At 63.6% G+C, this 56,310-nt stretch carries 55 protein-coding genes and 3 pseudogenes (1 of these 58 only partly in view); 34 read left to right on the forward strand and 24 right to left on the reverse strand.

Annotation, left to right across the window (positions count from 1 at the left end; all coding sequences use genetic code 11):
- Together SJY40_RS16030 and SJY40_RS16035 are read right to left on the reverse strand one after the other, a co-directional pair.
- A partial coding sequence (locus SJY40_RS16030) for a cbb3-type cytochrome c oxidase subunit I (RefSeq protein WP_378949059.1) occupies window positions 1-1,517 on the reverse strand: 1,517 nt, incomplete at its 3' end.
- Window positions 1,514-2,176, reverse strand: a complete 663-nt coding sequence (locus SJY40_RS16035; RefSeq protein WP_378949062.1) for a cytochrome c oxidase subunit II — start codon at window positions 2,174-2,176, stop codon at window positions 1,514-1,516. The genes SJY40_RS16035 and SJY40_RS16030, both read right to left, overlap by 4 nt.
- A gap of 12 nt (window positions 2,177-2,188) precedes the next feature.
- Between SJY40_RS16035 and SJY40_RS16040 the strand changes: the two genes are divergently transcribed.
- A complete protein-coding gene (locus tag SJY40_RS16040) occupies window positions 2,189-2,707 on the forward strand; it encodes a DUF2231 domain-containing protein (RefSeq protein ID WP_378949065.1) in 519 nt (172 codons plus the stop codon).
- On the opposite strand, the gene SJY40_RS16045 is transcribed toward SJY40_RS16040, so the two are convergent.
- Window positions 2,680-3,186 carry a CopD family protein gene (locus SJY40_RS16045; protein WP_378949068.1) on the reverse strand — a complete coding sequence of 169 codons (507 nt, stop codon included), beginning with the start codon at window positions 3,184-3,186 and terminating at the stop codon, window positions 2,680-2,682. The genes SJY40_RS16040 and SJY40_RS16045 overlap by 28 nt on opposite strands.
- The gene (locus tag SJY40_RS16050) at window positions 3,183-3,884 is read right to left on the reverse strand and encodes a cytochrome c oxidase assembly protein (protein WP_378949071.1); all 702 of its coding nucleotides are present in this window, start codon (window positions 3,882-3,884) and stop codon (window positions 3,183-3,185) included. The genes SJY40_RS16045 and SJY40_RS16050 overlap by 4 nt, the downstream gene beginning before the upstream one ends.
- A gap of 454 nt (window positions 3,885-4,338) precedes the next feature.
- Here SJY40_RS16050 and SJY40_RS16055 point away from each other — a divergent pair, with 454 nt between their 5' ends.
- Window positions 4,339-5,181 (forward strand): DUF1206 domain-containing protein, encoded by an 843-nt coding sequence (locus SJY40_RS16055; RefSeq protein WP_378949607.1) that lies wholly within the window; start codon window positions 4,339-4,341, stop codon window positions 5,179-5,181.
- 13 nt (window positions 5,182-5,194) lie between these two features.
- Here SJY40_RS16055 and SJY40_RS16060 read toward each other — a convergent pair whose 3' ends face one another.
- Entirely contained in the window at window positions 5,195-5,509 is a 315-nt protein-coding gene (locus tag SJY40_RS16060) for an ArsR/SmtB family transcription factor (protein WP_378949074.1), read from the reverse strand.
- Window positions 5,510-5,605: 96 nt separating this feature from the next.
- Here SJY40_RS16060 and SJY40_RS16065 point away from each other — a divergent pair, with 96 nt between their 5' ends.
- Genes SJY40_RS16065 through SJY40_RS16080 form a run of 4 tightly spaced genes read left to right on the forward strand, consistent with a single transcriptional unit; the run spans window position 5,606 to window position 9,128 of the window.
- Window positions 5,606-6,064 (forward strand): YeeE/YedE family protein, encoded by a 459-nt coding sequence (locus SJY40_RS16065; RefSeq protein ID WP_378949077.1) that lies wholly within the window; start codon window positions 5,606-5,608, stop codon window positions 6,062-6,064.
- Window positions 6,064-6,480: a DUF6691 family protein gene (locus SJY40_RS16070; protein ID WP_378949080.1), complete on the forward strand. Its 417-nt coding sequence runs from the start codon at window positions 6,064-6,066 to the stop codon at window positions 6,478-6,480. The genes SJY40_RS16065 and SJY40_RS16070 overlap by 1 nt, the downstream gene beginning before the upstream one ends.
- Before the next feature lie 12 nt (window positions 6,481-6,492).
- The gene (locus SJY40_RS16075) at window positions 6,493-7,410 is read left to right on the forward strand and encodes an MBL fold metallo-hydrolase (protein WP_378949083.1); all 918 of its coding nucleotides are present in this window, start codon (window positions 6,493-6,495) and stop codon (window positions 7,408-7,410) included.
- 11 nt (window positions 7,411-7,421) lie between these two features.
- Window positions 7,422-9,128 carry a SulP family inorganic anion transporter gene (locus SJY40_RS16080; protein ID WP_378949086.1) on the forward strand — a complete coding sequence of 569 codons (1,707 nt, stop codon included), beginning with the start codon at window positions 7,422-7,424 and terminating at the stop codon, window positions 9,126-9,128.
- Here the strand turns inward: SJY40_RS16080 and SJY40_RS16085 are convergent.
- Together SJY40_RS16085 and SJY40_RS16090 are read right to left on the reverse strand one after the other, a co-directional pair.
- Entirely contained in the window at window positions 9,125-9,523 is a 399-nt protein-coding gene (locus SJY40_RS16085) for a PIN domain-containing protein (protein WP_378949089.1), read from the reverse strand. The two genes, SJY40_RS16080 and SJY40_RS16085, sit on opposite strands and share 4 nt — an antisense overlap.
- Complete coding sequence (locus tag SJY40_RS16090) at window positions 9,520-9,777, reverse strand: type II toxin-antitoxin system PrlF family antitoxin (RefSeq protein ID WP_378949091.1); 258 nt, start codon at window positions 9,775-9,777, stop codon at window positions 9,520-9,522. Before SJY40_RS16090 ends, SJY40_RS16085 begins: the two co-directional genes overlap by 4 nt.
- Before the next feature lie 169 nt (window positions 9,778-9,946).
- Here SJY40_RS16090 and repA point away from each other — a divergent pair, with 169 nt between their 5' ends.
- The 11 genes and pseudogenes from repA to SJY40_RS16145 form a co-directional block, all read left to right on the forward strand.
- Window positions 9,947-11,134 carry a plasmid partitioning protein RepA gene (gene repA, locus SJY40_RS16095; protein ID WP_378949094.1) on the forward strand — a complete coding sequence of 396 codons (1,188 nt, stop codon included), beginning with the start codon at window positions 9,947-9,949 and terminating at the stop codon, window positions 11,132-11,134.
- Complete coding sequence (gene repB, locus SJY40_RS16100) at window positions 11,134-12,045, forward strand: plasmid partitioning protein RepB (RefSeq protein ID WP_378949097.1); 912 nt, start codon at window positions 11,134-11,136, stop codon at window positions 12,043-12,045. Before repA ends, repB begins: the two co-directional genes overlap by 1 nt.
- Before the next feature lie 183 nt (window positions 12,046-12,228).
- Window positions 12,229-13,368 (forward strand): plasmid replication protein RepC, encoded by a 1,140-nt coding sequence (gene repC / locus SJY40_RS16105; protein ID WP_378949100.1) that lies wholly within the window; start codon window positions 12,229-12,231, stop codon window positions 13,366-13,368.
- Between the two features lie 124 nt (window positions 13,369-13,492).
- A complete protein-coding gene (locus SJY40_RS16110; RefSeq protein WP_378949102.1) occupies window positions 13,493-13,807 on the forward strand; it encodes a hypothetical protein in 315 nt (104 codons plus the stop codon).
- Between the two features lie 106 nt (window positions 13,808-13,913).
- Entirely contained in the window at window positions 13,914-14,819 is a 906-nt protein-coding gene (gene ltnD, locus SJY40_RS16115) for an L-threonate dehydrogenase (protein WP_378949105.1), read from the forward strand.
- Window positions 14,816-16,063, forward strand: a complete 1,248-nt coding sequence (gene otnK / locus SJY40_RS16120; protein WP_378949108.1) for a 3-oxo-tetronate kinase — start codon at window positions 14,816-14,818, stop codon at window positions 16,061-16,063. Before ltnD ends, otnK begins: the two co-directional genes overlap by 4 nt.
- Window positions 16,060-16,686, forward strand: coding sequence for an aldolase (locus tag SJY40_RS16125; RefSeq protein WP_378949111.1), 627 nt, complete (start codon window positions 16,060-16,062; stop codon window positions 16,684-16,686). The genes otnK and SJY40_RS16125 overlap by 4 nt, the downstream gene beginning before the upstream one ends.
- 1 nt (window position 16,687) lies before the next feature.
- Entirely contained in the window at window positions 16,688-17,476 is a 789-nt protein-coding gene (otnI, locus tag SJY40_RS16130; protein ID WP_378949114.1) for a 2-oxo-tetronate isomerase, read from the forward strand.
- On the forward strand, window positions 17,473-18,255 hold the full coding sequence (locus tag SJY40_RS16135) for a DeoR family transcriptional regulator (RefSeq protein ID WP_378949117.1): 783 nt from the start codon (window positions 17,473-17,475) through the stop codon (window positions 18,253-18,255). Before otnI ends, SJY40_RS16135 begins: the two co-directional genes overlap by 4 nt.
- A 323-nt stretch (window positions 18,256-18,578) precedes the next feature.
- Window positions 18,579-19,333: pseudogene (locus SJY40_RS16140) on the forward strand (IS5 family transposase).
- Window positions 19,334-19,336: 3 nt separating this feature from the next.
- A pseudogene (locus tag SJY40_RS16145) lies at window positions 19,337-19,502 on the forward strand (IS3 family transposase); the annotation flags it as partial.
- Window positions 19,503-19,678: 176 nt separating this feature from the next.
- On the opposite strand, the gene SJY40_RS16150 reads toward SJY40_RS16145, so the two are convergent.
- The 5 genes from SJY40_RS16150 to SJY40_RS16170 form a co-directional block, all read right to left on the reverse strand.
- On the reverse strand, window positions 19,679-20,950 hold the full coding sequence (locus SJY40_RS16150) for a TRAP transporter large permease (protein WP_378949120.1): 1,272 nt from the start codon (window positions 20,948-20,950) through the stop codon (window positions 19,679-19,681).
- Between the two features lie 13 nt (window positions 20,951-20,963).
- Window positions 20,964-21,434: a TRAP transporter small permease gene (locus tag SJY40_RS16155; protein WP_378949123.1), complete on the reverse strand. Its 471-nt coding sequence runs from the start codon at window positions 21,432-21,434 to the stop codon at window positions 20,964-20,966.
- 79 nt (window positions 21,435-21,513) lie between these two features.
- Window positions 21,514-22,500 carry a C4-dicarboxylate TRAP transporter substrate-binding protein gene (locus SJY40_RS16160; RefSeq protein ID WP_378949126.1) on the reverse strand — a complete coding sequence of 329 codons (987 nt, stop codon included), beginning with the start codon at window positions 22,498-22,500 and terminating at the stop codon, window positions 21,514-21,516.
- Between the two features lie 12 nt (window positions 22,501-22,512).
- On the reverse strand, window positions 22,513-23,241 hold the full coding sequence (locus tag SJY40_RS16165) for a FadR/GntR family transcriptional regulator (protein ID WP_378949129.1): 729 nt from the start codon (window positions 23,239-23,241) through the stop codon (window positions 22,513-22,515).
- A 128-nt stretch (window positions 23,242-23,369) separates the two neighbouring features.
- Window positions 23,370-24,272: an FCD domain-containing protein gene (locus SJY40_RS16170; protein ID WP_378949132.1), complete on the reverse strand. Its 903-nt coding sequence runs from the start codon at window positions 24,270-24,272 to the stop codon at window positions 23,370-23,372.
- A gap of 180 nt (window positions 24,273-24,452) precedes the next feature.
- On the opposite strand from SJY40_RS16170, the gene SJY40_RS16175 reads away from it, so the two are divergent.
- The 4 genes from SJY40_RS16175 (at window position 24,453) to SJY40_RS16190 (ending at window position 29,094) form a co-directional block, all read left to right on the forward strand.
- A complete protein-coding gene (locus SJY40_RS16175) occupies window positions 24,453-25,451 on the forward strand; it encodes a zinc-binding alcohol dehydrogenase family protein (RefSeq protein WP_378949135.1) in 999 nt (332 codons plus the stop codon).
- A gap of 2 nt (window positions 25,452-25,453) precedes the next feature.
- A complete protein-coding gene (locus SJY40_RS16180; RefSeq protein WP_378949138.1) occupies window positions 25,454-26,551 on the forward strand; it encodes a mannitol dehydrogenase family protein in 1,098 nt (365 codons plus the stop codon).
- The gene (locus SJY40_RS16185; RefSeq protein ID WP_378949140.1) at window positions 26,551-28,047 is read left to right on the forward strand and encodes a UxaA family hydrolase; all 1,497 of its coding nucleotides are present in this window, start codon (window positions 26,551-26,553) and stop codon (window positions 28,045-28,047) included. Before SJY40_RS16180 ends, SJY40_RS16185 begins: the two co-directional genes overlap by 1 nt.
- Window positions 28,048-28,248: 201 nt before the next feature.
- Window positions 28,249-29,094, forward strand: a complete 846-nt coding sequence (locus SJY40_RS16190; protein ID WP_378949143.1) for an N-acetyltransferase — start codon at window positions 28,249-28,251, stop codon at window positions 29,092-29,094.
- Here SJY40_RS16190 and SJY40_RS16195 read toward each other — a convergent pair.
- Window positions 29,091-30,411, reverse strand: a pseudogene (locus tag SJY40_RS16195) (NAD(P)/FAD-dependent oxidoreductase). The gene SJY40_RS16190 and the pseudogene SJY40_RS16195 sit on opposite strands and share 4 nt — an antisense overlap.
- Before the next feature lie 216 nt (window positions 30,412-30,627).
- On the opposite strand from SJY40_RS16195, the gene SJY40_RS16200 reads away from it, so the two are divergent.
- Entirely contained in the window at window positions 30,628-31,104 is a 477-nt protein-coding gene (locus SJY40_RS16200) for an Lrp/AsnC family transcriptional regulator (RefSeq protein ID WP_378949146.1), read from the forward strand.
- On the opposite strand, the gene SJY40_RS16205 is transcribed toward SJY40_RS16200, so the two are convergent.
- The 7 genes from SJY40_RS16205 to SJY40_RS16235 form a co-directional block, all read right to left on the reverse strand.
- On the reverse strand, window positions 31,101-32,729 hold the full coding sequence (locus tag SJY40_RS16205; RefSeq protein WP_378949149.1) for an ABC transporter ATP-binding protein: 1,629 nt from the start codon (window positions 32,727-32,729) through the stop codon (window positions 31,101-31,103). The genes SJY40_RS16200 and SJY40_RS16205 overlap by 4 nt on opposite strands.
- The gene (locus tag SJY40_RS16210) at window positions 32,729-33,583 is read right to left on the reverse strand and encodes an ABC transporter permease (protein WP_378949152.1); all 855 of its coding nucleotides are present in this window, start codon (window positions 33,581-33,583) and stop codon (window positions 32,729-32,731) included. The genes SJY40_RS16205 and SJY40_RS16210 overlap by 1 nt, the downstream gene beginning before the upstream one ends.
- Window positions 33,583-34,536, reverse strand: a complete 954-nt coding sequence (locus tag SJY40_RS16215) for an ABC transporter permease (protein WP_378949155.1) — start codon at window positions 34,534-34,536, stop codon at window positions 33,583-33,585. Before SJY40_RS16215 ends, SJY40_RS16210 begins: the two co-directional genes overlap by 1 nt.
- A 55-nt stretch (window positions 34,537-34,591) precedes the next feature.
- On the reverse strand, window positions 34,592-36,199 hold the full coding sequence (locus tag SJY40_RS16220) for an ABC transporter substrate-binding protein (RefSeq protein ID WP_378949158.1): 1,608 nt from the start codon (window positions 36,197-36,199) through the stop codon (window positions 34,592-34,594).
- A 234-nt stretch (window positions 36,200-36,433) separates the two neighbouring features.
- Window positions 36,434-37,342 carry a 2-hydroxyacid dehydrogenase gene (locus SJY40_RS16225; protein WP_378949161.1) on the reverse strand — a complete coding sequence of 303 codons (909 nt, stop codon included), beginning with the start codon at window positions 37,340-37,342 and terminating at the stop codon, window positions 36,434-36,436.
- On the reverse strand, window positions 37,342-38,718 hold the full coding sequence (locus SJY40_RS16230) for an aminotransferase class III-fold pyridoxal phosphate-dependent enzyme (RefSeq protein ID WP_378949164.1): 1,377 nt from the start codon (window positions 38,716-38,718) through the stop codon (window positions 37,342-37,344). The genes SJY40_RS16225 and SJY40_RS16230 overlap by 1 nt, the downstream gene beginning before the upstream one ends.
- 11 nt (window positions 38,719-38,729) lie before the next feature.
- Complete coding sequence (locus tag SJY40_RS16235) at window positions 38,730-39,554, reverse strand: GNAT family N-acetyltransferase (protein WP_378949167.1); 825 nt, start codon at window positions 39,552-39,554, stop codon at window positions 38,730-38,732.
- A gap of 306 nt (window positions 39,555-39,860) precedes the next feature.
- Between SJY40_RS16235 and SJY40_RS16240 the strand changes: the two genes are divergently transcribed.
- Genes SJY40_RS16240 through SJY40_RS16250 form a run of 3 tightly spaced genes read left to right on the forward strand, consistent with a single transcriptional unit; the run spans window position 39,861 to window position 42,153 of the window.
- Entirely contained in the window at window positions 39,861-40,526 is a 666-nt protein-coding gene (locus tag SJY40_RS16240) for a haloacid dehalogenase type II (RefSeq protein ID WP_378949170.1), read from the forward strand.
- On the forward strand, window positions 40,523-41,800 hold the full coding sequence (locus SJY40_RS16245) for an NAD(P)/FAD-dependent oxidoreductase (RefSeq protein WP_378949173.1): 1,278 nt from the start codon (window positions 40,523-40,525) through the stop codon (window positions 41,798-41,800). The genes SJY40_RS16240 and SJY40_RS16245 overlap by 4 nt, the downstream gene beginning before the upstream one ends.
- Window positions 41,800-42,153 carry a cupin domain-containing protein gene (locus tag SJY40_RS16250; RefSeq protein ID WP_378949176.1) on the forward strand — a complete coding sequence of 118 codons (354 nt, stop codon included), beginning with the start codon at window positions 41,800-41,802 and terminating at the stop codon, window positions 42,151-42,153. Before SJY40_RS16245 ends, SJY40_RS16250 begins: the two co-directional genes overlap by 1 nt.
- 84 nt (window positions 42,154-42,237) lie before the next feature.
- Here the strand turns inward: SJY40_RS16250 and SJY40_RS16255 are convergent, their stop codons facing one another.
- Genes SJY40_RS16255 through SJY40_RS16265 form a run of 3 tightly spaced genes read right to left on the reverse strand, consistent with a single transcriptional unit; the run spans window position 42,238 to window position 46,210 of the window.
- Window positions 42,238-43,704, reverse strand: coding sequence for an NAD-dependent succinate-semialdehyde dehydrogenase (locus SJY40_RS16255; RefSeq protein ID WP_378949180.1), 1,467 nt, complete (start codon window positions 43,702-43,704; stop codon window positions 42,238-42,240).
- A gap of 3 nt (window positions 43,705-43,707) precedes the next feature.
- A complete protein-coding gene (locus SJY40_RS16260; RefSeq protein WP_378949183.1) occupies window positions 43,708-44,739 on the reverse strand; it encodes a tartrate dehydrogenase in 1,032 nt (343 codons plus the stop codon).
- 10 nt (window positions 44,740-44,749) lie between these two features.
- On the reverse strand, window positions 44,750-46,210 hold the full coding sequence (locus tag SJY40_RS16265; protein ID WP_378949186.1) for an aldehyde dehydrogenase family protein: 1,461 nt from the start codon (window positions 46,208-46,210) through the stop codon (window positions 44,750-44,752).
- Window positions 46,211-46,368: 158 nt separating this feature from the next.
- On the opposite strand from SJY40_RS16265, the gene argE reads away from it, so the two are divergent.
- Window positions 46,369-47,490, forward strand: coding sequence for an acetylornithine deacetylase (gene argE, locus SJY40_RS16270; RefSeq protein WP_378949189.1), 1,122 nt, complete (start codon window positions 46,369-46,371; stop codon window positions 47,488-47,490).
- Between the two features lie 166 nt (window positions 47,491-47,656).
- On the opposite strand, the gene SJY40_RS16275 is transcribed toward argE, so the two are convergent.
- The gene (locus tag SJY40_RS16275; protein ID WP_378949192.1) at window positions 47,657-48,667 is read right to left on the reverse strand and encodes a GntR family transcriptional regulator; all 1,011 of its coding nucleotides are present in this window, start codon (window positions 48,665-48,667) and stop codon (window positions 47,657-47,659) included.
- Window positions 48,668-48,949: 282 nt separating this feature from the next.
- Between SJY40_RS16275 and SJY40_RS16280 the strand changes: the two genes are divergently transcribed.
- The 8 genes from SJY40_RS16280 to SJY40_RS16315 all read left to right on the forward strand — a co-directional run.
- Entirely contained in the window at window positions 48,950-49,972 is a 1,023-nt protein-coding gene (locus SJY40_RS16280) for an ABC transporter ATP-binding protein (protein ID WP_378949195.1), read from the forward strand.
- Window positions 49,972-50,883: an ABC transporter permease gene (locus SJY40_RS16285; RefSeq protein ID WP_378949198.1), complete on the forward strand. Its 912-nt coding sequence runs from the start codon at window positions 49,972-49,974 to the stop codon at window positions 50,881-50,883. Before SJY40_RS16280 ends, SJY40_RS16285 begins: the two co-directional genes overlap by 1 nt.
- Before the next feature lie 3 nt (window positions 50,884-50,886).
- Window positions 50,887-51,729, forward strand: coding sequence for an ABC transporter permease (locus SJY40_RS16290; RefSeq protein WP_378949201.1), 843 nt, complete (start codon window positions 50,887-50,889; stop codon window positions 51,727-51,729).
- Window positions 51,729-52,457, forward strand: a complete 729-nt coding sequence (locus SJY40_RS16295) for an SDR family NAD(P)-dependent oxidoreductase (protein ID WP_378949204.1) — start codon at window positions 51,729-51,731, stop codon at window positions 52,455-52,457. Before SJY40_RS16290 ends, SJY40_RS16295 begins: the two co-directional genes overlap by 1 nt.
- A 25-nt stretch (window positions 52,458-52,482) precedes the next feature.
- The gene (locus SJY40_RS16300; RefSeq protein WP_378949207.1) at window positions 52,483-53,235 is read left to right on the forward strand and encodes an SDR family NAD(P)-dependent oxidoreductase; all 753 of its coding nucleotides are present in this window, start codon (window positions 52,483-52,485) and stop codon (window positions 53,233-53,235) included.
- A 75-nt stretch (window positions 53,236-53,310) separates the two neighbouring features.
- Window positions 53,311-54,531 carry a PotD/PotF family extracellular solute-binding protein gene (locus tag SJY40_RS16305; RefSeq protein ID WP_378949210.1) on the forward strand — a complete coding sequence of 407 codons (1,221 nt, stop codon included), beginning with the start codon at window positions 53,311-53,313 and terminating at the stop codon, window positions 54,529-54,531.
- A gap of 70 nt (window positions 54,532-54,601) precedes the next feature.
- Complete coding sequence (locus SJY40_RS16310) at window positions 54,602-55,669, forward strand: ABC transporter ATP-binding protein (RefSeq protein ID WP_378949213.1); 1,068 nt, start codon at window positions 54,602-54,604, stop codon at window positions 55,667-55,669.
- 22 nt (window positions 55,670-55,691) lie between these two features.
- Window positions 55,692-56,310: the 5' portion of a polysaccharide deacetylase gene (locus SJY40_RS16315; protein WP_378949216.1), read on the forward strand. 260 nt of this gene lie beyond the right edge of the window; 619 of the gene's 879 nt are visible here — the first part of the coding sequence; it begins with the start codon at window positions 55,692-55,694; its stop codon lies beyond the right edge, outside the window.

The following is a 56,310-nucleotide window of genomic DNA, read 5'->3' on the forward strand; positions in this document are numbered from 1 at the left end:
GCACCCCAAGGGTCGCGCGACCCACGGATCGCCACGGCGGCATTCACCACCACGTCGATCAGCACCAGCGCGAAGCCGATCGCCATAACGAAGCTGCTGACCGAGGCGATGATGTTGATCACCTCCCACCCCTGACCCGGATCGAAGGTGTCGATGCGGCGGCGCATGCCCAGCAGCCCAACCCAATGCAGCAGCAGGAAGGTGCCGTGGAACCCCGGCACGATCAGCCAGAAGGCCTTGTTGCCCAGCTTGAAGAAGGTCTTGCGACCCGTGACATGCGGCATCCAGTAATAAAGCGCCCCCAGCATCGGAAAGACGAAGCCGCCGATCAGGACGTAATGCAGATGCGCCACGATGAAATAGGTGTCATGCGCCTGCCAGTCGAAGGGCACGACCGCGACCATCACCCCCGTCAGCCCGCCGATGACGAAGGTGGCAAAGAAGGACAGCATCCACATCATCGGCAGATGCAGCTGGGGTCGGCCCTTGGCGATGGTGCCGATCCAGGCGAATATCTGCACCGCGGTCGGCACCGCCACCAGCGTCGATGCGGCCGAAAAGAAGGCCAGCGCCAGATGCGGGATGCCGGTGGTGAACATATGGTGCACCCACAGCCCGAAGCTGAGCACCGCCAGCGACACCGCCGCCGCGATCACCCATGGATGCCCCAGCAGCCGCGTGCGCGACATGACCGGCAGGATCGTGGAAATGGCACCGGCGGCGGGCAGGAAGATGATATAGACCTCGGGGTGGCCGAACAGCCAGAAGAGGTGCTGCCACAAGAGCGCATCGCCCCCATGGGCCACCTGGAAGAAGGGCAGGCCGAAAGACCGCTCCAGCTCCAGCAGGATGGACCCCAGGATCAGCGGCGGAAAGCCTGTCAGGATCATCACCGCCGTTACCAGCGCGTACCAGGCAAAGATCGGCATGCGGGCCAGCGACATGCCCGGCGCGCGGTATCGCAGGATGGTGACGGTGATCTCGACCGCGGCGGCGATGGCGGATATCTCGACGAAGGTGATGCCGATCAGCCAGAAGTCCGAATTGATGCCGGGTGAATTGATCGTCGATGACAGGGGTGGATACATGAACCAGCCGCTGTCGGGCGCGATCCCGGCCAGCAGCGAGAAGATCATCATCGCGCCGCCGAAGACATAGCACCAGAAGCCGTAGGCCGTCAGGCGCGGGTAGGCCAGATCGCGCGACCCCAGCATCTTGGGCAGCAGATAGACGGCCAGCCCCTCGAACATGGGGATGGCGAACAGGAACATCATGATGGTCCCGTGCATGGTGAATATCTGGTTGTAATGTTCAGGCCCCAGAAAGGCCGAACGCGGGCTGGCCAGCTGGGCGCGGATCAGCATGGCAAGGATGCCGCCGACGATGAAGAAGAAGGCCGAGACCGCCATGAACATCCGCCCAAGGTCGGTGTGGTTGACTGATGTCAACCATCCCCGCCAACCCGGATCGGATGCCCAGATGCGCGACAGGGCGCGATGCCTTTGCAGGGCGTTCATGGCGCCTCCCCTTGCAGAAATGCCTGCCATCCGGCGGGATCATGGGCGATGACGGTGAAGCCGTGGCCGCGATAGCCGGGGCCGTTATATTCCGCGCCAAGCCCCGCGTATTCGCCGGGGGATGCGGCCTCGATCCGCAGGGTGTTCACATGGCCGGGCACGGCGTCCAGCTTGCCCGCCAGACGCGGCACCCAGAAGGCGTGGATCACATCGCGCGACGTGATCGCCACATCCACGGGCCGGGCTGCGGGGATGTGCAACACGTCATCGGTTACACGCCCCGGCAGGTCGGCATAGCCAAAGCGCCAGGCGTATTGCCGCGCCTCGGCGGTCACCGAGACCATGTCCGGCCCCCGATGCGGCAACAGTTTTTCACCCACGACCAGCCCATAGGCCAGCAGCGCCGCCAGCACCGTCATGGGAAAGGCCAGCCCCAGCCCGATGACGAAGCGGCGTTCGGAGACCGCCCCCTCGGGGCGGCGCCATGCCCAAAGGATCAGCCCCGCCACCAGAGCCGTGATCGCCACCGATCCCGCCAGCAGCACCCACCACAGTTGCGCGATGGCCGCCGCCGCCGGTCCCGCCGGATGGACGGTGGACAGCTTTTCTTCGCAACCCGCCAGCAGAACCGGTGTTAGGATGACAGCCGACATCCGCATCAGGGGGCGCGCATGAAGCCGAAGATGGTTCAGAAAAACGCGAAGGGGCTGGTCGATCCGATCAGCAGGCATCCGGGCTTTGACCGGACCGAGACCATCGTCGGCATCTGGGGGCACCCTCTGCATGCCATGAGCGTCGCCTTTCCCGTGGCGCTGACCTTCTGCGCCTTCGGGGCCGACATGCTGTATTTCTGGTCGGGCGAGCTGTTCTGGGCGCGTGCCGCCATCTGGGCGGCGGGGACGGCGTTCCTGTTCGGGCTGGCGGCGGGGGCCACCGGCACGGCCGAGCTGCTGCTGGTGTCGGGCATCCGCATCCGCGCCGCCGCATGGACGCATTTCGTGATCGCGGTGATGCTGCTGTCGATCCTCGGAGCGAACTGGGGATACCGGCTGACAACCGGATACGAACAGGCCGTGCTGCCCTATGGCATCCTGCTGTCCGGCTTTGCGACCGTCATGGTGATATTCACCGGCTGGCACGGAGGGAAGCTGGTCTTCGATCATCATCTGGGCACGTCGAAGGGCAATTGATGGCCAAGCGGCTGATACAGCCAGCCGGGCAAGGGGATCCGGTCCAGATCGGGCTTGGCCAGCACCAGCAGCAGGACGCAGGTCACCGGGACCGTCAGCAGGAACAGCGGCAGCGTGGCGCGGGGAACGCGGTGGACGCCCTTGCGCTCGGCCACCTCGACCAGGACATAGCCGATCCAGACGTGGAAGCCGACCATGGCCGCCACGAAGACCAGCTTGGCGAAAAGCCAGGTGAAGAACACCCCGCGCAGAAAGATCAGCCCCGTTCCGGACGCGATGGCGATGACCGCCGCGGGCGTGATCACGAAGGCATAGGCGTAATGCGTCGCCCGCCGGATGCGGGTGTAATCCGCCTGCCCGATGGCCGGATCATGGCGTGCCAGCATCAGCGGCAGCGCGAAAAGCCCCGCGCACCAGATGACCAGCATCGCGATGTGCAGCGACTTCAGATGGGGGACGATCGCCTGAAGGTCGCTCATGCGCGTTCCGCCATCTGCCAGCCGCGCCGCGCCTGAAGGCCGATCATCGCAGCATAGGGGACCATCCCGGGCACCCACATGATCAGCCCGCCCAGCTGCTGATCGGTCAGCGGGTCAAACCCCCAAGCCAAGGGCGCGACGGCATGGGCGGCATAAAGCGGTGCGGGTGCAAAGGTCAGGATCGCCCCCAGCATCCCCATCTGGATCAGCCCGGCCAGCGTCCACATCATCGCCTGCGCCGAGGGTCCGGCCGACAGCACTGCCCGCCAGAACAGCACTGCCGAGGCCAGCAGCGTGACCTGCATGATCCAATAAACGCCCATGTCGGACAGCGCCAGATCATAGCCCGCAGGCAGGTGCCACAGCCACAGGATGAAGGTCGAGATGGCGAAATGCACCCCCACATGCCCGCCCCGGCGCGGTATCGCCGCCGCCAGCAAAGGCGCGGCGACCGCGACCAGCAGCACATGATGCACCACCCGTGCTGAAAACAGCCCCACCGAGATCGCACACAACGGAGACACGAAGGCCACCGACAGAACCAGCATCGCAGCCGTCCCCGTCGGATGCCGCCGGACGACCAGCCACATCAGCAGCATGACTCCCAGCAGGACCGGATCAAGGTTCCACGATGTCCAGACCGACGCAGGCACCGGTGCCGCGCCACAATAGCTGCCGGGAAGGATCGCGATGGTCATGAAGCCCCCTTAGCGGCGCGCCTTTGGTGACGCCCCACCGACCCTGAGGATGCCGGGTTCCGGTGATCGGATCAACCGGTGGCACGCGCATTCCGATGGCATCCCACCTGTCGGAGGCGGGTGCTGACTGAATGCCGCTGCACGGCGATCACGCCTGCCCTTGGGCGGTCGCGTACCACGGGCGTCGATGTTTGCAGTCCGAACCGGCATGGACAGTTCGGTCCGTCTGCCAGCCAAAGGTCCGGCTGAACGCCTGTGGGACCGGACGGAAATATCGACCTTGCACCAAACCATCGCCATTTCGCGCCGCCTTGGTGGGGAACCCCTGCGGGGATGGCCCGTTGGCACAGGAACGCGCGGCGCGGGAGGTCCCGGGTCGGCGCGACATGACGACATTTCCTCGGGTCCGACGACCCGTCCTTTCAGAACGGAAGATGACACGCACGTGGAGAAGATGACCAAGGACAAGTTGGGCTGGGCCATTCCGCTGATGCGGTTGGGGTATTTTGGCAAGGGGATGGTCTATCTGGCCGTCGCGGGGATCTCGCTCTATTCGATCTGGCGGGGCGGGCAGGCCAAGGATACCTCCTCGGCGCTTGGCTGGCTGGAAAACACCTGGGGCGGCAGCGCGGCGCTGTTCGTGATCCTGCTGGGGATGTTCGCCTATGCTTTGTGGCGGATCTTCGATGCGGCCTTCGACCTTGAGGATTACGGCACCGAGGCCAAGGGCATCATCGCCCGCATCGGCATGCTGGTGACGGGGGCGATCCACATGGGTGTGGGCGTCGTGGCATTTACCCTGCTGTTCGGCGGAAGCGGCGGTGATCAGGGTCAGGGATCGGGTATTCCGCGCTATGTCGGGCAGGTCATGCAATGGCCGGGCGGGCGCTGGATCATCGGCGTCGTCGCGCTGCTGATCATCGGCGCGGGCGTCCACTATATGAAGCAGGGCTGGACCAATGAATACCGCAAGCACCTGCGCGCAAACCACTTCACCACCCGCTGGAACCCCGTTCTGAAAGCCGGCCTGATCGCGCATGGCATCGTCGTCGGCGTCGTGGGCCTGCTGTTCCTCTTCGCCGCATGGCGCGCGAACCCGCAAGAGGCCGGCGGCACGGGCGAGGCGTTTTCATGGCTGTCGGGGCAGGTCTATGGCCAAATCCTTGTGACGGGCATCTGCCTTGGGTTGGTTGGCTTTTCGATCTTCTGCTTCGTGAACGCCGCCTATCGCATCGTTCCCAAGCTGTCCGGCCCCGACATCAAAAGCCTCGCCGCCAGCCTTGGCGCTTCGTCCTGACCGGCGCGTCCGGTCAGACGTCCTTGCAGAACGCCTCATAAAGGGCTGCCATCAGCACATCCAGATCCCGGTCGATGATCCGGTAATGGATGGACTGCCCCTCGCGGCGGGTGTCGACCATGCCCGCCTCGCGCAGTTTGGCCAGATGCTGGCTGAGGGCGGATTGGCTTAGACCCACTGCCTGCTGCAGTGCCCCCACCGGGCGTTCCCCCTTGGCCAATTCGCACAGGATCAGCAGGCGCTTGGCATTTGCCACCAGCGCCAGCCGCGCCGCGACATGATCGGCGCGCTGCTGCAGCACCTGCGATGCCTGATATTCCAAATCCATTATATTAGCCTTGACTGAATTAGTATCGATTAATATATCCTGTCCCACGGGGTCCGGCAAGTGGACCGCCACAACATCGTCTGGACGGAGCATCACATGCAGTTCGCAACACAGACCGCATTCACACCATGGGCCTCGCTTGGCGGCGGCGTGCTGATCGGGATCAGCGCGGTGATGGTCATGGCGCTTTTTGGGCGAATTGCGGGCATTGCCGGCATTTCGCAGGGGGCCATGGGCGGGATCTTGCCGTGGCCGGGGGCCGCGCGCGACCGCGATTGGCGGTGGGCCTTTCTGCTGGGGCTGATCGCCGCGCCGCTGGCCGTGCTGGTCGTTGGTGGCACCGTCAGCCAAAGCGTGCCGGACAATCTGCCCGGCATGGGTATCGCGGGGCTGCTGGTCGGCGTCGGGACGGCGCTTGGGTCGGGTTGCACGTCGGGGCATGGTGTCTGCGGATTGGCGCGGCTGTCGGGGCGGTCGCTGGCGGCGGTGGCGACGTTCATGACAGCAGGTATCGTGACGGTCTTTGTGATACGTCATCTGCTGGGGGGTATGTGATGCGCATGATCTGGGGCTTTCTGTCCGGGCTGATCTTCGGGCTGGGGCTGGTGATTTCCGGCATGTCGGACCCGGCCAAGGTGCTGAACTTTCTTGACGTGGCGGGCAGCTGGGACCCCAGTCTGGCCTTTGTCATGGGCGGCGCGACCGTCACGACCTATCTGGGCTATCGCTTGGTCTGGCGGCGCCCTGCCCCGGTTCTGGACCCGTCCTTCGACATTCCCACCAATCGCAGCATCGACCGCCCCCTGCTAACCGGGGCGGCGCTGTTCGGCGCGGGCTGGGGCATCGGGGGCTTCTGCCCCGGCCCGGCCTTTACCGCCCTGCCGCTGCTGGCACCCGGCACGCTGGTCTTCCTGCCCGCCATGCTGCTGGGCCTGTGGATCGGCGCGGGGCTGAAGGCCCGCAGAACCTGAAAGGAGCATCAGATGAGCCGTTCGAAACTGTCGCAACGCATTGTTCGCCATTCGCCCTCGACCGGGGCGGGCAGCCCCGATGTCTGGGGCATCTATGAACCCGACACCGGGTCCATCCAGTATATCTGCGCCGATCCCGCCACGAAGAAGGCCGCGCTGATCGACGTGGTCTGGAACCTCGACCCGCGCAACCAGCGGTTCTCGACCGGCAGCATGGATCAGGTGCTGGATCTGGTCGCGCAGAACGGCCTTGCCGTCGAATGGGTGCTGGACACCCACCCCCATGCCGATCACGTCATGGCCTCGGCCCAGCTGCGCGACCGCACGGGGGCGCCCAATGCCATCGGCGCCATGGTGCCCGACATCGCGCGGATCTGGGCGGACCTCTATCACCTGCCCGAGGCCTTCGATCCCCCGCGCGACTTCGACCGCCTGTTCGCCGATGGCGAGACCTTCCGCATCGGTGATCTGCAGGTCCGCGTGATGCTGTCGCCGGGCCATACGCTTGGCTCGATCACCTATGTCTGCGGCGATGCGGCTTTCACCCATGACACGCTGATGCAGCCCGACGTGGGCACCTCGCGCGCGGATTTCCCGGGCGGTGACAGCGGGCAGCTGTGGGACTCGATCCAGGAAATTCTGGCGCTGCCTACTGAGACGCGGCTGTTCGTCGGCCATGATTATGGCACCGACAACCGCAACGAACCCGAATGGGAGGCGACGGTCGCTGACCATCGCGCCCGCAACCGCCATGTCCGCGACGGCACCCTGCGCGACGACTGGATCGCCATCCGCGACGCCCGCGACGCGACGCTGCCCCTGCCCGACCGCATTCTGGCGGCACTGCAGATCAACCTGCGCGGCGGTCGCCTGCCCGCCCCCGAGGCCGACGGCCACAGCTATCTGAAGACCCCCGTCAACCGCTTCTGAGGAGCGCGATCATGGCCACATCCGGCAGACTGCCGATGCCCGAATGGATGCGCGGCTATGACCGCCACGCCCTGCTGGGGGACGGGATGGCGGCGGTGATCGTCACGATCATGCTGATCCCGCAGTCGCTGGCCTATGCCATGCTGGCGGGGCTGCCGCCGGTGGTGGGGCTTTACGCATCCATCCTGCCGCTGGTTGTCTATGCCCTCTTCGGCACCAGCCGCACCCTGTCGGTCGGGCCGGTGGCGGTGGTGTCGCTGATGACGGCGGCGGCGGCGGGCGCGGTGGCGACGCCGGGCAGCCCCGAATATCTGGCCGCCGCGCTGGTGCTGGCGCTGCTGTCGGGGGTGATCCTGCTGGCGATGGGGGTCTTCCGGCTTGGCTTCGTGGCGAACCTGCTGTCGCATCCGGTCATCTCGGGGTTCATCACGGCATCCAGCCTGCTGATCGCGGCGGGGCAGCTGAAGCATCTGCTGGGCATCGATGCGGGGGGACAGACGCTGATCCGGATCCTGCCGTCGCTGTTGGGCCAGTTGGGGGCGACCCATCTGCCGACCTTGGCGATCGGGGCGTTGGCGACGGGGTTCCTGCTGTGGTCACGGCGCTGGATGAAGCCCGCGCTGATGGCACTGCGCATGCCCGCGGGGGCCGCGGCGCTGCTGGCGCGGACGGGGCCGGTGATGGTGGTGGCGGCCTCGATCCTGGCGGTGCGGGGGCTGGACCTGCAGGCGCGGGGCGTGGCGGTGGTGGGCGACATCCCGCAGGGCCTGCCGCCCCTGTCGCTGCCCGCGTTTGATCCGACGATGTGGATCGCGCTGCTGCCCGCTGCCACGCTGATCGCACTGGTGGGCTTTGTCGAGTCCGTCTCGGTCGCGCAGACGCTGGCGGCCAAGCGGCGGCAATCGATCAACCCCGACCGAGAGCTGATCGGGCTGGGCATGGCGAACCTGGCGGCGGCCTTCAGCGGGGGCTATCCGGTGACGGGCGGCTTTGCGCGCTCGGTGGTGAATTTCGACGCGGGCGCGCAGACCCCGGCGGCGGGGGCCATGACCGCCGTGGGCATCGGGCTGGCCTCGGTCTTTCTGACGCCGCTGCTGTATCACCTGCCCGTCGCGGTGCTGGCGGCGACCATCATTGTGGCAGTGCTGGGGCTGGCCGATTTCGGCGCGCTGGCCCGCACATGGCGCTACTCCCGCAGCGATTTCGCGGCGCTGGCCGCCACGCTGGTGACGACGCTGTGCATCGGGGTCGAAACGGGCATCATGGCGGGGGTGGCGGTCTCGGTGCTGCTGCACCTCTGGGCGGCCTCGCGCCCACATGTCGCGGTGATCGGGCTGGTCCCCGGCACCCAGCATTTCCGCAACGTGCAGCGCCATGATGTGCAGTGCACGCCCAGCATCCTTGGCCTGCGCATCGACGAGAGCCTGTTCTTCGCCAACGCCCGCGCCATCGAGACCGTCATCCAGCAGCAGGTCGCCACCCGCCCTGAATTGCGCCATGTCGTGCTGAACTGCGCCGCCGTCAACAGCATCGACGCCAGCGCGTTGGAGAGCCTTGAACTGGTCATGCACCGCCTACAGGACGCGGGCATCCGCCTGCATCTGTCCGAGGTGAAGGGCCCCGTCATGGATCGCCTGCAACACAGCGATTTCCTGCGTCACCTGACGGGGCAGGTCTTCCTGTCGCATTATCAGGCGCTGACGGCGCTGGTTCCCTAGCTGCCGACCATCGCCATTTCCGGCAGCTTGCCCGCCTTGATGTCGAAGGTGACGGTGCGGGTGCATCCGGCCCCCTGCCCCGCCAGCGCGATCATCTGATCGGCAAAGCCTGGCCCCCCACGGCGATAGCGTTCGGCCGCCAGCGCCACGCGATCCGCGGCCTCCAGCGTCAGTTCGCGCGCTTCCAGCAGGCCGTCCAGCGCGTGGCAGATGTCATCGCGGCCAAGACCATAGGCACGTTCCAGCACCCATACGATCTCGACCAGAACCTCGCGGCAGATGAACCCGGGGGTGTCTTCCGACAGAGCGGCGATCAGATCGGTGGCCGCCTTGCCCTGCGCGGGGTCGTCCTGCATCAAAAAGCGGACGACGACATTCGTATCAAGCCCGGTCACTTGCGGCCGGCTCCGCCTGCGATGGCGTCTTCCATATCCTGCAGCGAAACGCCCCGGCGTCCCCTGCCCTTCAGCAGTCCGGCCAGTTCCATCGCGGGGCGGCTGCGCATCAGCCGCACCTCGCCGTCGTCAAGCAGAAGATAGCGCAGACGGTCGCCGGGGCGCAGGTTCAGCGCCGCCCGGATGTCGCGGGGCACGGTGGTCTGACCCCGCGCGGTGATGGTCAATTCCTGCATCTGACGTATCCAATGCATGTTGGTGTTCTGCATTACATATAGCTTGGTGCGCTTACCCATGCAACAAGATGCCAAAATTGTGCGGATGTGCAGGAAACCTATTGCGAGAATCGCAACCTTGCGGATAGTTTACGAAAGAAGATGAATAAGACGCCAGAAAGCGTAACTTTCGGCACCAAGGGGCAGGATGCATAAGCAAACCAGAATCGACCGGCTTGTCGGGGACCATGCTGCACGGCTGTCCGAACGGCTGCAAGCGCATCGCGAACAGCTGTTCCCGCCGAACGCCCGCAAGGAATTGCGCAAGTTCACCTCGGGTGAGGTGGCAGCGCTGCTTGGCGTCAAGGACGCCTATCTGCGCAAGCTGCATCTGGAAGGGCGCGGACCCTCGCCGGAAACGCGCGCGGGCGGTCGGCGGTACTATTCCCCGGCCGACATTCAGGAATTGCGTGAAACCCTTGAAAAGGGGGCAAAATCTCCGGGCACTTACCTGCCAGGACGGCGCGGCGACGACCATCTTCAGGTCATCGCCGTCATCAATTTCAAGGGTGGGTCCGGCAAGACCACGACCGCCGCGCATCTGGCGCAGAAGCTGGCGCTGGACGGTTATCGCGTGCTGGGGGTCGATCTTGACCCGCAGGCCAGCCTGTCGGCGCTGCACGGGTTCCAGCCGGAATTTGACCTGCTGGATGGCGGCACCCTGTATGATGCAATCCGCTATGATGATCCGGTGCCGCTGCGCGACGTGATCCAGAAGACCTATTTCACCAATCTGGATCTGATTCCCGGCAATCTGGACCTGATGGAATTCGAACATGACACCCCGCGCGCGCTGGCCGCGCGGTCGGGTAATCTTTTCTTCACCAGGATCGGCGACAAGCTGGCCGAAATCGAGGAAGATTATGATGTCGTCGTGATCGACTGCCCCCCTCAGCTGGGATTCCTGACCATGTCTGCGCTGTCGGCCGCAACCGCGATTCTGGTGACGGTCCACCCGCAGATGCTGGACGTGATGTCGATGTGTCAGTTCCTGCTGATGACCTCGAACCTGCTGGGCGTGGTTGCGGATGCGGGGGGCGACATGAATTACGACTGGCTGCGATATGTGGTGACCCGATACGAACCGGGCGACGGGCCGCAGAACCAGATGGTCAGCTTCATGCGGTCGCTGTTCGGCGATCACGTCCTGAACCATCCGGTGCTGAAATCCACCGCCATTTCGGATGCGGGAATTACCAAGCAGACGCTCTATGAGGTTGAAAAGAGCCAGTTTACCCGCGGCACCTACGAACGCGCGATGGAAAGTCTGAACTCCGTCAACGGCGAGATCGAGGATCTGATCCAAGCGGCCTGGGGCCGCAAGGGAGGTTTGTGATGGCACGCAAGGATCTTTTGAAGGGCCTGATGGGAGCTGCGGAAGACCGCCCTGCCCCGACATCCACGACCCCGGCTGCCCCCCGTTCCAAACGTGGCGCGATTGGCGCCGTCAGTCAGTCGCTGTCGGAGTTGAAATCACGCGCGCTGGTCGATGTCCCCGCCGAGATGATCGACATGGCGGGCATGAGTGACCGATTGGACGCGGATGACGAGGGGATCGCGGCACTGAAGGCCTCGATCCGCGAATACGGTCAGCAGGTGCCGGTTCTGTTGCGTGAAAGCACGACCGAGGAAGGCCGTTTCGACATCGTCTTCGGCCGCCGCCGGGTGCGCGCGCTGAAAGAACTGCGCCTGCCGGTGCGCGCCATGGTCCGCAACCTGACCGACCGAGAGCTGATCGTGGCCCAGGGTCAGGAAAACAACGCGCGGAAAAACCTGAGCTTCGTCGAAAAAGCCAGCTTTGCGGCGCAGATGCAGGCTGCCGGTTACGACCGCAAGGTGATCTGCGATGCGCTGTCGATCGACAAGACGGTGATTTCGCGCATGTTGGCAGTTATCGACGCCCTGCCCCCCCAGCTGATCCAAGCGATCGGCTCGGCGCCGGGTGCTGGCCGCGACCGTTGGCTGACGCTGGTCGAAAAGGCCCGCGGCAAATCCGCCGAGACATTGATCGCCGCGGCAACGGGTCAGGACTCGGACGCCCGGTTTCTGGCCGTCCTGTCATCACTGACGCCCCCCCGCGCCCCTGCCCAGGAAGAGCCGCTGTCGGATAATGACGGCAAGGCATTGGGCAAGGCGCTGCGCCAGAAGCGCAAGACCGTGATCGAGCTGACCGGAGAGGGCCGCGCCTTTGGCGACTGGCTGCTGGAACAGCTGCCCGAACTTCACCGCCAGTGGAAAGACCGCTGACGGGAAGAAACCCGCAACTTCAAACAAGGAGGCACAAAGGGAAGACCGAACAGAAAAGCCCCCCAGGACGTTAATCCCAGAGGGCCGCTTCTTGAACTCGCAACTCAATGATAGCGGCATTTGTTGACAGCTGTCAACACCGTCCTTTCGGGCGATCTAAGGTTTTTACCCCCGTGAAGATTAATGAGGCATATTTCAGTGACGCCCTTTGGGCGGCAGCCGGTGACGGCTGGACTTTTGGCAGCACAGGCGCTGTCAGAGAGCGCTTCCCCCTGCCCTGATGTTGACAAATGGCAGGTATTGCGCGATTTGACTGTCGCCCGCGCCGGTTATGGTGTCAGCGACCGCGACCTAGCGGTTCTTTCAGCGCTGGTATCCTTCCATCCAAGGCAGAAGCTGCAGGACAACGAAGCGCTTATCGTCTTTCCATCAAACGCTTCGCTGGCGGAACGTGCGCATGGCATGGCTGAAAGCACCTTGCGTCGCCATCTTGCCGCCTTGGTCAGGACTGGTCTGATCATCAGACGTGATAGCCCGAACGGCAAACGTTTTTCCCGGAAGTCGCCCGTGGGTCACCGAATCGCCTATGGTTTTGACCTTCGCCCCCTACTGATCATGGCGGTTGAGATTTCCGCTGCTGCCGAAACGGCACGCGCTGACGCTCTGCGATTGCGTCTGATGCGGGAAGAAATCGTGATCCGCCTGAGAGACATCCGCAAGCTGCTGGAATGGCAGGAAGCCCAGGGAAGCGACTGTGAACGGGCATTGGGTATTTGCGCCGAACTGAATAATGCGCTTCGCCGTAAGGCCAGCGTCATGCTGTTGGAAAATATCAGGGGGCGGCTAGCCGAACTTGATGTGTACCTTACTGCTGCCGATACAAAAGAAATGACTGCCAATGACAGCCAAAATGAGCGGCACTGTCAGAGTTCAAATACATATCTTAAAGAATCTGAAGAATGCTCGGAACAAGAAGTAACGCTGCAATCTGTTCTGGAAGCGGCACCCGAAGTTCACAACTATGCCCGCGACAGGATAACCGACTGGCGTGACCTGATCGCTGTTGCATGGTTCATTCATCCAATGATGGGCATCACGGAGGAAACATGGCGTCGAGCCTGTGAAGACATGGGAGAAGTCAACGCAGCCGTCACCATTGTCTGCATGCTGCAAAGGGCAGGTTCGATCAAAAAGCCTGGAGGATACCTGCGAAAGCTTTCTCAAAAGGCAGGTGCTGGCAGCTACACTCCGATTCCAATGGTCATGGCCTTGTTGCGATCTGATCCACTGGGAAATCCCCATGCAAAACTTGGCCGGTGTTGACAGCTGTCAACTTCGCGGCGAGATGCTGAGGCGGGCTATAAGGCGACGAAAAGCGACTTGCCGAACCGGCGTGCTTTTCAACCGCCCACCAATCAGTGGCACTTCAAGAAGGGATATCTCAGCGATGACCACACCCAAAGACGATCCATCGCAAGTTGAAGATATGGTCGAACTGAAAAGCCAGACGCGGCAAGCGGACTGGCGACGCGCAAATCCGCTGAAATATCGCGCGCATCTTCTGGTGCATCGTGCATTGGTTTCGGGGCAGCTGAAGAAAGAGCCTTGTGAAGTCTGTGGCGCGGAAACCGTGGACGCGCATCACGACCGCTATGACCAACCATTGAACATCAGGTGGCTCTGCCGTCGCCACCACATCAAGCTTCATCAATACGGTGAGGATATGTTTCCGATCGCAGGTCCGCGGAAAACCCACGAATAGGCGATCGCACCTACGAAGAATAGAAACTGCCCGTATCACAGATTACGTTGCAATATGTTAAATCCTGTGAATATCTGAGACAGAGGAATTTCACAGGAGAAGCAGCATGAACCAGGCATCAGGTTATCGGGCCTGCGTCATTGGCCTTGGATCGATGGGCATGGGGGCTGCGCTTTCCTGTTTGCGCGCGGGGCTGGCTACTTGCGGGGTCGATCTGGATGCGGGGCGGCGCGACGAACTGGCGGGGCAGGGGGTCCGGACGGCTGCTTCGGTTGCCGAACTGGGCGGGGACTTTGACGCCTTCCTGGTTCTGGTAGTCAACGGCGCGCAGGCGCGGCAGGTGATCCTGGGGCAGGGGGGATTGGCGGATCATCTGCGCCCCGGCGGTGCCATCATGGTCAGTTGCACCCAATCTGCAGATGATGCGCGCGCCTTGGGCGCAGACCTGCAGGCCCGCGGCATCCTGATGCTGGATGCGCCGGTGTCGGGCGGGGCGGCCAAGGCCGCACAGGGGGCGATGACGGTGATGGCCTCGGGGTCGGATGCGGCGTTCGATGCCTTGGAACCTTTGCTGCAGGCAGTTGCGGCCAAGACCTATCGCATCGGCCCCGATATCGGGCAGGGCGCGACGGTCAAGGTCATTCACCAGCTGCTCGCGGGCGTTCATATCGCCGTCGGCGCCGAGGCGATGGCATTGGCCGCCCGTGCCGACATCCCGCTGGAAACGATGTACGACGTGGTGACCAATGCTGCCGGCAATTCCTGGATGTTCGAAAACCGCATGAAGCATGTGGTCAACGGTGATTACACGCCCACCTCGGCCGTGGACATCTTCGTCAAGGATCTGGGGTTGGTGACGGAAACCGGACGGTCGCTTGGCTTTCCGCTGCCGCTGGCTTCGGCGGCCTTCGCGATGTTCCAACAGGCCTCGAACATGGGCTACGGGCGGGAAGACGACAGTGCGGTGGTCAAGACCTTTTCGGGGATCACGCTGCCGGGGAACAAGTCATGAAGATCGGCGTCATAGCGGATGATTTCACCGGCGCGACCGACATTGCGGGCATTCTTGTCGCGGGCGGGCTGACCACCACGCAGATGATCGGCGTTCCCGATGCGAATGCGCAAGTTGATGCGGATGCCGTGGTGATTTCGCTGAAAAGCCGTTCCAACCCGGTTGCGGATGCGGTCGCCGACAGCCTTGCGGCACTGGAATGGCTGCGGGCGCGGGGTTGCGGTCAGATCTATCAAAAATACTGCTCGACCTTCGATTCCACGACCGATGGCAATATCGGTCCGGTGGCCGATGCGCTGATGGATGCGCTTGGCACCGACATCACGGTCATCTGTCCGGCGCTGCCGGTGAACGGACGCTCGGTCTATCTGGGGCATCTGTTCGTAGGGCAGGACCTGCTGCAGGATTCAGGCATGCGCGATCATCCGATCACACCGATGCGCGACAGCAGCCTGATCCGCCTGATGGAGGGCCAGGCGCAAGGCCGCTGCGGGCTGGTCGATGCCGCAACCGTCGATCGGGGCCCACAGGCCGTGCGTGACCGGATCGCAGCGCTGAGGGCAGAGGGCATGCGCTACGCGGTGCTGGACGCCATCAGCGATGCGCATCTGGAAACCCTTGGGGCTGCGGTGGCCGACATGGCGCTGGTCACCGGCGGCTCGGGTCTGGGGTACGGCATCGCGCGGGCGGTGTCGGGCGGTGGCAAGGCGCAGGCGCAGGACGCGGGCGCGCCGCTGGCGGGACCTGCGGTGGTGATCTCGGGGTCGTGCTCGGTCATGACCAACCGACAGGTTGCGGCCTATGGTGCGCTGGCCCCCGTGCTTCAGGTCGATGTTGACCGCTGCCTGACGGAGGCCGAAGCCTATGGTGCCCAGCTGGCCGAATGGGTGCTGGCGCAGCCGCAAGACCCTGCGCCGATGATCACCGCCACCGCGGACCCCGACCGCCTGCGTCAGATCCAGGGCACCCACGGCTCTGCCGCGTCCGCTGCGGTCGAGCGTGCCTTTGCCGCCGCCACCCGTCATCTGGCTCAAGGCGGCATCACCCGTTTCATCGTCGCCGGAGGAGAGACCTCGGGGGCGGTGACGCAGGCGCTGGACATCAGCGGCTTTGCCATCGGTCCCCAGATTGCGCCGGGCGTGCCATGGGTGCGGGCGGTCGACAGGCCGCTGTCGCTAGCACTGAAATCCGGCAACTTCGGCACCGAGACCTTCTTTGCCGACGCCCAAAAGGTGACGACATGACCGCCGCCGACCGAATGGTGATGCTGTGCCGCAGCCTGTTCGAACGCAGATATTCGGTCGGTGGGGCAGGGAACGTCTCGGTCAGGAACCCCGATGGCGGCTTTACCGTGACGCCGACGGGCAGCAGCCTTGGGCGCCTGTCCGCCGATGCGCTGTCGGTGATCGGCTCGGATGGCGAACCGCTGCCGGGGCCGAAGCCATCCAAGGAATTCGCCTTTCATCGCGCGCTTTACGACGTGCGGCCGCAGGCGGGGGCGATCGTGCATCTGCACTCGACCTATCTGACGGCGCTGTCTTGTCTGGAAGGCCTGCCGCGCGACAATGCGATCCGGCCCTTCACGCCCTATTACGTCATGCGCATCGGCCATATGCCGGTCATTCCCTATTCGCGTCCCGGATCGCCACAGATCGGGCGTGATCTGGCGCAGGCCGCGCAGGGTAGCAGCGCGCAGGCTTTTCTGCTGGCGTCCCACGGGGTGGTGGTTCTGGGCCGCGACATCGACGACGCCGTCAACAATGCCGAAGAACTGGAAGAGACCGCCAAGCTGCAGTTCATCCTGCGCGGCGAGAAACTGCACTATCTGACCGAAGCCGAGATCGCCGAATTGGGCGGAGGATATTGAGATGACCCGTATTGCCGCGAACCTGTCGATGATGTTCACCGAAGCCGATTTTCTGGACCGGCTCGACCGGGCAGGGGCTGCGGGCTTCGATGCGGTGGAATTCCTGTTCCCCTATGATCACGCCATCGAAACGGTCAGGGAACGTCTGGACCGCAACAATTTGCAACTGACGCTGATCAACGCGCCTGCGGGCGATTGGGCCGCGGGCGAACGCGGCTTTGCGGCGCGCCCGGGCAAGGGGGCCGAGTTCCTTGCCAGCGTCGAAACGGCCATCACCTATGCCAAGGGGCTGGGCTGCCCGCGCATCCATGTGATGTCGGGGATCACCGCGGATGAACCCGACCGCGACGCCTGCGAAGCGGTCTGGACCCGCAACATGCGCAAGGCGGCGGATATGGCCGCGACCGCCGGCCTGTCGATCAGCATCGAGCCGCTGAACACCCGCGATGTGCCGGGTTATTTCGTCGCCCATCAGGATGCCACGCTGGCGCTGATCCAGCGGCTGGAACGCCGCAACGTACTGTTGCAGTTCGACGTCTATCACACGCAAATCATGGACGGCGACATCATCCGTCGCATCCAGCGCCTGAAGGGGGCCTATGGCCACGTCCAGATCGCGGGCGTGCCCGACCGCCACGAACCCGACAGCGGAGAGCTGAACTACCCCGAGATCTTCCGCGCCTTCGATGCGGCTGGTTTCGACGCGCCACTTGGCTGCGAATACAACCCCCGTGGCCGGACCGAGGACGGGCTGGCCTGGGCCGCCCCCTATCTGCGCGGTGGATCGTGATCCCCGCCGAACGCCAGCAGTTCATCCTGACCTGTCTAGCCGAACGCGACATCGTCACCATTGCCGATCTGGTCGAACGGCTTGGCGTGTCGCATATGACCGTGCGTCGCGACATCCAGGTGCTTGAGGACGCGGGCCGTGTCACATCCGTCACCGGCGGCGTGCGCCTGTCGCGCCGTCTAGCACAGGAACTGCCGCATCTGCAAAAAGCCGAATTGAACACCGGTGCCAAACATGCGGTGGGGAAGGCGGCGGCCGAACTGGTCCGCGACGGCATGGTCGTCTATGTGGACGCTGGCACGACCATGCTGGAGCTGGCGCGCCAGATCGGGGACCGGCGTGGGCTGACCGTGGTGACCAATGATTTCGTCGTCTGCGCATGGCTGTCTACGCATTCGGATTGCACGCTCTATCACAGCGGCGGTCTGGTCGAACGGGCCAACCAATCCTGCGTGGGCGGCGCGGCGTCGGATGCGCTGGCACGGTTCAACTATGACATCGCCTTCATCTCGACATCATCCTGGACGCTGGCGGGCCTCAGTTCGCCCTCGGAGGCCAAGGGCCCGGTCAAGCGCGTCGCCACGGAACAGGCCCGGCATGCGGTGCTGGTGTCGGATTCCACGAAATACGGCGCGGTGGCGGCAATAAACATCCTGCCACTGAAGGTTTTAGACACGGTCGTCACCGACGGCGGCATCGAGACGCATGTGGCCGACGCCCTGCGCGACATGGGCATCCAAGTGATCCTGACGCCCGACCTTGAGCGAGGAACCACATGACCATCATCGTCACCGGCGGCGCGGGCGTGATGGCCGCGCTGCCTGAAGACTAAATCACGCATGTCGTGGCGCTGAGCGGGGTCGCGGATGCCCGGATTGAGAGCCACGTTGGATCTATCGGCGTCGCCGACAAAGGTACCCCGCGCGCTATCAGGCGGTGGGGATGTCGTCTATTATTTGGTCGCTTGCCAGAGCGAAGCTGAGTTTCAATGGCCTTGAAGATCATGTCCACGCGGATCTGAATAGCCCCGAGTTTCTTAGGCTCAGAATGCATTGATTTCTGTTTCGCAGCGTGGTTCACGGCCTGGAAACGGAGCGGTGACATGATCTACCTTTTCTGGCTGACTGACGCGCAGATGGCACGCATGGTCCCCTTTTTTCCAAAGTCTCTCGGAAAGCCACGCGTCGATGACAGGCGAGTTCTTTGCGGGAATATTTTTGGCTTACGCTGGCGGGATGCACCTACCGCCTACAGGCCTCACAAGACGCTTTACAGCCGTTGGGGGCGTTGCAGCGGGAAGGGCATTGTTGCTCGGATGATGGCCGGACTGGCAGCCAAGCACTGTGAAAAGAAGGCCGTGATGATAGCGCGACATACCTGAAGGCACATCGCACAGCGACCAGTATGGCCGTCAAAAAGAAGGACGTAGTCGTCTGATCGACCGTATAAAAACACCAAGTTGCAGGCGATTTACGACAGCCAGGGGCGACCGCTCGACCTGTTCATCACCGCCGGTCAGGTGAGCGATCATATCGACGCACGGGCGCTGCTCAGCGGCCTGCCAAACGTCAAATAGCTGCCTGGCGATCGCGGTCATGATGCCGACTGGCTGAGAGACGCGTTGCAGGACAAAGGGATACGCGCCTGCATCCCGGTTGGAAGTAACGCAAGACGCCGGTCAAGTATGACAAGCGACGCGACAAGCGGCGAAGTCGCATCGAGATCATGTTCGGCAGGCTCAAGGATTGGAGGCGCGTGGCAACGCGATACGACAGATGTCCGAAGATCTTCCTCTCGGCCGTCAACGCATGCGTTGACCCCGCGCAGCAACCGTCATCTATTGATTATAAATCCTGATCCGAGGAGGTCTACGTTCGGGCCTACGCGAGCGGGTCCGAAGCACGCGCCGCGATCGACCGCTACATCGGCTTCTACAACGGACGCCGTCCCCAATCCATCGCTTGACGACAGGACGCTCGACCAGGCCTTCTTCAACCCGTTGCTGCGCGATTTGGTAGCGGCATAACCGAGACGGAAAACCACTTAGAAAACGCCCAGAGTTTGTTGAGGCAAACCGAGACACCTTTGCTGATGCCCCGGATCACCTTGCAGTCATTCCGCAACTTTCGCTGTGGTTGCACGGTACGATGAAACCGATTTTTCATGCCTCCATCGGTCCGGCAGATGCGTGGCGAGAATCCGTCAGACAAGCGCCAGCGAGATTGCGGGAATGAAGGTCACCAAGCCAAGCGCCAGCAGCAGCGCCAGCATGAACGGCCAGCCATCGCGCAGGAAATCCGCGAAGGATGTTTTCGTCAGGGTGCAGACCATCAGCATGACGGTCCCGACGGGTGGCGTCAGCGTGCCGATTGCCAGATTGAGGATCATGACGATGCCGAAATGCACCGGATCGATTCCCAGTTGAACAACGACCGGCTTCAGCAGGGGCACAAGGATGATCAGCAGGGCGTTCCCCTCGATGAACATGCCAAGAACCAGCAGGACGATGTTGATGAGGGCAAGGAACATCCACGGGTTTTCCGTCAGCATGATGATCCAGTCGGCCAAGGCGACGCCCGCGCGTTCCAGCGAGAATATCCACGCCAGCGCCGAGGACATCATGATGACCAGCAGAACGGCTGCGGTTTGACGTGCGGTCTGGGTGAAGGCCTCGGAAAGGTCCCGGACCTTCATTTCGCGATAGACGAACAACCCGATCAGAATGGTGATGACCGTAGCGACCGCGCCGGCCTCGGTCGGGGTGAAGACGCCAAAGCGGATGCCGCCGATGATGACGGTGATCAGCAAAAGCGCCGGCCATGCCTGCAGCAGCGTGATGCGGGTTTCCTGCGCGGTTGGGCGTTGGGTACGCGATGGCTGATAGCCCTTTTGCTTGGCCACCAGATAGACGGCGCCAATCAGGATCGCCGCGCATAGAAGACCGGGCAGGACGCCGGCAATGAACATTGATCCAATCGAAACATCGGCCACAAGACCATAGATGATCAGCGCAATACCCGGTGGCAGGATCGGGGTGATCAGGGACGATGCCGCGGTGATCGCAGCCGCGGTGCCGCGCGAATAGCCTTGCTTGATCATATCGGGCACCAGCATCCGGCACATCATCGCAGCATCGGCAAGGTTGGACGCCGAAAGACCGCCCATCAGCGTCAACAGCATGACATTGGTGTGGCCCAACCCGCCGGGCAAGCGCCCGACCATCAGATCCGCGACCTTCAGCAGTCGCGATGCAATACCTGTCGCACCCAGCAACGAACCAAGCAGAATGAAGAACGGGATCGCCAGAAGCGATGAATTCTGCGTCGGCGCGATCAGGCGCTGGACCGCGATCTGCAGTGGGATCTGCGCGAAGAAGACGAAATAAAGCAGGATGGCGGCGAACATCGCCAGATAGATGCGCATGTTCAATGCAAACAGCACGAACATGATCGGAATGATGATAATCCAGTCCATGGGTCGTAATCCTTCAGCGCAACAGTTCGTCGGATCGACCGCGCATCGCACGCCAGATCCGGACCAGCATCACAATCGCAATTCCCGCCGCGCCGACGGTCACGGCGATATCCAGCCAGAACCACGAAATCTTGAGGATTTGCGTCTTTTTCAGGGCGGCATTGATCGCCAGCTTATAGCCAAGCCACCCCATTGCCCCCAGCAGCCCGACCGAGACGAGCCCCACGATGCCCGTCAGGGCGTGGCGCAGCCATTCGGGCATCATCATCGTGACGACATTGATCGTCAGGTGACTGTCTTCGACCTCGCATCCGATCGCGCCGATGAAGACGATCCAGATCATCAGGATGCCGGACATTTCCTCGGTCCATTGCAGCGGCGCGCCCAAGCCATAGCGGGCGATGACAGCCGCAGTGGTAATGGCCACCAGCGTCACCACAAGAAGGCCGCCGATGCCGGACAGAAGTCGAAAGAGGGGCTTCATGGGATCACTTTCAGACAGAAAAAAGATGCGCGGTATCGGGGAAATCGAATGCCGCGCATCTGGTGGGACAAGGGGATGCTTATTCCGCGATCTGTGCCTGGATCTGCTCGAACAGGCCGTCGGACCATTCGGGGAACTGCGTATAGACGGCCATTGCGGCTTCCTTGAACGGGGCGGTGTCGGGATAGGTGATCGTGACGCCCGCCGCCTCCATGTCCTCGAGGATCTTGGCATCCTGCGCGGCGGCGACTTCCTGGCTGTAGAGCCCGGCTTCACGGCCGGTCTCATGCAGCATCTCGATAACCGAGGGGTCCAGCGTGTCGAAATATGCCTGTCCGCCCAGCCAAAGCGAAGTGTTCTGCAGATAGGAAATCATCGACAGTTCTTTGGCCTGCTCGTGCAGCTTCTGACCGAACAGAACCGGCAGCGGGTTTTCCACGCCGTCGATCGTTCCTTGGGTCAGCGCCGGATAGACATCGCCCAAGGGCATCGGGGTCGGCGTGCCGCCCATCGCCTCGATCGCGCGGATCTGCATTTCATTGTTCGGCGTGCGGATCTTAAGGCCCTGCATGTCGGCGGGCGTCTCGACCTTCTTGGTCGTCAGCAACTGACGCGTGCCATAGAGATAGTTCGAAATGACGATATGGATGCCCTGATCGCGCAGCTTGGCGTCCTTTTCCTTGAACCAGTCGGACTCATAGATCTCGAACAGCTGTTCGGCGTTATCGGTCAGATAGGGGCCGAACAAAATGCCCAGATCGGCGTCGTAATCGGTCAGGAAGCCGACATCCGCGATGGTGATGACATTCACGCCCAGCATCGCCTGTTCGATCACGTCCTTCTTTGCGCCCAGCTGAGACGAGGGATAAAGCTCCAGCTCGACCTTCCCGTCCGAGGCTTCGTCAACCAGTTCCGCCCAACGGTGCATCACCATATCGGCGGGCTCGCCGGGGTTGTTTTCATAGGCGATGCGGATCGTGGTGTCCGCGGCCAGTGCGGGCAGGGCGAACATGATGGCGGTCGTGGCGCCAAGCAGGGACTTGATGAACATTCGTTTCCTCCTCAAAACGATGGTGAATTAGCGGGCGTGCGCAGTCGTCTGCACGGGCCATAGGGTCAGCGGCGCGTCTCCGCCCTCACGGGTTGAAAGCCATGTGGTCAGGACGTCGGCCGAATGTTGGAAGTGGTCGGACATCGCGGCTGCAAGGGCCTGGGCGTCACGCGCCTCTAGCGCGGCAATGATGCGGTCGTGCTGGGTTTGGGCGGTGGCGGTATCCAGCCGTTGGGATTTGCCGACCTCGAGGTAGTATTTCAACGGAACCGATAGCACGCGGTACATATGCAGCAGGACATTGTTGCCGGCCGCTTCGACCAATCCCAGATGGAATGCGTAATCCGCCTCGGCGGCCTCTGCTGCAGTCAACGCGTCTCCCATGCGGCGGTTGATGGCGCGGATGCGGGCGATCAGCTCATCCGTCACATGGCACACCATCAAGGGTGCCGCGCCGGTTTCATTGATCCGACGGAAGTTGAGCACATCGGTGAATGTCCGCGACGAGGTGTCGAAAAACTGCGTCAGCTCGTTGAACATCACGTCGAAATCGGCTGCACGCACCAGCGCACCGCGTTTGGTCTTTTCGATGACGGTCAGGGCTTCCAGATGGATCATCATCTCGCGGATGGTGTTCCGGGACACGTCGAAGCGTTCGGCCAGTTCCCGTTCGTTGGGCAGCATGTCGCCGGGCCTGTAGCTTTCGGCGATCTCCCGACGCAGGACGTCACGAATTTCCTCGACTGTGGTTTTCACGACGGTCCTCCATAAAGTAGCGGCCCTCCTGACCGCGACTTTGGTTGGACCACAAGACCAAAAAAAAGTGGATCAGTCAAGCTACCCCACGGAAGTCGGGTGCAAAAATTTCGATTGATCTGAAAAAATTACGACCGTTGCGGCCAGTTGACCGAGGCCATCATGGTGCTGCGCGCCGTGGCAAGATGTGCGGTCAGCGCGTCAATGGCTTGCTGCTTTTGGCCGCCGAGACATGCCCGGATGATCAGCAGATGTTCTTTGATCGCTGCGCGATTGCGGGCTATCTCATCGCGCTTGTTCCACTGGAAGTGATAGTGGACGATGATGGAAATCTGCTGGGCGAATTCGTCGAAGAACCGGTTTTGCGCGGCTGCGCATAAGACCCTGTGAAAGCGGGCGTCCAGCGCTGGAAATTCCGAAAGCGCCGCATCGTCCCGTGCCATAAGCGCAATGTGCAGGCGTTCCATTTCGGCCATCTGGCGCATGTTGGCGCTGTCGCTGTCAGCATCGACCAAGGCGCGGATGGCCGCCATCTCGATCATTTCGCGAAGGTCGAACATTTCCTTTGCGAAGGCTTCGGTAAAGCCCCTGATGATCCAGTGATTATCGGAATTTTTTTCAATCAGCCCAAGCGGGGCGAACCTCATCAGCAGTTCGCGGATGCGCGGGATGGAAAGATCCAGCTGCCGTGCCAGTGCGCTCTCGCTTAAGGTCGAACCGGGGGGCAGATCGTTGCGCAGGGTCCATTCCAGGAATGCCTCCTCGGCACGATCGGCGGGATTTTCGACCTCTTCATTGGGAAAATAATCGGCGGCATGAACGCAGCGCAGCAAGGTTTTCGCACGCCCCTCCCACGCGATCAGGTCAAGATCGGCCAGATGGGCCAGCGTGCTGCGGATGGTCGTGCGACTGGCATTCAGATCGCGCGCCAGCTCTGCCTCGGACCCAAGAGCCGTGCCGATGGGCAGTCTCTCCAACTGGGACAGGGCGGCGTTGACGGTGCTTTTGAAGGTCTGGTTGGTGCGGGGCATATGTTCTGGGTCCAGGTTTCGGCAACGTAGCGCCTCCGACAGGGCGCGCAAAGGAATGCATGAAATCCGCACTGGAAATCAATAGATATGTCTTTTATACAAAAAAGACCATATTTAGACCTGCCTGCGATTTGCGCCGATTTGTTCGATAGGCCGATGTCAAACACTGATGAGGATCCGATGACAACTGTGACGATGAAAGCCTTGCTGTGCGAAGCCCCTGGCAAGCTGACTGTTGTGGAACGTGCGCTGCCCGTGGCGACGGCAGGGAATGTGCGGATCAAGATCAGGGCGATCGGCATCTGCGGTACGGATTATCACATCTATGACGGCAACCAGCCGTTTCTGGCCTATCCCCGGGTGATGGGTCACGAACTGTCGGGTCAGGCGTTGGAGGATAGTGCCGACGGGCGGATCAAGTCCGGTGATCTGGTCGTCGTGAACCCCTATCTGTCGTGCGGCGAATGTCGCGCCTGCCAGATCGGAAAACCGAACTGCTGTTCCAATATCGCGGTGCTTGGCGTGCATACCGACGGCGGCATGTGCGAAGAAATCGTCGTGCCCGCGGGCAATCTCTATCCGGCGAACGACCTGACGCCGATGGCCGCCGCCATGGTCGAATTCCTGGCGATTGGCGCCCATGGTGTGCGTCGGTCGCGGCTGCAGGAAGGATCGACCGCGCTGATCGTCGGCGCGGGGCCGATTGGCGTCGGCGCGGCGCTGTTCGCCCAGATTGCGGGGGCGACGGTCACGCTGCGCGATACTTCGGCCGATCGTTTGAAACTGGCACAACAGATCCTGCCGGATGCCCGGGTCGAGCTGGTGTCAGAAGCCGCGGACGGCGTGTTCGATACATTGTTCGACGCGACCGGCAATATCCATGCGATGAATGCCGGCCTGAATTATCTGGCCCACGGCGGCAGCTATGTTCTGCTGTCCGTCGTGAAGGGTGATCTGCAATTCGCCGACCCTGAATTCCACAAGCGCGAGACGACCTTGATCGCCAGCCGCAACGCCCTGAAGGTCGATTTTGAACATGTGATGGATTGCATGGCCAAGGGGCTGGTTCCGATTGACCAGATCGGAACCCATCGGACCACGTTGGAAGGCGCCGTGACGGACCTGCCGAAATGGGCTGCTGATCGTGGCACCGTCGTCAAAGCATTGATCGAGTTGTAATCATGACACTCTGCACACCCATCGTCCAATTCGGAACATCGCGCTTTCTGCAGGCGCATGCCGATCTGTTTTTCGACCAGGGCACTCCGGCGCGCGGCGTCACGGTGGTGCAGACGTCGGGTGATCCCGGGCGGGCGGAACGGCTGAAGGCGATGGCCGATCCCTCAGGATACCCCGTTCGCATACGCGGTATGTCAAACGGCAAGACCGTCGAAGATGACCTCACGATCAAATCGGTCAAACGCACGCTGTCCACGGCAACGGATTGGGACGAACTGGTCCGCGTTGTTACCCACGAGGCCGAATTCATCGTCTCGAACACCAGCGATACGGGCTTTGATCCCAAGCCCGCGGACCGTGATGCCGGACCGTCGCAGGCGCAAAGCTATCCGGCAAAGCTGTATCACCTGCTGGCCGCGCGTCATGCTGCGAACAAACCCCCGCTGACGATTTTCCCGATGGAGCTGATCCCCAAAAACGGGACGGTGCTAAAGGCCCGCGTTCTGGAAATTGCCGCCGATCTTGGTGCGGCGGATGGGCTGATCGACTGGTTGAACGCGTGCATCTGGGCCAACAGTCTGGTCGACCGTATCGTCTCGGAGCCGATCGAACCGGTCGGGGCGGTTGCCGAACCCTATGCGTTGTGGGCAATCGAGGCGCAGGACGGGCTGTCCGCGCCGACCGGACACCCGGCCATTCGCGTGGTGCCGGATCTGGAACAGATCGAGCGGTTGAAGCTGCATATCCTGAACCTCGGGCATACGGTGATGGCGGCGTTCTGGATCAAGGACGGTCAGCCAGACGACATCGTCCGTGATCTGTTGAAGGGCCAGACGGGGCAGCGGATGCTGGACGTGTTCAAGGCCGAAGTGATGCCCGGCTTTGCCCTGCGCGGTATGGAAACGCAGGCCGTCGCCTATCTGGATGAAACGCTGGACCGTTTCGCCAACCCGTTTCTGGACCATCGCATTGCCGATATCGCGCAGAACCATTCGCAGAAAATCGAACGCCGGATTGCGGCCTTCGTGGAATGGGTCCGCCAGATCGCGCCCGATTTCGACGCCCCGACCCTTGATGCCATCATCGCCGGAGACATGTGATGCAAGTGCCCGATCTTATGATCCTTGATCCGCAGGATACCGTCGCGGTGGCATTGACCGATATGCCCGCGGGGGAAACCCGCCAAGGTGTCACGGCGCTGGATGCCATCGCCCGCGGCCATAAGGTCGCCCGCGTTGCGATGGCCAAAGGGTCGCCGATCGTGAAATACGGTCAGGTCATGGGTGTTGCATCGACCGATATCGCCAAGGGTGCGCATGTCCACAGCCACAACTGCGCGATGCCTGAAGGCCATGCAGGGATGACCGCCTTGGAAAGTCGCGCTTTGCCGGTACCGGCGCGGAACAGCTTCATGGGCTATGCGCGACCCGACGGGCAGGTCGGCACGCGCAATTTCATCGGGATCATGGCATCGGTGAATTGCTCCTCGACGGTGTGCGACACGATTGCGGCCGAGGCGAACCGGACCCTGCTGCCAAGATACCCCAATATCGACGGCTTTGCGCCCATCGTGCATGATCAGGGCTGCGGAATGACCAATCAGGGCGAGGGGTTCGACACCCTTGTCCGGACGCTGAAAGGCTATCGCGACCATGCCAATTTCGGCGGCGTGCTGATCATCGGTCTGGGATGCGAGGTGAACCAGCTGACGCTGTACAAGCCGACCGAATGGGCCGCCGAGCGTATCAAGACGTTCAACATTCAGGATGTCGGCGGGTCGCGTTCGGCCGTCAAGCGCGCGTTGGAATTGCTGGAGCCCATTGCGGCGAAGGCCAATGAAGACCGGCGCAGCCAGCAGCCGGTTTCCAAGCTGGTTCTGGGCATGCAATGCGGCGGCTCGGACGGGTTTTCGGGAATCACGGCGAACCCTGCCCTTGGTGTGGCATCGGACCTGCTGGTCGCGGCTGGCGGAACCTCGATTCTGTCGGAAACGCCCGAGATTTTCGGGGCCGAGCATCTGCTGATCGCACGGTCAGATGCGGCGACCGGCCAGAAAATCGAGGATATGATCACATGGTGGCGTGACTATGCCGCCAAGAACGGGGCCTCGCTGGACAACAACCCAAGCCCCGGAAACAAGAAGGGCGGGCTGACCACCATTCTGGAAAAATCGCTTGGGGCGGTGGCCAAGGGTGGTTTGTCGCCATTGGCCGGGGCCTTTGCCTATGCCGAAAAGATCGACCGCAAGGGCTTCGTCTATATGGACAGCCCCGGATATGATCCGGTGGCAGCGACGGGGCAGGTGGCCTCGGGGGCCAATCTGGTCGCCTTCACCACCGGTCGCGGATCATGTTTCGGCGCAAAGCCCGCACCATCGATCAAGCTGGCATCGAATTCCGAACTGGCCCGATCCATGCACGAAGATATCGATATCGACTGCGGTGTGGTGGTCAGCCAGGGCGTCCCCCTGGCCGAAATCGGTGGCCGGATCTATGACCTGATGCTGGACATCGCCTCGGGTCAAAAGACGAAATCGGAAGAGTTCGGCTATGGCGACAATGAATTCGTGCCATGGAAGATCGGCGCCGTCCTGTAAGGCCCAAAGTGGCGCGTCCCGGCGCACCCCACAGGGAACCAGGCCTCAGGTGCCGGGTTCGCATCCAATGGGACGCGGATGGTCGACCGGATCGTAGCTTCTGCTGCATAGCCGCCGAATGCAGCGGAAAATGCGGTTTCGGATCGGCCATTCTGTTCCTTGGAAAACGGGGACATGCCAGTGGTCGATTCGAAAAGCCGGATGATAGATAGTTTTGCCTTGGAACCGCGGGCCATGACGCCTGCCGACATTCCGTTGCTGCATGAATTGTCCGTCGCCGTCGGCTGGATGCATCGGGCCGAAGACTGGGCCACCGCGCTCCGCTTGGGCAGCGGCATTTTCCTGACGGATGAGATCGGGCGGCCATTCGGCTCGGCCATGTGGTTTCCGGTCGCGGATGATCTGGCGATGCTGGGCATGGTCATCACCACGCCCCGCCTGCAGGAACGGGGCGCGGCCCGCTGGATGATGGACCAGATATTGGCCCAGACCGGAAAGCGCGATCTGGGGCTGAATGCGACGCGTGCGGCCTTCCGGCTGTATCTGTCGATGGGGTTCCAGCCGGGGCTTACGGTCTGGCAGCATCAGGGCATCGTCACGGACAGCCCTGCCGCGGACCCGCGCGTGCGCCCGATGCGGGCCGACGATTTCGATGCCATTCACGCCTTGGACACCCGGGCCTATACCGCGCATCGTGAGAAGGCCTTGAACCTGTTTCTGGAACACTCGACCGGCACCGTGATCGAGGAAGCCGGCCGCGTCACCGGATATGCCCTGTGCCGACGGTTCGGGCGCGGACATGTGGTGGGTCCGATCGTGGCTGCCACGGCGCGAGATGCCGCTGCGGTGACCGGTCCGCATCTGGCGACGCATCGCGGCCGGTATCTGCGCATCGACACACGCGAAACCGAAGGCGACTTCGTCGATCTGCTGAACGCCAGCGGTCTTGCGGCGCGCGACACGGTCACCACGATGACACTGGGCAATCCGCGTCCGGTCGATCCGGACGCCCATGTCTTTGCCTTGGCCATTCAGGCCATCGGCTAGAACTCCGAGACCTTGCCCCAGCTGCCCTGTGCAAAGCGCGCGGGGTGATAGGCGGTGGGGTCCAGCACGGGTTTGGTGCCTGTCACCATGTCGGCGATCATCTCTCCGGCGCCGGGGCCGATGCCGAAGCCGTGGCCGCTGAACCCGGCGGCCAGCACCAGACCCGGCACGCGCGTTTCACCAATGGCCGGCACGCCGTCGGGGGTGCTGTCGATATAACCGGCCCAAGTGGCCTGAACCCGCGCATTGGCGATAGCGGGGATCAGCTGGGCCGCACGGGACATGATACGGCCAAGCGCGCGCCGGTCGGGCGCGGGGTCCAGAATGCGCATCCGCTCCATCGGGGTGGGGGCGTCCAGCCGCCAACGGGCGCGGGTTTCGTGGCCCGATCGCCACCCCTGGGTGCCACCCGGCCTCAAAATGCGCCAGCGTTTGGCGAACATCGGCAGGAAGTGGCGGGCATGGGCGATCTGCTGCGGCGTCGGGTTGACCCGCGCCGCCCCCGAGATGGCCAGCGCATAGCCCCCGTCGCCCCGCCGCGTGACCGACACCCGACCCGTATGCAGCGCATCGGGACCCTCGATGCCCGGCATGACCGTCATGATCGACGACCGCACCGAGGCCTGCGGGAAGGCGACGCCCAACTGGTTGCAGAATGACGACGCCCAAGCGCCGCCCGCCATCACCACGGTGGTGGTGGCGATCGTGCCGTGTTCGGTGACCACCCCCGATACCCGCCCGCCCGAGAGCCTCCAGCCCGCGGGCGGCGCACATCTGATGGACCGTGCCGCCAGCGGCAATGATGCCGCGCGCGATGACCGGACAGGCGCGCGAGGGATCGGCGACGCCGTCATCGGGCGAAAAAACGCCGCCCTTCCATGCCCGACCCGTGGCGCGGCCCCGTTCCGCGGCTTGGGCGGCATCCAGCATATGTGTCGTCACGCCCATCCCGCGCGCCATGTCGCGCCAGCGTGCCCAGCCTGCGATCTCGGCTTCGCTGTCGGACAGATACAGCAACCCGCAGCGGCGAAAGCCCGGATCATGCCCGATATCGGCTGCCATTGCCTGCCACAGGTCCAGACTGCGCGTCGCCATGGGAAGTTCGCGCGCGTCGCGGTTCTGCTGACGGCACCAGCCCCAGTTGCGACTGGACTGTTCGGCGCCCACGCGGCCCTTTTCGATCAAGGCGACGCTGACGCCCTTGCGCGCCAGATAATAGGCGGTCGAACATCCGACGATGCCGCCGCCGATCACCACGACATCGGCAGAGGCGGGCAGGTCAGCTGTGGATTGGATTGTCATCAGGGGCGCGGACATCGGATTCTCCTATCTGGATATATTCTGCCCGACAATGCCCGCGGGATGTGCCGCATTCCGGTCCGCCGCAGCATGACGTGCCGTGCCACCCTGCGCCTGCGGCAGCATTGGGCAGGTTCGAAAAAATCGGTCTGTCGCGGGTCGAAATCGTGCATCTAAGTTTGTGGTCGCCGCAGATCCTGCTAGGACAGTGGTGCCCGAAACGGAGGGGTCGCGATGAAGCTGGACCGCATCGATATCCGCATTCTGCACGAACTGCAGAAGAATGGCCGCATCACCAATGTCGAGCTGGCCGATCTGGTCCATCTGTCCCCCAGCCCTTGCCTGATGCGGGTCAAGAAGCTGCAGCAGGCGGGCTATATCACCGGTTACTCGGCGCAGATCGACGTGGCCAAGCTGGGCCCCACCCTGACCGTCTTTACCGAGATCACGCTGAAGAACCACCGCCAGATCGACTTTGCGCGCTTCCAGCAGGCGTTGGAAAAGATAGATGAGGCTGTGGAATGCCATCTGGTGTCGGGGGGCTATGACTATCTGGTCAAATTCGTCACTGCAGGCATCAGCGATTACCAGGCCGTGATGGAGCGGCTGATCGATGCCGAGGTGGGTATCGACAAGTATTTCAGCTTTGTCGTCATCAAGACGCCTTTCGCCAAATCCCATCTGCCGCTTCAAAACCTGTTCGACCTTTAACTGGCCGCATGGCGCAGGGGCATGGCGTCCAGCCAGCCCGTGTCCAGTTGCGGCACCGAGGAAAACAGCAGCTTCGAATAGGGGTCGCGGGCTTCTGCCAAGCGGTCGGCTGCCAGTGTTTCGACCACGCGACCATTGTGCATGACCATCACTTCGTCGCAGATCGCCTCGACCGTGGACAGGTCGTGGCTGATGAACACATAGGACAGGTTCAATTCGCGCTGCAGTTCCTTGAGCAGTTCGATCACCGCGGCGCCGACCACGGTGTCCAGCGCCGATGTGATTTCATCGCACAGGATCACCTCGGGGTCGGCGGCCAGGGCGCGGGCTAGGTTGACGCGTTGCTTCTGGCCCCCCGACAATTCCCCCGGCAAGCGGTGGCGCATGGCATGGGGCAGGCGCACCATATCCAGCAGTTGCGCCACCCGCGCCTGATGCGCCGCCCCCTTGAGCCGGTGATAGAAGGTCAGCGGACGGCCGATGATATCGCCCACAGATTGCGCCGGGTTCAGCGCCGTATCGGCCAGCTGGAAGACGATCTGCAACCGGCGCAGATCCTCTTTGCTGCGGGTGCGCAGGGACGGGTCCAGCCGGTGTCCGTCCAGCATGATCCGTCCCGAAACCGGCGGCAGCAGCCCGGCGATGGCGCGGGCCAGCGTTGACTTCCCGCTGCCCGATTCACCGATGACACCAAGGTTGCGGCCCTTGTCCAGACGGCAGCTGACGTTTTCCAATGCGATCTTGCGCGGCTTGCCATCCCGACCCATGCCGTAACCGGCGGTGACATTCTGCACGTCCAGCGCGGCGACCCGTTTCGCGGGCGTGACCGCGGCTTCGCGGGGGACGGGCTGAAAGGCTGCCAGCAGGGATTTCGTATAGGGATGGGCGGCATGATGCAGGATCTGCTCGGCGGTGCCTTCCTCTTGCACCTCGCCGCCCTTCAGGACGATGATGCGGTCGGCGATCTGTGCGACCACGGCCAGATCGTGGCTGACATAGACGCCGGCCATGCCGCCCTCCTTCATCACCGACTTGAAGGCACGCAGAACCTCGATCTGGGTGGTGACGTCCAGCGCGGTGGTGGGTTCGTCGAAAATCACCAGCTTGGGATCGCCGATCAGCGCCATGGCAGCAGCCAGCCGCTGCAATTGCCCCCCCGACACCTGATGGGGATAGCGGTCGCCGATGGTTTCGGGGGCGGGCAGGGCAAGGGCGCGGAAAACCTCGATGGCCTTGGCGCGTGCCTGGTCCATCGGCATCAGACGGTGGATGCGCGCCACCTCGATCACCTGTTCGATCAGCCGGGTCGAGGGGTTGAAGGCCGCAGCGGCGCTTTGCGGCACATAGGCCACGGTCGTGCCGCGCAGGGCGGCGCGCTGTCGTTCGGGCGCGCTGGCCATGTCGACCCCGTCCACGACCACCGACCCCGATGCGATATGACAGCCGGGGCGGCAATGTCCCATCAGCGACAGGGCGATGGTGGTCTTGCCGCTGCCGGATTCACCGATCAGCGCCACGATTTCCCCCGGCGCGATGTCCAGCGACACGCCGCGGATGATCTGCACCTCTCGGCCACTGTCGGTTGTGGCACCAAGGCGCAGGTCGCGGATCTGGGCTAGGGTCATCATTCGCTCCTGTCGCGGATACGGGTGGGCAGGTTGTCGATCAGCAGATTGACGCTGATCGTCAGCGTGGCGATGGCGACCGAGGGCATGATGACCGCAGGCGCGCCGAAGGACAGCCCACCCATATTCTCGCGCACCAGCGACCCCCAATCGGCGTTGGGCGGCTGCACGCCCAGACCAAGGAAGGACAGGCCCGACAGCATCAGCACGATGAAGACAAAGCGCAGCCCCATATCCGCCAGCACAGGCCCCATGATGTTGGGCATGATCTCGGCCCGGATCAGATAGGCGGTGCGTTCGCCCCGCGCGCGGGCAACGGTGACGTAATCCATGGTGTTGACGTTTACGGCCAACGCGCGGGCAAAGCGATAGGAACCGGGGGTATAGACCACGGCCAGCACGCCGATCAGCACCGGAATGCTGGACCCGATCGCTGCGACCACGACCAGACCGAACAGTTTGGACGGGATCGAACTGACCGCATCCAGCACCCGGCTGATCGCCGTGTCGGTCCATCCGCCCAGAACCGCTGCGGCCATCCCCAGAACGATCCCCGCCGTGCAGGCCAGAACCACCGCCGCCAGCGAGATCCCCACCGTAAAGCGCGCACCTGCCAGAACGCGCGACAGCATGTCCCGCCCCAGGTAGTCCGTGCCAAGCGGGTATTCTGCCGACAGGGGGCCGAAGAAGTCGTAGTCGACGATCTGGCCCGGCGGATGCGGGGCGATCCACGGGCCGATCACCGCGACGACGGCCCAGAAGGCGATGACGCAGGCGGCAAGGATGCCGACGGGGCTGACGTGCCAACCCATGTTGCGCGGCGACAGGTTGCGAAGGGAAAGGGTCTGGGACATCAGTGACGCAACCTCGGATTTGCCAGGATCGCCACGACATCGGCGATGGTGATGAGGGTCAGATAGCCCAGGCAGAAGATCATCGCGCAGCCCTGGATCAGCGGCAGATCGCGGGTAGAGACAGCATCCACCATCAGTTTCGCGATGCCGGGATAGTTGAAGATCGTCTCGACGATGATGACGCCACCCAGCAGATAGGACAGCGACAGTGCCATGGCATTCACGATGGGGCCGATCGCATTGGGCAGCGCATGGCGCAGCACCATCCGCGACCGCGATGCGCCCTTCAGGAAGGCCATCTCGACATAGGGGGCCTTCAGCGTTTCGATGACGGCGGCGCGGGTCATGCGGATCATCTGCGCCGACACCACAAAGGACAGGGTGATCACCGGCATCGCATAGGCGCGCAGCACCGCCCAGATGCTGGATGTGTCGCCGCCGAAGGACAGGGCGGGCAGCCATCCCAGCCAGACGGCAAAGACCAGCACCGCCGCCGTCGCCACCAGAAACTCCGGAACCGAGATCACGGCGACGACGATGCTGCTGACCGCCCGGTCGAACAGACTGCCGCGCCAGATGGCGGTGGTGATGCCCAGCAGCAGCGCGACGGGCACGGAAAAGGCCGCCGTCAGTGCCGCCAGCTTCATGGTGTTGGCAAGCCGCCCGCCGATCAGCTCGGCCACGGCCATGCGGTTGGCATAGGAATGGCCCAGGTCCCCCTGGGCCAGCCCCCCCAGCCACCCCGCGAAACGCATGATCGCGGGCTGGTCCAGGTTCATCGCCTCGCGCAGGCCGGCGACGGCCTCGGGGGTGGCGGCTTGGCCCAGAAGGATCTGGACCACATCGCCCGGCAGCATTTCGGTGGCGGCAAAAACGATCAGGCTGACGATCAGCAAGGTCACCACCGCCACGCCGATCCGGCCAAGGATGAGGGTCAGGACTTGCGGGTTCATGCGCGTCTCCGGGGGGCTGGGGATGGCCCGCAAGGTGCGGGCCCTTCGGGGTGGATCAGGCGGTCAGCCAGACATGCTTGGCAAAGTCGTAACCCATCTGCCCGCCAAGCGGGCTGGGGCGCAGGCCCTGCATCTTGTCGGTATGCACATCGACATTCGACAGATACAGCGGGATGGCGGTGCCGGCCTCGTTCGAGATCATCACCTGCATTTCGCCATAGATCTCCTTGCGGCGGGCAAAGTCCAATTCGCCGCGCGCCTCGACCAGCATGCTGTCGAATTTCTCGGATTTGTACTGGCTTTCGTTCCACGGCGCGTCCGATGCATAGAGCAGCGAGAACAGGATGTCGGGCGTCGGGCGCGGGTTGATATTGCCGAAATGGACCGGCGCCTTCAGCCAGTAGTTCGACCAATACCCGTCCGAAGGCACGCGCTGGACGTCGAAGTTCATCCCGATCTCGGACCCGGCCTGCTGCAGGATCATCGCCATGTCATTGGCCGAGGATGCCGCGTCCGAGCTGATGACCTCGATGCGCTGGCCCAGAAGGCCCGCCTTGTCGAACAGCGACTTGGCGCGTTCGGGATCGTATTCGCGGGGCTTCAGATCGGCGTTGTGGAAGGGGCTGATGGGGGCGATGGGCTGGTCGTTGCCGATCTCGGCCAGACCGCGCATGGCCGATTTCTGGATCAGCTCTCGGTTCAGCAGGTACTTCATGCCCTCGGCAAAGCCAGCCTTGTCGCCGGGCGCCATGTCCAGCCGCATGTTGAGATTGGTGTAATTGCCCGATGTGGTCTTGGACAGCACGACGCCGGGCTGGCCTTCGACCATGCGGATGAACTGCGGCTTGACCGAGGCCCCCATGTGGATATCGCCCGACAGCACCGCGTTCACGCGCGCATTGTCATCGGAGATGGCGAAATACTCGAAGCTTTCGATATTGGCCTTCTGGCCAAAGTAATTCTCGTTTCTGGCGCCAAGCGAACGCACGCCCGGCTGGAAGTCCTGCGACACGAAGGCGCCGGTGCCGTTGCCCTTGCTGAAATCGGTGGTGCCATCCGCCACGATCATGAAGTGGTGCAGTGCCAGAATGGTCGGCAGGTCGGCATTGGGTGCGGCCAGCGTGATGCGGACGGTGGTCGGGTTCTCGGCCCGGACCTCGGTGATCTGTTCGGCCATGGCAGCGACCTTGGAGCCTGTGGCCGGGTCCTTGTGGCGCATCATCGAATAGACCACGTCATCGGCGGTCAGGGTCTTGCCGTCATGGAAGGTCACACCCGATTTCAGCGTCACCGTCCAGACCTTGGCATCATCGGATTCGACGGCATCTGCCAGTTCCATCACCAGTTCGCCATGTTCGTCCAGATTGGTCAGGCGATTGTAATAGGCGCAGGCGCGGACATAGTCGGTCGCCCCCGAACCCGTTGCGGGGTCCAGCGTATCGGCGGTCGAAGACGACCAGGCGGCGGCGCGCAGATGGCCGCCCATGACGGGGGTTTGCGCCATGGCCGCGCCTGCACGCCCCAGAATGCCGCCGCCGGCGGCCATCGCGACGCCGCCCAGCATGAACATGCGCAGCAGCTCGCGACGGCTGGCGCCGCGGCGGATGGCGTCTTCGACCATGGCGTCGTCGCCCCGGGTCCAGTTCGTGATCTTGTCGGTCATTCCGGTCATCCCTGTTGTGATGGGTCGCGCCCGTCCGGCGCTTCCTGCGAAATCCGTGCGGCGCTTTCGCCGCGGAACGGGTGTGACGGTTGATCCGCCCTCGGCCCGGTCATGTGGCAGGTCGGTCCCGCCATGGTCCCCAGTGTCGCGCCACGCACGCCACCGAAAACTTTGAATTTGCCCCCCCCGCCGCAGATTGTTCCGCAGCCGGGGCGGATCGCGGCACGGCGCCCCTCAGTAGCCGCGGTCGCGATCGACCAGCCCCGGTGCCGTCTGCCCCGCGCGGTCGGCGCGGATGCCCGCGATGACATGGGCAGCGCCTTGGGCCGCATTGGTCTGGCTGGCGACATGGGGCGTCACGATCACGCGGGGGTGCGACCACAGCCAGTGATCCTGCGGCAGGGGTTCTGGGTCGGTCACGTCCAACCAGGCCGAGGCCAGCCGCCCTTCCAATGCGCGACCAAGGGCGTCGGTATCCAGCTGCGCGCCCCGGCCCAGATGGACCAGATGCGCGCCATCGGGCAGCGCGGCAAAGAAGGCGTCATCAAGAATGCCACGCGTTTGGTCGGTCAGGGGCAGCAGGCAGACCACGATGTCGCTGCCCGCCAGAAAGGTGGCAAGGTCGGTCGTGCAATCCACGCCCGGAATGTCGCGCGGGCTGCGGCTATAGCCTGCAAGGTCAAAGCCGAAGGGCGCTAACCCCGCCAGCACTGCGTGACCCAGTTGGCCCAGTCCCATGACACCGACGCGGGTTTGCGCGGCATCGCGGGTCGTCAGCGCCTGCCACTGGCCGCGCTGCGCCTGATCCAGATAGGCGGGCATGTCCCGATGCAGTGACAAGGTGGCCATCACGGCCATCTGTACCATCTGCCGCGCGATACCTGGCTCCAGCATCCGCACGATGCCGACCTGTGGGGGCAGGGCCGACATGTCGAACTGATCGACCCCTGCGCCGACGGAAAAGATCAGCCGCAGGTTGGGATAGGCCGACAGATCTGCGGGCGGAGTCCAAGCGACCATGTATTCCACCGCAGCCGGATCGGGTGCGCTGCCGATATGAAAGGGCAGATCGGGCATGGTATCCGCAAAGATGCGCGCAAAGACCTCGCCCCGGGCGGGGTCGGACAGGTATAGAACCGACATCAGCGCATCGCCTTGCGGATATCGGGGTCCTCCAAAGTCAGGTCCAGAACCTTGCGGGTGCGTTCCACGATCTGGTCGATCTGATCGGCGGTGCAACACAGCGGCGGTGCATATCCCAGAACACCCCAGCCAAAGGCACGCAGCACCAGACTATTGTCCCAAGCGCGATCAAAGATACGGATCGCGGGGTCTGCGGCCGCGGGCAGGGGGGTCTTGGCATCCTTGTCGGTCACAAGCTCGACCGCAGCCAGCATGCCGCGCCCGCGTACGTCGCCGACCAGCGGGTGGTCGGCCAGCGAGGCCAGCCCCGCCTGCAGGCGTTCGCCCATGATGCGGCCATTCTCCAGCAGACCCCCTTGATAAAGGTCCAGCACCGCCAACCCGACGGCCGCCGAGACCGGATGCGCGGAATAGGTCTGGCCATGACCGACCGAGGCCTTGCCTGCCCCGTCGGCGATCACCTGATAGACGCTGTCGGACATAAAGACGGCCCCCATCGGAACATAGCCCGAGGTCAGACCCTTGGCCGTGGTGATGAAATCGGGGACGATGTCTTCATCGGCGCAGGCAAACAGCGGGCCGGTGCGGCCAAAGGCGGTGATGACTTCATCGGCGATGAACAGGATGTCCAGATCAGAGCACAGGTCGCGCATCGCCTTCATCCAGCCCGCAGGCGGGACCAGCACCCCGCCCGAGCCTTGGATCGGTTCGACATAGAAGGCGGCGACATGTTCGGGACCGCCAAGCGCCTCGACCTTGTCCAGCAGGTGCTGGCGCGATGCGGCAATGACGGCGCGCGGGTCCGACCCGACCGGGTTGCGATACAGATCATGCGTCGGGATCTTGTGCTGCCAGTCATAGGGCACGCCAAATCCCGCATGGAAGGTGGGCAGGGCGGTCAGCCCCGCGCCCGCCGTGGAAGACCCGTGATACCCCTGCTGGACCGAGATGAAATGTTGCTTTGTCGGCATCCCGCGCGCGTGCCAGTAATAGCGCACGAAGCGGACCGTGCTGTCGATCGCATCCGATCCGCCAAGCGTGAAATAGACGTGGTCCAGATCGCCGGGGGCAGCCTCGGCCAGACGGGCGGCCAGCCGGACAGCGGGTTCGGAGCCCAGCCCGAAATAGCCCGTTGCATAGCACAGGTCCTGCATCTGCCGCGTCGCGGCCTCGATCACGCTTGGCTGGCCATAGCCGGCGTTGACGCACCAAAGGCCCGCGAAGCCGTCGATCAGCTCGCGCCCCTCGCTGTCGCGGACGGTCGCGCCATCGCCATGGGTCAGCAGACGCAGGCCCGCCGCTTCGTGGCCGCGCCAGCTGGCGACGGGGTGGATCAGGTGGGCGCGGTCCAGTTCGACCAGGGAATTGGCAAGCATGACGGGTCCTTTCAACCAAGCGCCTGAGCGGCGAGGGCAAAGCTGCGGATCGGGGCTGTATGGGGTTGCGGGGCCGTTGACATCGCGATGCCACCCCCCGCGCGGGGCAGGTTCAGCGTTTCGAGCCAAGGCGACAGCCCGCTGTCGGCCTGCGTGTCCACACGCAGGAAAGCGCCGGAATGGTCGGCCATGACATGGGCCAGCAGTCGCTGCGCAATGTCAGCATCTGGCGCGATGACCGGCCCCGCGACCAGACCGCGGCCAAAACGGCGGATGGCGGCCCAAGCCATCATCTGGTCACCTTCGCGACGGACGGCAATGCGGCCCTGTTGCAGCAGCGCGTCGATCAGCGGGCGGCGCTCCATGCCGGTGGCGGAGCGGTCCAATGCCGCCAACGCGGGCGCGTCGTTCAGCGTGGCCCATGTGATGCCACCCGGCGCGGAAACAGGCGCAACGGTGCCCTGATGCTGCACGATCTCTCCGGTCGGGACGAAGCCCATCTTGCGATAGAGGGGCAGGCCGGCCTCGGTCGCGATCAGGCGGTGTTCGGGGACCGGCGCGGTGGCCATCGCGCCCTCGACCAGCTTGCGTCCCAAGCCGCGTCCGCGCAGCGCCTTGCCCACGATGATCATGTTGACCAGCCCGACATCGCCAAAGTGCGTGACCAGCGCCGTTCCTGCGACCTGACCGTCATGCAGCGCGACCACGCCCTTGCTGAGCGACAAAAGCAGCGCCCAGTCCTCGGCGCGGTGGGGCCAGCTTTCGGCCTGCGAAAGGGCCAGCGCAGCGGGCAGATGCTCGGGTGCGAAGGGGGCAAGGGACAGGGTGACGGACATGGAACCTCCGGATCGTGTGGCCCCAGTCTGGCGCGGGGCGGGCGGCATCTGCGGCCGTTGACCGCGGCATGGCACAATCTTGCGCCGTTCGCCCTTGGGGCCGCCGCAGGATATGCCGCGCGGGCAGGCAGGGTGGCAGGCCGCGCGGGGACCGAGAGGGGGCGAAATGGAGGCTTCGTGACATATCCTGCGGTGGGCCGCGGCGATTACGGTGAAATCTGCCTTGCGGGGGCGCGGATGCGGTGCGTGCGTCCGGCGTGGCGGGCCTAGGCTTGGATCAACCCAGATCAACCAGAGGTCATTGTCATGTATATCCGCCCCAAGTTCATCACCTTCGACTGCTACGGCACGCTGACCAATTTCGACATGGCGGGCGCGGCGCGTCGCATCTATGGCGACACGCTGTCCGCCCCCGCGATGGAACAATTCATCCGGAATTTCGCGGCCTATCGTATGGATGAGGTTCTGGGCGCGTGGAAACCCTATGCCGAGGTCGTCCACAACGCATTGGAACGCAGCTGCCGCGCCAATGGCGTGCCCTTCCGCCCCGAAGACGCGGTTCGTATCTATGATGAGGTTCCCACCTGGGGGCCACATCCCGATGTGCCCGCCGGTCTGGCCAAGGTTGCCAAGGAAATCCCGCTGGTGATCCTGTCGAACGCGATGAACAGCCAGATCATGTCCAATGTCGAAAAGCTGGGCGCGCCCTTCCACATGGTCATCACCGCCGAGGAAACCGGCAGCTACAAGCCGCAGATGAACGGTTTCGAATACATGCTGCAGAAGCTGGGCTGCGGGCCCAAGGACATCTGCCATGTGTCCTCGTCGTTCCGCTATGACCTGATGACCGCCCATGACATGGGGATCGACCGGAAGGTCTGGGTCAATCGTGGCCATGAACCGGCGAACCCCTATTACGGCTATACCGAAATCGCCGATATCGGCGGCCTGCCAGGGGTTTTCGGGCTGTGAAACACGTCCCCTATTGGCAGGACAGCGCGCCGGCTTTCGGCGCAGCCGCGCAGGGACCGGTCGCGGGCGAATACGACGTCGCCGTGATCGGCGCGGGCTTCACGGGCCTTGGCGCGGCGCGTCGTCTGGCGATGGAAGGCAAATCCGTCGTCGTGCTGGAGGCCGCGTTGGTCGGGGCGGGGGCATCGGGGCGCAATGGCGGGCATCTGAACAACGGCATCGCCCACAGCTATCCTGCGGCGATGGCGCGTTTCGGGGCGGCGAAGGCGCGCGAGCTGTATCACGCTTTCGATGCGGGCATTGAGACGATCGAACGCATCATCGCCGAGGAAGGCATGGATTGCGATTTCCGCCGGTCGGGCAAGCTGAAGCTGGCATCAAAACCCGGCCATGTCGCGGCGATGCGGCGCAATTTCGAAGCGGTCCACCGCGAGGCCGATCCCCAAACCGAATGGCTGGACAAACCCGCGCTGCAGGCCGAGGTCAACAGCGACGCCTTTCATGGCGGCATGTTGCAGCGCAAAAGCGCGATGATGCATATGGGGCAGTTCGTGGTGGGGCTGGCCGAGGCTGCGGTGCGCCGTGGCGCGGTGATCTTTCAGGATGCCCCCGTCACCGCGCGGACGCGCCAAGGCGCAGGCTGGCGGCTGGATACGCCGCGCGGGGCTATGACGGCGGGGCAGGTGCTGCTGGCGACGGGGGCCTATACGGGTGACGCCTTCCCGTGGTTCCGACGCCGGATCGTGCCTGTGGGCAGCTTCATCATCGCCACACAGCCCCTGTCCGAGGATCAGATCGCGGGCAGCGTGCCGGGCGACCGGACCTATGTGAACTCGATGAATATCGGAAACTATTTCCGCCTGACGCCGGACCGTCGGCTGATCTGGGGCGGACGGGCGAGGTTTTCTGCCCGGTCTGACCAGCGGTCGGATGCGAAAAGCGGTGCGGTGCTGCAGGCGGCGCTGGCGCAGGTCTTTCCGCAGCTGGGCGATGTCGGCATCGACTATTGCTGGGGCGGGTTGGTGGATATGACCGCCGACCGCTTTCCACGCGCGGGGCAGGCCGAGGGCCTGTGGTTTTCGATGGGTTATTCCGGCCATGGCGCGCAGATCGCCACCCATATGGGCGAGATCATGGCGGACCGGATCATGGGGCGCGATCGCGCGAACCCGTGGCAGGACCTGCCGTGGCAGGCGGTGCCGCTGCATTCGGGCAAGCCGTGGTTCCTGCCGTTGGTGGGGATGTATTACAAATTCAATGACAAGGTGGGCTGATGCCGCTGCTGAAGAAGATCGATCTGGCCGAGGCCGGCGAACCCGTACCGGGCAAATGCGCCCCCGAAAAGCTGATCGCGGGTGATCCGGACTTCCTGACATGGGCCTTTGATGACACGGGTGACGGGCATGTCCGCACGGGCATCTGGCAATCCACCCCCGGCCAGAACCATTCCATCAAGGGTGACAGCTTCGAGTTCTGTCACCTGCTGGAGGGCGTGATCGAGTTGACCGAAGAAGGCCATGCGCCACGCGTCTTTCGCAAGGGCGACAGTTTCATCATGAAACCCGGGTATCGCGGTGTCTGGAAGACGATTGAGACGGTGCGCAAGATCTATGTGATCGTCGGCTGAGGGGAAAGGCGGGGGAGCCTGCTCCCCCGCGCCCCCACGCCCAAGGGGCCGCGGGCCCCTTGGGGAACCCCCGGCACCGTCGCGTCATAGGCCAGCCATGTGGAAGGCCTTGGTTTCCAGGTATTCCTCGATGCCCGCCCGCGCGCCTTCGCGCCCGAGGCCCGATTGCTTGACCCCGCCGAAGGGGGCGACGGCCATGCTGAGCGCGCCTGTATTCAGGCCGACCATCCCGAACTCCAGCGCCTCGCCCACGCGGAAGGCCCGCGACAGGTCACGGGTGTAGAAATAGGCCGCCAGACCGAAGGGGGTGGCATTGGCGGCCTCTACGGCCTCGGCTTCGTCGGTGAAGCGGAAGATGGGGGCGACGGGGCCGAAGGTTTCCTCGGATGCCAGACGCATATCGGCGGTCGCCCCTGTCAGGACGGTGGGGCGGGCATATTGACCGTCCGGCGCGGGGGCCTGCGCCGCGATGCGCGCACCCTTGGCGGTGGCGTCCGCGATATGGGCCTGGATCTTGTCCAGCGCAGCGCTGTTGATCATCGGGCCGATCTGGGTCCCCGCATCGGTTCCGGGGCCGACCTTCATGGCCGAAACCCTGGCGGACAGCCGTTCCACGAAGGCATCATGGATGCCGTCCTGAACGAAGATGCGGTTGGAACAGACGCAGGTCTGCCCGCCATTGCGGAACTTGGACGCGATGGCGCCTTCGACCGCCGCATCCAGATCGGCGTCGTCGAAGACGATGAAAGGTGCGTTGCCGCCCAATTCCAGCGACAGGCGTTTGACGGTGGGGGCGCATTGCCCCATCAGCATCGAGCCCACGCGGGTCGAGCCTGTAAAGGACAGCTTGCGCACCGTCGCGTTGGCCGTCAGTTCGGCGCCGATCGCCGTTGGCATGCCGGTCACGATGTTGATGACGCCCGCAGGGATGCCCGCCCGTTCGGCCAGAACCCCAAGGGCCAGCGCCGAAAACGGCGTGAATTCCGACGGCTTGACGACCACGGTGCAGCCCGCGGCCAGCGCCGGGCCGACCTTGCGGGTGATCATCGCGTTCGGAAAATTCCACGGCGTGATGATGGCGGATACGCCGACGGGTTCCTTCATGGCCAGGATGCGGCGGTCGTCGGTGGGGGCGGCGATGATCTGACCTTCGATGCGGCGGGCTTCCTCGGCGAACCACTTGATGAAGCTGGCGCCATAGGCGATCTCGCCGCGTGCTTCGGCCAGCGGCTTGCCCTGTTCCAGCGTCATGATCAGCGCCAGATCCTCGGTCGCGGCGATCATCAGGTCGTGCCACGCCATCAGCAGATCGGCCCGCTCGGCGGCGGGACGACGGCGCCATGCAGCGAAGGCGGCATTGGCGGCCATGATCGCATCGCGTGTCTGCCCGCCCGAGATGTCGGGCACACTGCCCAGCACATTGCCGGTGGCGGGGTCGGTCACATCGACCGTCGCGCCGTCTTCGGCATCGACCCACGCCCCCCCGATCAGCGCCTGCTGGCGCATCAGGTCCGGGTCGGACAGTCGGGAAATGGGGGCGTGGATCGTCATGGGTCAGGTCTCCAGCTGGGTCAGAACGGCTTGGGTGATGGCATCGGTGGTGTCGCGGCCCGGATGGGTGCCCATGCCGCGCGCGGTGGTGGCCTCGATGGCGGCCATGATGCGGGCGGCGGGATCGGTCTGACCCAAATGGTCCAGCATCATCGCTGCCGACCAGAAGGCGGCCATCGGGTTGGCGATGCCCTGTTCGGCGATGTCCGGTGCCGATCCGTGGACGGGTTCGAACATCGAAGGGTTCTTGCGCGTCGGGTCGATATTGGCCGAAGCCGCAAAGCCCAGGCCCCCCTGGATGGCCGCGCCCAGATCGGTCAGGATGTCGCCAAACAGGTTCGAGGCCACGACCACGTCAAGGCTCTCGGGGGCCATGACCATGCGCGCGCACATGGCGTCGATATGATAGCGGCTGACCTGCACATCGGGATATTCGGCGGCCAGTTCGTCGGTGACCTCGTCCCAGAAGACCATGCTGTGACGCTGCGCGTTCGATTTGGTGACCGACGCCAGCTTGCCCCGACGCGCCCGCGCCTGTTCGAAGCCGAAGCGCAGGATGCGTTCGACGCCCGCGCGGGTGAAGATCGAGGTTTCGACCGCGACCTCGTCCGGGGTGCCTTGGTGGACGCGGCCGCCGGCGCCGGAATATTCGCCCTCGGTGTTTTCGCGGATGCAGAGGATGTCGAAGTCGCGGGTTTTCAGCGGCCCCTCGACGCCTTCCAGCAGGCGGTGGGGGCGGATGTTGGCGTATTGCACAAAGGCTTTGCGGATGGGCAGCAGCAGACCATGCAGAGATACGCTATCGGGGACGCGGGCGGGCCAGCCGACTGCGCCCAGAAAGATCGCATCGAAGGCGCGCAGGGTGTCGATGCCGTCATCGGGCATCATGGTGCCATGCTGCAGGTAATGGTCGCAGGACCAAGGGAAGGTTTCGGTGCCGACGTCGGCGCCGCTGGCCGCGACCACGCGCATCGCGGCTTGGGTCACGGGGATGCCGATGCCGTCTCCGGGGATCAGGGCGATGCGATGGGTCATTCAGGGCTCCTCAGATGTCGATCAGCACGGTCTTGGACTGGCGGTTCGCGTGATAGGCCTCGCGGCCCAGATCCTTGCCGATGCCCGATTGGCCTTTGCCCCCGGTCGGCAGGATGTGATCGCGCGAACGGCCGTATCGGTTGATCCAGACCGTGCCTGCCCGGACCCGCCGCATCATACGCATGGCCCGCGACAGGTCGCGTGTAAAGATGCCCGCGCACAGCCCATAGGTCGGGTGGTCCGACAGGGTCATCGCCTGATCCTCATCATCGAAGCCCTGGATCGTCAGGACGGGGCCAAAGATTTCCTGCAGAATGGCGGGGCTGTCCGGCGCGACATCAGCCAGCAGCGTCGGCGCATAGAAATAGCCGGGGCGGTCCATCGCCGCGCCGCCGGTCAGCAGCGTCGCCCCCTGTGCAACCGCATCATCCACGATGCCGCCGATCTGCCGCAACTGCCGGTCCGAGATGATCGGCGCATAGCCCGTCGCCGCATCCCATGTCGGGCCGGGGCGGTCGGGCACCATCCGCGCCACCAGCCGCGCGGCAAGGTCCGGCAGGATGCGATTGTCGGCGATCACCCGGCTGCCCGCCACGCAGGCCTGACCGGCGTTGAAGGTGATGGACCGCGCGATGGCATCGGCGGCCAGATCGAGATCGGCATCGGCAAAGACGATCTGGGGGGATTTTCCGCCCAGCTCCAGCGTCATCGGCTTCATGCCGGTGCGGGCCACATTGCCCATGATGGCACGTCCTGCCCCCGTGGATCCGGTAAAGCTGACCTTGGCCACGTCCGGATGGCCGGTGATGGCGTTCCCCGTTACCGGCCCGTCGCCCAGAACCACATTGACCAGCCCCGCCGGGATGCCCGCCTGCACCGCCAGCAGCGCCAGCCGGATGGTGGAAAAGGGCGTCATCTCGGACGGTTTCAGCACCACGGCATTGCCCGCCGCCAGCGCGGGCCCCAGCTTCCACCCCGCCATCGAGATCGGAAAGTTCCATGGCGTGATCGCCCCCACCACGCCGTAAGGCTCGGTGACCGTCATCCCAAGCGAAGCATCGCGGGTGGGCGCCAGATCGCCGCCTTCCTTATCGGCCATCTCGGCGAAAAAGCGGATCTGTTCGGCAGTGACGGCAATGTCGCCTTGCGCCAGCTGTGCGACGGGGCGGGTCGATGACAACGCCTCCAGCGGTGCAAGGGTGGGGGCGTCGGCTTCGATCAGGTCGGCCCACCTGTGCAGGGCGCGGGTCCGGTCGCGGGGCGTAGCCGACCCCCATCCCGCCGCCTGCGCATTGCGCGCGCTTTCTACGGCGCGATCCACCATCGCGGCATCGGCCACGGGGCAGGCCGCATGTTCCGCCCCGTCCGAGGGCCGGAACATCGGCAGCACGCCCTTTGCCGGAACCAGCTTGCCGTCGATGACATGGCCAAGGGGCAGGTCGATGCAGTCTGGGTCAAAGCTTTGGGGCATGGCGGGCATCCGGTTTGTTGCAACGCCAGATTAGGGCAGGGCGCCAAGCAGTTTTTGCGCGGTTTCCACCAGGACACAGTGGATTGTCCCGTTCCGCCCCCCCGCCTTCGGCAGCATCTGCGCCCGCCGCCGCGCAGACTGCCTGAAAAGGAGAGCCCATGACCCTGACGGATATTCTGGCCGAACTTGTGGCCATCCCCTCGCTGCCCGGAACGCCGAACGATGCCATCACCGATGCCATCTGCACGCATCTGGACCGGCCCGGCGTGACCCTGCACCGCCTGCCCACCCCCGAGGGGCGCTGGAACATTCTGGCCAGCATCGGTCCGGCGGATGTGCCAGGTCTGATGTTGTCGGGGCATAGCGATGTCGTCCCGGCCCACGGGCAGCAGTGGTCCAGCGATCCGTTCCGCCTGACCGCGCAGGGCGACCGATTGGTGGGCCGCGGCACCAGCGACATGAAGGGCTTTCTGGCCGTCATGCTTGATCTGCTGCCCGATCTGCTAGCTGCGGACCTGCACCGTCCGGTCCATTTCGCAATTTCCTGCGACGAAGAGATCGGCTGTCAGGGCGTGCCGCATCTGATCGCGCGCCTGCCAGATTTGATCGCGCCGCCATTGGCCTGCATCGTGGGCGAGCCTTCGGACATGTCGCCGGTTCTGGCGCATAAGGGCAAGCAGACGGTCGAGGTGACCTTTGCAGGCACCCCCGGCCACAGCTCGGACCCTGCACGAGGTATGAATGCGATCTATCCCGCCGCCCGGTTTGCCCTGCAGGTTGAGGAGATGGCCCGTGCGCTGCGTCTGACGGGTCCATTCGATGCCGCCTTCGATCCGCCCTGTTCGACCCTACAGGCCGGGGTCATCACAGGCGGCACGGCCGTCAACATCATCCCCGATATGGCCAAGGTGCTGATCGAGGCGCGGGGCATTCCCGATCACCCGCCCGAAACGGTCATCGCGGGCCTTGTGGCCGGCTTGCCCGAAGGTGCCACACATCGCGTTCTGGCCGCTTATCCCGCCCTTCGCGCGGCTTCGGATCCTTCGCTGGCCCATCGCTTGTCGGCCCGATCCGGACGCCCGACCGTTCTGGCCGTCAGCTATGGCACCGAGGCCGGAGTTTTCGCAGCGGCGGGTATTCCATCCGTCATCTGCGGACCCGGTAAAATCGAACGGTCACATCGTGCGGACGAATTCATCCGTGCCGATGAACTGGCCCTGTGCCGCAAGGTCTTGCTGGAAGAAATCCGGACCACCTGCGCATGTGCTTTATCGACATAGACGCTGGATCATGCTGGAAAATGGCAGCCCACCCGTGGTCGATCCTTAGCATGTGACGATCGCCGCCACGGTCATCCCATGTTGCAACTGGCATTTTGTTCGGAATGGCGAAACGCCATGCGTTCAGGATTGGCGTCAGCCAAGAAAGTGCCACCCTGACGTCATGTCAGCGGGTTTCCCTATGCTGGTAGGGTTGCAGATAGGCCGGGAAATCCGGGGGCTCGATGATCGCCGTGATTTTCATCTGCGCGATGGTTCGTGCGGATAGCTTGGTCAAATGTGTCGAAAGCATGCTGGCCGCCGCCGAGACCGATCCTGACAGCGCAAGTTCAAGCACCTGCTGCAGCTCTTGCAGGGACTGTTTGTCGGGCGGAAGGCCAAGCGAGAACAGCGCCGCTTGGCAAGCCTCGAGCGCAAGCCGGTTCGCCGAGGCGCAATCCGCAAGATCCTTGTTCGGCGTCGTCAGGATCACCAGCTCGAAGAACTTGCGGTCAAGCGCGCGCCATTGATCCTCGGCCAGCCGTTCCTGCGTGGAAAGCTGCCGGATCCTGTCTACCAGTTTCTGGATGTCCTGAAACGGCAGCTGGGCTGATTTAAGGGCAGCAACCTCAAGGATATTGCGAAGATCGTATTTGTCCTTGATCCGTCTGGACGTAAGCCGCTCGACCATCCAGCGCGACGTCTTGCTTTTCTGCACCAGACCGCGTTCCTGCAAACGCCCCAGAACGTCGCGGATGATCGTGCGGGACACGCCGTATTCCTCGGCCATCTGCGCCTCGAGAATGCGGTATGAACCAAAGATCGGGCAGCGGGTGACGTGGAACGAGACGTCGTCGTAAACGCGGCTCCAGCTGGGCTTGCCGAGGCTGTCCGAGAGCGACGAGTGGTCAAGCTGGATCTGGCGCAGGTCTTCACGCAGCGGTTCCGCGCTGTCGCCCGACACGATGAAGCCCCGCCCGGAAAATCGTTCGACCAATCCATCGGCCTCGGCAATCTCCAGCGCGCGCTTCAGTGTTGCGCGCGACATGTCCAGACGTTCGGAAAGCGCACTCTCCAGCAGGACCAGCCCGGGCTTCAAATGGCCGAGCGAAATATTCTTCCGGATGAAATCGGCGGCCACTTCGAACAGGGGCGCACGTTTGTCGTAATTTTCGAAGGCGTCTTCTGACATCGGCATCTCGCGCTCGGGTCCCGGAATTCGTTGACTATATGCGTTTCCAAATCATGCCGGGAGGATATTCACTGTATGCAAAAAATCGTTTTGCACGACGCAAGCTTCCCGACGCAAGCCCGGTTTGTAAGCAAGGACTGTCCAAATTTTAGGACCGCACGGGGTGTCTGCCCCGAAGTGCCTCCATTTCCCGCACTTAATAAGACTTTCGTATGCAAAAGTCATTTTATCGACCCGAATCGCAAAGATGATGTTTGTATCTAGAAAACCAGAGCCAAGGAGGGCCCAGTGCTGACATTGAGCCGAGTAAGACGCACCTATGGTGACACGACCGCCTTGGATGGGGTCGATTTTACAGTTCCGGACGACACCTACATGTCCCTTCTGGGGGCGTCGGGGTCGGGCAAGACCACGCTGCTGCGTCTGATCGCGGGCTTCGAGGAACCCGACGACGGGGTCATCTCGATCGATGGCGAACGGATCGACGGGCGGCCGTCGCATCTTCGCGACATCGGGTTCGTCTTCCAGAATTTCGCGCTTTTCCCGCATCTCAGCGTGTTCGAGAACGTCGCTTTCGGTCTGCGCCATCGCGCGAATGCGCCGCTGCAGAATGAGAAAGAGATCAAGGACCGCACGGATAACGCGTTGGAACTGGTGGGCCTGGACGGTTTCGGCCATCGCGGCGTCGGGGCCATTTCGGGCGGTCAGCGCCAGCGTGTCGCACTGGCCCGGACGCTGGTCACCGAACCGCGCATCGTGCTGCTGGACGAACCGCTTGGCGCGCTGGATGCCAACCTGCGTTCGCGCATGTGCGACGAACTGAAGGCAATCCGCGAACGCCTGAAGGTCAGCTTCCTGCATGTCACCGGGTCCGAGACCGAGGCGCTGATGATGGGCGACAAGGTCGCGGTGCTGGCCGATGGCCGCATCGTCCAGACCGGTGTGCCCGACCAGCTTTTCGCCGAGCCGATGAACGCCGCCTCGGCGCGGCACATGAACGCTTGGAACATCTTCGACGCCGCCCTGTGCGCCGGTTCTGTGGGGCAGGGGACAATCGCGGTGCGCTTCGACCAGATCGACGCCAGCGCCGCAGACCGCGCGCCCGAAGGGCGGCCCCATCTGCGGGCGAAATACCTGACCGGAGAGTTCAACGGGCCGACCGCGGTCTTCTTCTTCCGCGCGCAGGACGGAAGCCTTTTGCAGATTATCGACCACCTCAGCCAGCCACGCCTGCCCGACATGGTCGAAGGCGACAGCTATGATCTTCACTTCGCGCCGGATGCGGTGCGCCAGTTTCACGGAGCCGCATGATGACGACCCTGTCGATAGAGACGCAGCCCGACAAGACGGTATCGCCGGCCCTTTTGCGCGAAAAGAAGGACCGGCGTCGCGCGTTGGCGCTGCTGACGCCCGGTCTTTTGTGGATGTCGCTGTTCATGGTGCTGCCGATGGCCATGGTGGTCTATGTGTCCTTCTGGACGCAGACCACCTTCGCGGTCAACCCGACCCTGACGACCGAAAGCTGGGAACGGTTCCTTGGGTCGTCCACCTATCTGGGCGCGATCTGGACCACGCTGCGCATCTGGGCGATCGTCCTGGTCGCCACCGTTCTGGTCGGCTATCCGGTCGCATTGTTCATCGGGCTGTTCGTCCGCAACAAGACGCTTCAGACCGCCCTTCTGGTCGCTTGCGTCATCCCGTTCTGGACATCGTTCCTGATCCGCGTGATCGCTTGGCGTCCGATGCTGGGGACCGAGGGTGCGGTCAACACGATCCTGATAAATCTTGGGATCATCAATGAACCGCTGACCTTCCTGCTGTTCTCGGAATTTTCGGTGCTGGTCGGCATGACCCAGATCTATGTGGTCTTCATGGTCGGTCCCATTACCTTCATGTTGGGCCGGATCGACCCTTCGGTGATCGAGGCCGCCCGCGATCTGGGCGCATCCTTCGGCACGATCTTCCGCCGCATCATCCTGCCGCTGTCGCTGCCGGGCGTGATGGTGGGCGCGATCTTCGTGTCGGTCATGGTGCTGGGCGAATTCGCCACCGCCGCATCGCTGTCGGGCCGCAAGGTCAACCTGCTGGGCAACATCATCGTCAGCCAGGTCGGATCGCTGAAATGGGCCTTTGCTGCCGTGGCCGGTGTCGTCCTGACCATCATCATCGCCGCCGTCATCGCGATGGCGCTGCGGATCGTCGATCTGCGAAAGGAAATGTGAGCCATGGAATCGCGCATTCTTCGACCCACGCTTGCCGTCTATTCGGCTATCTTCCTGCTGTTTCTCTATGGTCCGATGATCGTTCTTGCGATCCTGTCGTTCCAAAGTGCCGATGGCGGTCCGCAATTCCCGATCCGCGAATGGTCAACCTATTGGTACCAGCACCTGCTGGGCCTGACGGAGCCGTCGCGTGTCTCGCAGCTTCCGGTGGGTGACAGCCTTGTCCGTTCGATGATCCTGGCCTTCATGACGACCGTGGTCTCGACCATCCTGGGCGTCATGAGCGCCGAGGCCTTCCGCACCAAGTTCCGGGGGTCCGGTCCGGCCTTTTATCTAATCATTCTGGGGATGATGGTGCCCGGTGTTCTGGTGGGTCTGGGGATGGCGCTGCTGTCCAACACCCTTGGCATCTCTCGGGCCTGGTTCGGCACGTCCTTCGTGCTGCATGTGGTCTATACCTATCCCTTCGCCTTCCTGGTGATGCTGGCGATCTTCAACCGCTTCGACCGCACGGTCGAGGAAGCCTCGCTGTCGCTTGGGGTCAGCCCGGCCCAGACCTTCCGCCGCGTGACTTTCCCGATCATCTTCCCGGGCGTGCTGTCGGCGATGCTGTTTTCCTTCACCCTCAGCTATGACGAGTTTTCGCGGACGATCTTTACCGTCGGTCGTGAACTGACCCTGCCCTTGGCGATCTACGGGACGTTCTCGGTCGAGATCTATCCCAACCTCTTTGCCTTCGGGGTGCTGACCACGATCTTCAGCTTCACGCTGCTGGCGATCTATGGCCTGCTGATGAAGCGTTTCACCGCCAAGGCCTCGCGCTTCAAAGGGCAGGAGGACGGGTGATGATCGCTCTTGTCACAGGCGCAGGGTCCGGCATCGGTGCCGCCATCGCACGCCGCCTTGCCGCAGATGGTCACAAGGTCGCCGTGAACGACCTGACGATCGACGCCGCCGATCAGACCGTCGCGCAGATCACCGCGGCGGGGGGGCAGGCCCGCGCCTATGCCGCCGATGTCAGCAACGAGGATCAGGTCAATGCCATGGTCGCGGGCATCACCGCCGACATGGCCGCCCCCGAGATCCTGGTGAACAATGCGGGCTTCGGCCATCAGGCCCGCTTCACCGATATCGAACCGGCGATGTTCGACAAGATCTTCGCCGTCCATGTGCGTGGCAATTACCTGTGCACGCGGGCCTGCCTGCCCGCGATGCTGGCGAAGGGCCAGGGCCACATCGTCAATATCGCATCGCAGCTGGGGCAGGTCGGCGGGGTCGAGCTGGTCCATTACGCCGGGGCCAAGGCGGCGGTGATCGGCATGACGAAATCGCTTGCGCGCGAGGTGTCGGACAAGGGCGTGCGTGTCAATGCGGTCGCGCCCGGCCCGATCAACACCCCGCTGGTCGAGGCGCTGTCGGAAGACTGGAAGGCCGCCAAGCGTGCCGAACTGCCGCTTGGGCGCTTTGGCCAGTCCGACGAGGTCGGCGGTGTCGTCGCCTTCCTGATCTCGGATGATGCGGCGCTTTTCGTCGGTCAGACGCTTGGGCCGAATTCCGGCGACGTGATGCTGTGAATGCAAGAAGATGGATATGAAGCAAATGGATAAACGCACAGTTCTTATCACCGGCGCAGGGATCGGGATCGGCCGCGCCGCGGCGCTGACCTTCGGCGCCGAAGGTGACCACGTCATCGTCACCGACGTGCTGGAAGACGAGGGCCGCGCGGTCGTCGCCGAGATCGAGGCCGCAGGCGGCAGCGCCGAGTTCCACCCCCTGGATGTTCGTTCGACGAAGGACGCGGATGCGCTGGTCGAGGGGCTGAACGCCCGCTTTGGCGGCATCGATGTCATCGTCGCCAATGCCGGTGTCGCCCTGCGCGTCCCCATGTCCGAGATGACGGATGAGAAATGGCACCAGACCATGGACATCGACCTTTACGGCATGATGCGCGTCATCCGTCCGGCGCTGCCCGCGATGAAGCCGGGGGCCTCGATCGTCTGCCTGTCCTCGATCATGGGCAGCCATTACGGCTGGCACGAACACGTCCATTACTCGACCGCCAAGGCCGGGGCCATCGGCCTGATCCGGGCGCTGTCGGTCGAATATGCCGACAAGGGCATCCGCGTGAACGGCGTGGCACCGGGCTATATCCGCACGGCCCAGCTTCTGAACCCCGGCCACAGCCTTGGCCCGGACGCGGCCCAGATCGCATCGCCCTACATCCCCATGCAGCGCCTTGGTGAGCCCTCCGAGATCGCCAGCGTCATCAAATTCCTGGCGTCCCGGGATGCGTCCTATCTGACGGGACAGGTCATCACCGTGGATGGCGGGCTTACCCCCGGTCGCTATTGAAACCGGCAAGGGGGGCGGCCACCGCCCCCCGACCTTGGAACAAGATCAAAAATGTCATCAACAGGGAACAGACACATGAGCTTGAAAACCAACCGACGTTCTTTCCTGCAATATGGCGCCGCCGCCGGCGCGCTGGCCCTGGGGTCGGGGCTGCACCCCTGGTCGCGCATGGCCTATGCCGCCAATCTGGGCGACCAGCAGCTGCGCACCACCGGGCTTTCAGTGACCGTTCAGGACCGCATCCTGGACATGTTCAAGGCGGCTTCGGGCGTCAGCTCGGTTTCGGGGACGCCGTCCACCTATCCCGATGCGCAGACCAAGATCCTGTCGGGGTCCGCGGATTTCGATGTCTGGGAAATCATCGCCGAGCGCCTGCCGGCCCTGATCGCCACCGACAACGTCGAGACCATTCCAGCCGCCGAACTGCCCAATTGGGCCGGCATCCGCGAGATCTTCACCAAGGTCGATCCCAAGTGGGATCCCAAGGCGCAGATCTCGGGGCAGATCTGGGCGGATGAGGCGCAGACCCAGCTGTACATGGTTCCGGCGGTCTATAATTTCGACTCGATCGGCTATAACCCCGACGTCCTCAGCGAAGAAGAAGCCAACACCTGGACCGCACTGTTCGACGACAAGTGGAAGGGCAAGTCGGGTCTGAACGTTGACCCGCTGATCGCCATCGGTCAGGCGGTTCTGGCGATGAATTCGCTTGGCCTGCTGAACGCCTCGAACCCCGGCAACCCGACCATGGAAGAGATCGACGAGGCGGCGAAATTCCTGATCTCGAAGAAGAAGGGCGGCCAGTTCCGCGCCCTCTGGGGTGATTTCGGCGAATTGGTCAACCTGATGGCCTCGGGCGAGATGGTCGTCTGCGACGCATGGCAGCCCGCCGTCATGGCCGTGAAGGCGCAGGGCAAGCCCGCCAAATACGCCAACCCGCGCGAAGGTTACCGTGGCTGGGCCATCGGGCCGTCGATGCTGAAGGGCACCGCCAACCGCGACGCCGTCATCGCCTATGCCGATTTCTGGCTGTCGGGCGAACCGGGCATCGCGGTGACCGAACAGGGGTATTACTCGCCCTCGGTCAACATCAAGGACGTCATGGACCCCGAGAAATACGGCTTCTGGTACGAGGGCAAGCCCTGGACCGGAGAAGCCGAGCGCGGCATCAACCCGGGCGATCTGCGCGATGGCGGCTCGCTCGAGGAGCGGTCCTCGAACGTCGCCTATTGGCACCAGTGGCCCGATGAATACGACCACCTCATCATGCGGTGGGACGAATTCCTGAACGCCTGACACAGCCGGGGACGGGCGGCCCTTGCCGCCTGTCCCACCCCGTCACACATCCTGAACAAGGGCTGCGCGCATGCTGCACGATCTAGAGCTGATCTCCGTCGGCAAAACCTATCCCGATGGCACGGTTGCCGTTTCCGACTTCGACCTGCAGGTCGAGAAGGGCGAATTCGTCGCCTTCCTCGGGCCGTCCGGCTGCGGCAAATCGACGACGCTGCGTATGATCGCGGGCTTTGAAGACATCACCAACGGCCGCCTGATGATGATGGGCCGCGACATGACCCGTGTGCCGCCCGAAAAGCGCCCCACGTCGATGATCTTCCAGAACTACGCCCTGTTCCCGCATATGAGCGTGCGCGACAACGTCGCCTTCGGGCTGGACGTCAAGGGCATGCCCAAGGCGGAACGCGACCGCAAGGTTGACCGCATCCTGAACATGTTCGACCTGGACGCCTATGCCGACCGCAAGGCCGACAAGCTGTCGGGCGGCCAGCGCCAGCGCATCGCGCTTGCCCGCGGGCTGGTCGTCGAACCCGAGATCCTGCTGCTGGACGAACCGCTTGGCGCGCTGGACGCGAACCTGCGGCGGATCATCCAGAACGAGCTGAAGCTGCTGCAGCGCGAATTGGGCATCACCTTCATCTTCGTCACCCACGCCCAATCCGAGGCGCTTGGCCTGTCGGACCGCGTCGTCGTCATGTCGAACGGCGTCGTCGAACAGATCTCGCCGCCGCGGGAACTGTATCGCAGGCCCGCGACCCCCTTCGTGGCCGATTTCATCGGCTCGAACGCGGTGCTGGCGGGCAAGCCGCTTGGGGCCTCGCAGGCGGGCATGGGGCGGCTGGACACGCCCTTCGGCATCATCGAGGGTGTCGGCACGGGTGCCGAGACACTTGCCGCCATTCCCGCCGAGGCCTTCCGCATCGCGCCCCTGAACACGCCGAGCGAAATCCACCTGCCCGGAACCGTCACCCATCGCCAGCTGGTCGGCGCGGTCGGCCACCTGCGGGTGCGCCTGGCCGACGACCACGAGATCGCGGTCGAGGTTCATGCCGACCGTCCCGAGGTCAGGACCCTGACCCCCGGCACGGCAGTCACCCTTGGGGTCGATCCGCAATCGGTCACCCTGATCCACGCTTAAAGACACAACAGGAGAATATATTATGGCTAAGGAAATTCTTGTCGGCTTCGGCATCGATGTGGACGCGGTCGCGGGCTGGCTGGGGTCCTATGGCGGCGAGGACAGCCCCGACGACATCTCGCGCGGGATGTTCGCGGGCGAGGTCGGCTCGATGCGCCTGCTGGATCTTTTCGACAAGCTGGACATCAAGACCACCTGGTTCATCCCCGGCCATTCGGTCGAAACCTTCCCCGAGCAGATGAAGGAAGTCGCCAACCGCGGCCACGAGATCGGCATCCACGGCTATAGCCACGAAAACCCCATCGCCATGACCGCCGAACAGGAAGAGGCGGTGCTGGACAAATGCATCGAGCTGATCACCGAACTGTCGGGCAAGCGTCCGACCGGCTATGTCGCGCCCTGGTGGGAATTCTCGAACGTCACGAACGAGATGCTGCTGAAAAAGGGCATCAAGTACGACCACTCGCTGATGCACAACGATTTCTCGCCCTATCGCGTGCGGGTGGGCGATACCTGGACCAAGATCGACTATTCCGGCAAGCCCGAGGACTGGATGAAGCCCCTGGTCCGCGGCGAGGAGACTGATCTGATCGAGATCCCGGCCAACTGGTATCTGGACGACCTGCCGCCGATGATGTTCA

It is taken from the genome of Paracoccus sp. R86501 (assembly GCF_042466435.1).
GTDB lineage: Bacteria > Pseudomonadota > Alphaproteobacteria > Rhodobacterales > Rhodobacteraceae > Paracoccus.

Bases quoted from the DNA above. Each gene is read 5' to 3' on its own strand.
- SJY40_RS16035 (WP_378949062.1), bottom strand. From the start codon at position 2,176: ATGCGGATGTCGGCTGTCATCCTAACACCGGTTCTGCTGGCGGGTTGC.
- SJY40_RS16040 (WP_378949065.1), top strand. From the start codon at position 2,189: ATGAAGCCGAAGATGGTTCAGAAAAACGCGAAGGGGCTGGTCGATCCG.
- SJY40_RS16045 (WP_378949068.1), bottom strand. From the start codon at position 3,186: ATGAGCGACCTTCAGGCGATCGTCCCCCATCTGAAGTCGCTGCACATC.
- SJY40_RS16050 (WP_378949071.1), bottom strand. From the start codon at position 3,884: ATGACCATCGCGATCCTTCCCGGCAGCTATTGTGGCGCGGCACCGGTG.
- SJY40_RS16055 (WP_378949607.1), top strand. From the start codon at position 4,339: ATGACCAAGGACAAGTTGGGCTGGGCCATTCCGCTGATGCGGTTGGGG.
- SJY40_RS16060 (WP_378949074.1), bottom strand. From the start codon at position 5,509: ATGGATTTGGAATATCAGGCATCGCAGGTGCTGCAGCAGCGCGCCGAT.
- SJY40_RS16065 (WP_378949077.1), top strand. From the start codon at position 5,606: ATGCAGTTCGCAACACAGACCGCATTCACACCATGGGCCTCGCTTGGC.
- SJY40_RS16070 (WP_378949080.1), top strand. From the start codon at position 6,064: ATGCGCATGATCTGGGGCTTTCTGTCCGGGCTGATCTTCGGGCTGGGG.
- SJY40_RS16075 (WP_378949083.1), top strand. From the start codon at position 6,493: ATGAGCCGTTCGAAACTGTCGCAACGCATTGTTCGCCATTCGCCCTCG.
- SJY40_RS16080 (WP_378949086.1), top strand. From the start codon at position 7,422: ATGGCCACATCCGGCAGACTGCCGATGCCCGAATGGATGCGCGGCTAT.
- SJY40_RS16090 (WP_378949091.1), bottom strand. From the start codon at position 9,777: ATGCATTGGATACGTCAGATGCAGGAATTGACCATCACCGCGCGGGGT.
- repA (WP_378949094.1), top strand. From the start codon at position 9,947: ATGCATAAGCAAACCAGAATCGACCGGCTTGTCGGGGACCATGCTGCA.
- repB (WP_378949097.1), top strand. From the start codon at position 11,134: ATGGCACGCAAGGATCTTTTGAAGGGCCTGATGGGAGCTGCGGAAGAC.
- repC (WP_378949100.1), top strand. From the start codon at position 12,229: ATGAGGCATATTTCAGTGACGCCCTTTGGGCGGCAGCCGGTGACGGCT.
- SJY40_RS16110 (WP_378949102.1), top strand. From the start codon at position 13,493: ATGACCACACCCAAAGACGATCCATCGCAAGTTGAAGATATGGTCGAA.
- ltnD (WP_378949105.1), top strand. From the start codon at position 13,914: ATGAACCAGGCATCAGGTTATCGGGCCTGCGTCATTGGCCTTGGATCG.
- otnK (WP_378949108.1), top strand. From the start codon at position 14,816: ATGAAGATCGGCGTCATAGCGGATGATTTCACCGGCGCGACCGACATT.
- SJY40_RS16125 (WP_378949111.1), top strand. From the start codon at position 16,060: ATGACCGCCGCCGACCGAATGGTGATGCTGTGCCGCAGCCTGTTCGAA.
- otnI (WP_378949114.1), top strand. From the start codon at position 16,688: ATGACCCGTATTGCCGCGAACCTGTCGATGATGTTCACCGAAGCCGAT.
- SJY40_RS16150 (WP_378949120.1), bottom strand. From the start codon at position 20,950: ATGGACTGGATTATCATCATTCCGATCATGTTCGTGCTGTTTGCATTG.
- SJY40_RS16155 (WP_378949123.1), bottom strand. From the start codon at position 21,434: ATGAAGCCCCTCTTTCGACTTCTGTCCGGCATCGGCGGCCTTCTTGTG.
- SJY40_RS16170 (WP_378949132.1), bottom strand. From the start codon at position 24,272: ATGCCCCGCACCAACCAGACCTTCAAAAGCACCGTCAACGCCGCCCTG.
- SJY40_RS16175 (WP_378949135.1), top strand. From the start codon at position 24,453: ATGACAACTGTGACGATGAAAGCCTTGCTGTGCGAAGCCCCTGGCAAG.
- SJY40_RS16180 (WP_378949138.1), top strand. From the start codon at position 25,454: ATGACACTCTGCACACCCATCGTCCAATTCGGAACATCGCGCTTTCTG.
- SJY40_RS16185 (WP_378949140.1), top strand. From the start codon at position 26,551: ATGCAAGTGCCCGATCTTATGATCCTTGATCCGCAGGATACCGTCGCG.
- SJY40_RS16190 (WP_378949143.1), top strand. From the start codon at position 28,249: ATGATAGATAGTTTTGCCTTGGAACCGCGGGCCATGACGCCTGCCGAC.
- SJY40_RS16200 (WP_378949146.1), top strand. From the start codon at position 30,628: ATGAAGCTGGACCGCATCGATATCCGCATTCTGCACGAACTGCAGAAG.
- SJY40_RS16205 (WP_378949149.1), bottom strand. From the start codon at position 32,729: ATGACCCTAGCCCAGATCCGCGACCTGCGCCTTGGTGCCACAACCGAC.
- SJY40_RS16210 (WP_378949152.1), bottom strand. From the start codon at position 33,583: ATGTCCCAGACCCTTTCCCTTCGCAACCTGTCGCCGCGCAACATGGGT.
- SJY40_RS16215 (WP_378949155.1), bottom strand. From the start codon at position 34,536: ATGAACCCGCAAGTCCTGACCCTCATCCTTGGCCGGATCGGCGTGGCG.
- SJY40_RS16220 (WP_378949158.1), bottom strand. From the start codon at position 36,199: ATGACCGACAAGATCACGAACTGGACCCGGGGCGACGACGCCATGGTC.
- SJY40_RS16225 (WP_378949161.1), bottom strand. From the start codon at position 37,342: ATGTCGGTTCTATACCTGTCCGACCCCGCCCGGGGCGAGGTCTTTGCG.
- SJY40_RS16230 (WP_378949164.1), bottom strand. From the start codon at position 38,718: ATGCTTGCCAATTCCCTGGTCGAACTGGACCGCGCCCACCTGATCCAC.
- SJY40_RS16235 (WP_378949167.1), bottom strand. From the start codon at position 39,554: ATGTCCGTCACCCTGTCCCTTGCCCCCTTCGCACCCGAGCATCTGCCC.
- SJY40_RS16240 (WP_378949170.1), top strand. From the start codon at position 39,861: ATGTATATCCGCCCCAAGTTCATCACCTTCGACTGCTACGGCACGCTG.
- SJY40_RS16250 (WP_378949176.1), top strand. From the start codon at position 41,800: ATGCCGCTGCTGAAGAAGATCGATCTGGCCGAGGCCGGCGAACCCGTA.
- SJY40_RS16255 (WP_378949180.1), bottom strand. From the start codon at position 43,704: ATGACGATCCACGCCCCCATTTCCCGACTGTCCGACCCGGACCTGATG.
- SJY40_RS16260 (WP_378949183.1), bottom strand. From the start codon at position 44,739: ATGACCCATCGCATCGCCCTGATCCCCGGAGACGGCATCGGCATCCCC.
- SJY40_RS16265 (WP_378949186.1), bottom strand. From the start codon at position 46,210: ATGCCCCAAAGCTTTGACCCAGACTGCATCGACCTGCCCCTTGGCCAT.
- argE (WP_378949189.1), top strand. From the start codon at position 46,369: ATGACCCTGACGGATATTCTGGCCGAACTTGTGGCCATCCCCTCGCTG.
- SJY40_RS16275 (WP_378949192.1), bottom strand. From the start codon at position 48,667: ATGCCGATGTCAGAAGACGCCTTCGAAAATTACGACAAACGTGCGCCC.
- SJY40_RS16285 (WP_378949198.1), top strand. From the start codon at position 49,972: ATGACGACCCTGTCGATAGAGACGCAGCCCGACAAGACGGTATCGCCG.
- SJY40_RS16290 (WP_378949201.1), top strand. From the start codon at position 50,887: ATGGAATCGCGCATTCTTCGACCCACGCTTGCCGTCTATTCGGCTATC.
- SJY40_RS16295 (WP_378949204.1), top strand. From the start codon at position 51,729: ATGATCGCTCTTGTCACAGGCGCAGGGTCCGGCATCGGTGCCGCCATC.
- SJY40_RS16300 (WP_378949207.1), top strand. From the start codon at position 52,483: ATGGATAAACGCACAGTTCTTATCACCGGCGCAGGGATCGGGATCGGC.
- SJY40_RS16305 (WP_378949210.1), top strand. From the start codon at position 53,311: ATGAGCTTGAAAACCAACCGACGTTCTTTCCTGCAATATGGCGCCGCC.
- SJY40_RS16310 (WP_378949213.1), top strand. From the start codon at position 54,602: ATGCTGCACGATCTAGAGCTGATCTCCGTCGGCAAAACCTATCCCGAT.